Source organism: Mobiluncus holmesii ATCC 35242, assembly GCF_000185445.1.
In the GTDB taxonomy this organism is placed as follows: Bacteria; Actinomycetota; Actinomycetes; order Actinomycetales; family Actinomycetaceae; genus Mobiluncus; species Mobiluncus curtisii.
The window spans coordinates 311,717-369,387 of record NZ_GL622346.1; the positions used below are offsets into that span (position 1 = coordinate 311,717).

Consider the following 57,671-nt stretch of genomic DNA (forward strand, 5'->3'; position numbering starts at 1 on the left):
GTAAGTATATCAAGGATTATATGAACTCATTTCTATTAGAATTTACAATTAATAAGTTGCAAAAAAGACAGTTATATTTGAGATTATAAACGAGAATCATTAGCGACACATATAGGCAGTGTTTATACATATCCACTTCGTATATATTTCAGTCTTTGTGTAAGTCGATGCCTCGTCTTATGCAAGAGGGAGGAGATAGGGCGTGGACTTCTGTCATCTTGCACAGCGAACACGTTGCCTCGGTGATGGTGCCAGTGCAGCAGGGCGAACGGGTCACTGTCATGATGCGTCGTGAGTTATCGGGGATTTCGGGTACAGCAGAACTATGCCCGCTGTGCATGAACGACCGATTTCAAAGTGGGATTTGTGTTCATGCCGATGCGCTCTTTGGTAAAGATGCAGGTAGGGATGATTCGGGCTATAGAGAATTCCGTACGGGAGAAGTGAAACTGGTCGTTCGCGTCTCAAGCTCGAAAGCTTCGCTTTTGTAGTGGAAAATTTCTCGGTCTTTGGGTGCGCAACCTGCTGCGCGGCTTGCGCACCATTTCCTCGTTTTGTCACTAGGTCTGGGTGCGCAACCCGCCGTTTTCACGTCGGCTTGCGCATCCCTTAGCCGAAGCGGCAAATGCCTTGCGGCTTTTTCGTGGCGGGCGTTGCCCGCCGCGCGCCTCTCCCAACAAGCCGCTTACGTAAGCAAGCTTACGACGCGCTTGTCGAGAGAGGCTCTGCCTGCTGTGCAGGCACGAAAAAACCGGTCAAGGCGCATGCCTTGACCGGCGTCTGGGTATTAGCAAGGACTCGCTCCGCTCGCCTTGCATACCCTCCCTCGTTCGCGTCTCGAGCTCGAAAGCTTCGCTTTTTCGGCTTGAGACGCTCTCTCAGTCGGGTGGCTGACGAGATTCGAACTCGCGACATCCTGAACCACAATCAGGTGCTCTACCACTGAACTACAGCCACCATCGCTTGCGAAAAGCAACCCCCCTATCTTACCGGATTTTGCCGCTCAGGCGAAACTCGTGCCCCGCCTACTGCGAAACCGTTGTTTGCCTACCGCCTTGCCGGGGGAACTTGTGCAAAAAACCTCTGTTTACTTGAAAGGCGAAGTCTGCAAAATGTGGGCGGCTGCACTCTGAAGTTCTTCCGTGCTGGGACCCTCGCCTGCCGGCAGCAGTACCGAACGGTAATAGCGCAGTTCGTTGAGGGAATCAATGATGTCGCCCAAAGCTCGATGATTGCCGGTTTTTTCCGGAGCTAAACCGTACACCTTTGGATACCAGCGCATCGCCAGTTCTTTCAGAGTAGACACGTCAATAATCCGATAGTGCAACCAGTTGATGAGCTCCGGCATCTGTTTCGCCAAGAACGCTTTATCAGAATGTACCGAATTGCCTGCCAGCTGGGCTTTTCCGGGTTCAGGGACCAGGCGTTTCACGTAGTCCAGAACTTGACGACCGGCTTCCTCCACGCTCAAACCGGTATCAAGTTTCGCCAGCAGCCCTGACTTAGTGTGCATTTCGCGGACAAATTCTCCCATGTGATTCATCGCGGTCGCGCTGGGCTTAATCAGCAAATCGATACCGGAATCCAGCGGGTTCAGTTCGGCATCGGTGACAATCACAGCGACCTCAATCAGCTCGTCAACATGCAAATCGAGTCCGGTCATCTCGCAATCAATCCACACCATCGGGTCGTTTTTTTGTTTCCCATACGGTACTCATCTCCCATTCAATAGTTGTTTCTGGTGGCGAAATCTTCGCCTACCAGCAAAAGGCTTAGTTGCTTTCGTCAGCCAGGAATCGTTGCAAAATCACGTCAAGATCCACCATCGAAACTGCTTTCGCCATCGCGCCACGCAGGGGAGCGGACGAACCTAAAGCGCTCAGACGCAACGTTGTGTCGGCGGCGCAATCCGGCAGGGCGAATTGGTTAATCGTCTCCCGAATCTGGTTTAAGAAACTCTCGCCTGCAAAGGACAGCTCGCCCCCGATAACAATCATCTTTGGGTTCAAAATGTTGCACACTTGCGCCAAGACGTAACCGATAGCACGACCGGCTTCTTGAATACGCCGAGTGACCCGCACGTCGCCCTCTTCAATCAGTCGATAGAGGTCCCTCAACGTGTGGACTGGAATCTCCAAGCTGCGCAGCGAAGCCATAATCGCGCTGACCGAGGCAATCATCTCCAGACAGCCACTGCCTCCACATTTACATAACTCATGATGGCTCGGAATCGGGAAGTGTCCGATTTCTCCCGAAATCCCGCCGGTTCCGTACAGGATTTTGCCACCTGCCATAATGCCGGCGCCAATCCCGGACGAGGCTTCAACATAGACGAAATCATCGACGTCCTTTGCGACTCCCCACATGTGCTCAGCTAAAGCCCCGGCATTAGCGTCGTTTTCGGTCAGAATTGGGAAAGGGGAAACTTCTTGAGCGATGTCTTCCAGGTTGATTCCGTTAAGTCCTGGAATCATGGAAGTGTAGTTGGACATGCGACCATCTGAACGCACCGCATCGGCAACTACGATGCAACCAGCCACAATCTGAGCGTTTTCCAGCCCCTTGGCTGCCATCATCGAGTCGAACAGGGCAACTGACATTTCCTTATTAATGGTTGCGTTAGCCTCTGGAGGAAGGGGGATGACTTGCGTATCCACAATATCGTGATCCAGAGTGACAATCCCGACTCGTACCTGTTCACGTTCCAGAGACACACCCATGGCGTAACCAATTTCGGGGGCGAACGCAATCGTGTTGCCGCGTCGACCTGATGCGGCCTCCGCCAGACGCAAAATTTCGGCTTCGGTCAGCTCGCGAACGATGTTAGAAACGGTCGCGGGGGCCAGACCGGTGCGACGGCTAATCTCGGCCTGTGAAATCCCTCCGGCATCAATAATGGCAGACAAAACTCGCTTTTGGTTCGCTACGCGCAGAGACGAGGGGGAGCCGGGGCCTAAAAGGTTTTCCATAGTCACGAACCCCATTTTAGTGATTTTTCCCTATCAATGGTCAGCCTCCCCCCACAAACTGAATACCGGTATCGGTATATTTCGGGAGGGTTGGTGCCCTCGGTGGGACTCGAACCCACAACCTACGGATTAGAAGGCCGTTGCTCTATCCATTGAGCTACGAAGGCTTACCGGTTAAACAAAATCTGTTAACTCGACCAGTTTAGCCTATTTCCGCGGTTTTTTCCCCTGTGCATAAAAGGGTTATCCACAGGCAAAAAAATATTTAGTTGGACATGACAAACCTTTGCGAAACCCTCGAACTGAGAGCTGTTTGCTTGACAGCTATCGACAGTAACGAGCGCAGAGACGTTCGGGAAAGGAAAACAAAATGAGCTCCATGACAGTAACAGTAAGCGGATATTTGGGAAACACTCCATTTTTGCGCAAGACCTCCGCCGGTACGCACTGGGTCCGATTCTCTCTGGCCTGCAACGCCAGTTATCGTGATGTTAACGGCAACTGGACCAGCGGGGAAACCACGTGGTTCAACTGCAAAGCTTGGGGGACTTTCGCCGTCAACATTGCGGAATCGCTGCACAAGGGCGATCCGGTGGTTGCGCAGGGACGTTTAGTGCCCGGGACTTACGAACATGCCGATAAAACGACTGGCGTCGTCGAAAAACGTCCAGAATTGGCTCTGCACCTGACCCATATTGGGGTAGACCTGGTACGTACTCCTTCCATAAACATCAAATATGCCAAGGAAACCAGCGCCGAGGAAAACTCCGCGAAATCGAGCAAGTTCGATATTTCTGCGGACTCTTTGAACACCGTGAGGGATACGGGATTTGCGCAGACGGAGTCAGACCTCGTGGAGAGTGTGGATATTCTTGACGAATTAGACGTTGAAATGGAAGCTGCCGATGAGGAATCTTTAATCAGCGTCGGGACTGACGCGGTACCATTCTGAAAAAGATTTGCGATTTCCGTTAGCATATTGGGGGTGCGGGTTTTTACCCCACCCCCAATAGACCTCCGGGCCAGATGTTGCTCGGCTCACCGAAACTGTAAGGAAGTTGTATGTCAGAGTACATTTATTCGATGTTAAAGGCCCGCAAGAAAGTCGGCGATAAGCTCATTTTGGATGACGTAACGATGGCATTCCTGCCTGGAGCCAAGATTGGCATGGTAGGTCCCAACGGAGCCGGTAAGTCGACCATCCTGAAAATCATGGCAGGTTTGGATGAACCCAGCAATGGTGAAGCCATCCTCAGTCCCGGATATACGGTAGGTATCCTCTTGCAGGAACCTCCGCTTAATGAGGAAAAGGACGTGCTGGGCAACGTCGAGGAAGGCGTGGGGGAAATCAAAGCCAAGCTGGATCGATACAACGAGATTTCAGCCCAAATGGCAGACCCGGACGCAGATTTCGATGCCCTGATGGAAGAAATGGGTCAGCTCCAAGAAGCTATTGATGCTGCTGATGCCTGGGACCTCGACAGCCAGTTGGAACAGGCGATGGACGCGCTGCGCTGCCCGCCGGCAGACGCGGACGTGAAAACCCTCTCCGGAGGGGAACGCCGCCGGGTCGCCTTGTGCAAGCTGCTGCTGGAAGCCCCTGATTTGCTGCTGCTTGACGAGCCAACCAACCACTTGGACGCCGAGTCGGTGCTGTGGCTAGAGCAGCATTTGAGCCAATACAAGGGAGCGGTTATTGCCGTCACCCACGACCGGTATTTCCTGGATCACGTGGCGGGGTGGATTGCGGAGGTCGACCGCGGTCATCTGTACCCCTATGAGGGCAACTACTCCACCTACTTGGAAAAGAAACAGGAGCGTTTGGAAGTCCAAGGTCGTAAAGACGCCAAGCTCCAAAAACGGTTGAAAGAAGAGTTGGAGTGGGTGCGCCAATCCGCTAAGGGGCGTCAAGCCAAGTCAAAGGCTCGTTTGCAGGCATATGAAGCGATGGCAGCGGAGGCTGAGAAGTCACGGAAACTTGATTTCGAAGAAATCCAGATTCCGCCGGGGCCGCGGTTGGGCACTTTGGTGCTGGAGGCAACTAACCTTAAGAAAGGCTTTGGTGACCGCACCCTGATTGATGGTTTGAGTTTCAGCTTGCCCCGAAACGGCATCGTGGGAGTTATCGGACCTAACGGGGTCGGGAAAACGACCCTGTTTAAGACCATCGTCGGGCTGGAGCCCCTCGACGGCGGTGACTTGAAAATCGGGGAAACCGTGAAAATCTCTTATGTCGATCAGACTCGCGCGGGCATTGACCCGGAAAAGACACTGTGGGAGGTCGTCTCCGACGGGGCAGATTATATTGAGGTGGGTAAGGTCCAGATGCCGTCGCGTGCTTACGTGTCCGCTTTCGGGTTCAAGGGAGCTGACCAGCAGAAGCCTGCGGGTGTTTTGTCCGGCGGGGAACGTAACCGCCTGAACCTGGCTCTGACCTTGAAAGAAGGCGGAAACCTGCTGCTGCTCGACGAACCAACGAACGACTTGGACGTTGAAACCTTGGGATCGTTGGAAAACGCCCTGTTGCAGTTCCCCGGTTGTGCTGTGGTCGTCACCCACGACCGCTGGTTCCTGGACCGAGTGGCGACGCACATTTTGGCTTATGAGGGTACCGAGGAAGATCCGGCTAAATGGTTCTGGTTTGAAGGCAACTTTGAGGGCTACGAAGCCAATAAGATTCAGCGTCTGGGACCGGAAGCTGCCCGACCGCATCGGGTGGTTTATCGGAAACTGACCCGCGGGTGAGGGTAACCGTACCCAAAAGTCACTGGAAAACGTTATAGCACCCCGTGTGCTTGCCCACTAACGGGTTTGAACGGTTAGAATTAGTTAATGTAAACCGTCCAGTGTCGTACCGGTAGTGGTTGCGACGTGTGGCAATCAGCGAGCGGATTTTTGAGGAATCGATACAGTGGCCGAAACAACGCACTATCTTGAAGGATATTTGCCCCAAGTCCAGGACTTAGCCCGTCGACTGGGGGTGGACACGGACTATTGGGATTTTGCGGGCAACTACCATGAGGTGTCGCAATCGACTTTGGTTCGAGTCATTGATGCTCTCGGCTTTACGCTGCAAAGCTGTGATGACATTGGGCGTGCCTATGAGTCGCTGGATCGAGAATACTGGTTTTCCACGCTTCCGAAAGGGCTGGTGGTACGGCAGTCTCACGGGGCGAACATTCCGGTTCACGTGCCTGATGGCACCAGTTTGGAAGTTTGGCTGGAGACTGAAAACGGCGATACCAGACCGCTGGAACAGCTAGATATTTGGGTTCCGCCCCGTGACTTTGGTCCCGAAGGCAGGCGTGGCGAGGCCACGTTCCGCCTGCCTGAAGGCACCGAATGGGGCTACCATACCCTGCACGCCAAGACCGTGGAAGGCGAATTTTCCCAACAGGTTGCGGTCGTTCCGGATCGGCTGCCTTTGGGGAATCTGGAGCATTCCCGCTCTTGGGGCGTGATGACGCAACTGTATTCAGTGTCTTCTCGCGGTTCCTGGGGGATGGGAGACTTCCACGATTTAGGTCATATCGCTGAAATTTTCGGGCGCCAAGGCGCAGACTTCGTGCTGACCAATCCGTTGCATGCGGGCGAGCCCAACGTGCCTCTCACGCCCTCTCCTTACCTGCCGGTGTCGCGGCGTTTCCTGAACCCGCTATACATCCGCCCTGATGACATTGCGGAATATAGCCAGTTAGATTCCACTTCTGAATCTCTGGTGAAAGTCGCTTTCGCTCAAGCCTCCAATGAAATTTTCCCCGTTGATGCGGTGAAATACATTGATCGGGATCGCTCGTGGAAAGCTAAACGTGAAGCCCTGGAAGTCATTTTTAAGGTAAAACGCAGCCCCTCCCGCGAAGCAGAGTTCAGCGATTTTGTGGCAGTGCGAGGTCAGGACTTGCAAAACTTTGCTTTGTGGTGCGCCCTGTATGACCGTTTCGGCCCGGGACCTTGGGAAGATGACGTTGCCGATGTTTCCAGCCCTCGTGTGGCGGCGCTGCGGGAGGAACTCGCCAAACGAGTCGAGTTCTATTGCTGGCTGCAATGGATTGCCTCCACGCAGCTTCACGCGGCTCAAGAATCTGCCAAGAACTCCGGTATGACGATTGGCATCATGAACGACCTTGCGGTCGGGGTGCACAAGTGCGGTGCTGACGTGTGGTCCATCCCGGACGCTTTCGTGCGTACTATGAGCGTGGGTGCGCCACCGGATATGTACAATCAGCTGGGTCAAGACTGGTCCCAGCCACCGATGAACCCGCGTTATATGGCGACTCACGATTGGGAACCTTTGCGAGGGATTATTCACCGTGCCTTAGCCGATTGCGGGGCTTTGCGCATCGATCATGTGATGGGGCTGCTTCGCCTGTGGTGGATTCCGCAAGGAACTGACCCCAACGAGGGTACTTACGTTCGTTACAACCACGAAGCTACCGTGGGCATCATGCTGTTGGAAGCCGCCAGAGCTAACGCCGTAGTGGTCGGGGAGGACTTGGGAACAGTAGAGGACTGGGTCCGTGATTACCTGAAAGATCGCGGTATTCTGGGCACCTCGGTGCTGTGGTTTGAACGCAACGGTAGTGATTTCAGATATCCGGATCAATACCGCGAAATGTGCATGGCAGCTGTCAATACTCACGATTTGCCCCCGACCTTGGGATTCCTCCGTGCCGTCCACCTGGAAGTACAGGACAGTTTGGGGATTCTGCCACAGCCCCTCGAACAAGCCAAGGACGCTCTGTATGACGACATCTCGAAGTTGGTGGAAATGCTGCGGAACATGGGGCTGCTGGAAAATGAATATCCGACCGAGTCCGAGCTCATTTTGGCGCTACACCGTTTCATTGGCATGACCCCGGCAAAGCTGTCTGTAGTCAGCTTGGTCGACGCAGTGGGAGACCTGCGGATGCAAAACCAGCCCGGTACGAATAACGAATACCCGAACTGGCGGATTCCGCTAACGGATTCTCTGGGACGTTCGGTCAAAGTGGAGGAGCTGGAATACTACGTGGGAGTAGGCGAAATCTGCGAAGCGATGCGCGAATTGGTGAATCCGCAGCATACGGAAAACACTGAAAACTAATGTTCTGAAAGGAATTATATTTTCAAAGCCTAGCCTCTGTCGCGAAGTCGTCGCGTTGGGGTTGCCACTTTGCAATCCTTTAATAGCACGTCGAAAGACATTTTCCGGGCAGAATTTGTGGCAAAATTGAGAGAGCTGTTGGCTGCGGTATCCGTGACTACAGTCTGACCTGGAGATGCTGAGGAAAGGAAGTGCCAGCGTGGCGGGCAAAGGCAAAGCAGCCGACGCGGTATCCGATGTGGAATCGGATCGCATTTCTGGTGCTCAGAGCCGAACAGGCAAAGCCAAGCAAAAAGCCCAAAATTCCGCTGCGGCAAAGAAATCAGCGAAACGTCCGAAAGACGCCAAAGCCCCGGAGACTGCGGGTAAGCGGCAACATTTCGCTAGGTTCCTGTCACCAGGGTGGTACGAACGGTTCCTGCAGTATCTGTTTGTCGCGATATTGGTGCTGTGCGCATCTGAAATGTCCTTACGCCTAGGGCAGGGGCATATCCTTGGAGATCAGGGATTCGGCAAACTGTTTCCGGCGATATTGCCTGTGGCGGACATCTTTTACTATGTTGGTACCACGGTAGAGTCCTATTTTCCTCTGGTCGTGGCATTTCTGTTGGCTTTCGCGGCCGCTAAACGTGCTAACGCCGCCATCGGACTTGCGGTGCTGGGCGGTTGGGCTGGTTACCTGGGTGCCACAATGGCTTTGTCTCGATACAGTGCGGCATCCTCACAAGGGGAGGTTTCCGCTGTTGACTTGGGGCTGATGGGTGGAATCTTGGTGGGATTCCTGGTGGCTGGTTGCTGGAGCGAGTTCCGATTCCGCAAAATTGCTCCCTGGGCTCGAATGGTCAGCGGGATTCCTCTGGTGGTGATGATTTCCGCGACTGGGGGAGTGGTCCTCGGCATTCTGGTCGGCGTGTGTTACCAACTGCTTTATCTGCTCATTGCCGTGGCAGTTGGCACGGCAATGGTGTCCACTCCAGGTCCTTTAGGAGCTGCAATCTACGGTCTGCTCCATCCTTTTGCGGAGGTCGCCGGGTTTAGCTCCCTGCTGAACGTTGCGCCCTTTAATCTCTACGGCAGATGCCAAACAACCCAGGGCGACACCCTCAACGGTTCCTACCGCTGCTTTGTGTACGGAGGTACGCAGATGGAGGGGCAGCAGGCCCTGTTCCTCGCCGGGGGCTACCCGGTCGTAGCGTTTGGGCTGGCAGCGCTGTTCCTGGTGTTGTGGCTGCAGCTGAAGGGCAGCAATCGTCAATACTGGCGCATCATGTATTGGTTCCTGATTGCCAGCACGTTCGTGGTAGGTGCCGACAAACCAGCGCTATATCTGTTGTTTTTCGCGGCTCCTGGTCTGTTATTGGTACATGCGGGAGCCTCGGCGTTTGCTTACGCTCTCACCGCGGTTTTCGGCGTAACTATTGGCTGGGCAGGCGGTCCCGGCATGCTGGACTTGCTGCGCTGGATGGGAACCGGTGCAGGCATTTTAGTGCTGCTCATCCTGGGAGTGATTTACGCTGCGATTTACGTCATGATTGCTATTTTCACAGTAAAGGCAAAAGGGAAACGATTGCGCCTGGGTGGATTTGGTGTGTCCTACATTAAGAAGCCGTTTATGGGTATCCCCAACAATTCCGGTGACGCGAAGTTCGCTCCGGTCCTCGTGAGTCAGAAATCGGAAGCTGTGAAGAACTCCACACAGACCGGCGCGTCGACCCCAGTTAGTGAAGATACTTCCGCGGTTTCTCCGGCTCCGGAAAAGCGAGCTCCTGCAAAGGCAACTGCGGCAAAGCCAGTGGTGACAAAAGCGACCACCGCAAAGGTCACTCCGGCAAAACCGGCAGCGGTTCAACCGACGCCCGCAAAGCCGGTCGTGGCAATGCCAACACCGACAAAATCGACACCGGCAAAGGTAGCTCCGACAAAACCGGTTCCGAACCAACCAGGTATCGTTGAGCCTGTCGCCACGCAGCCTGTTGCCGCTCAACCCGTTATCACTCAACCTGAAGCAACCCGGGAACCGCGGATGGTGCGAACTGAACCAGCAATCAGACCCGCGCCCCAGTCTCCGCAGCCTGCGGTACCCTCGGCTGAGCCTTATTCTGAAGTCGCTGCCACGCCAAATCCCGCTTATACCCAGCAGGGATATGCCCAGAATCCCTATGGATACCAGGCGCCGAGCTACCCCGAAGGGTATCCGGCTTATCCCGAGTACGGACCGGAGTACAACGGTGGATACAATCCCCAACTATATGGATACCAAGGAAACGGCTACGCGTATCCCACCGCTTACAACTCCGTGGCAATGCCGCAGAACACTCCGACTGCGCAAAACTTTTCCGCGCCCCAGCCCCCACCGCGGGTTCCGGTCGCCCCGGCAGAGACTCACCCGAAGGCTAATCACCAATCGCGTTCGCATTAACCTGAGGCATGTATATCAGGATTGTTAAGATTGCCCGGCGGAGCGGGAAGCATTTCAATAAAACCCGCGGTCCCAGGAGCCAATAGCTCCTGGGACCTAAGTATTCTGGTGTCCACGGGGGACTTGCTCTCCGCTCTTTTGCGGGCACAGAGAGCTACCCGCCAGACTTTACCCTTCGCGGTCGCGCTGCTGAGCTTTCGCGATGCGTTCGGCGCCGGACTGGTTCTCGCGCATCATCCGCAGCAGAGCCGCAGGCGCGTCGGCATTGTTCGAGAGCCATTCCTGGGTGAGTGCCAGGACATCCACGCCACTGGATTCAAATCCCACCAGCGCGGCTGGATACATGCCCTCGATGAGCTGTTCGCCAATCTCGTGAGTACGACCATCATAAGTCTCCCGCAGCATCTCAAAGTAACGCTGAGCAAAAGGAGCCAACAGCACCGGGTCGGGTGTCCGATTGAAACCGGCGATGATGGACGCCAACTGGTCGTTCGTGAGAGTGGTATCGCTGTAAGCGCGGTCAAAGAACTCAGCCTTTACCGCCGAATCGGGCAAAGAAGCCGTGGCTTGCAGGACACGTTCGCGCCCGTTCACGGTGTCATCATTGCTCAGTTCAGCTTCGATAGCGCCACGGTCTACGTGTCCCACTGCTGCCAAAGAAGTCAGCAGATTCCAACGCAACTCTGTGTCTACCAACAGCCCGGTGAGGGTCTCGCTGCCATCCAGAAGGGCGGCACTGGCAGCGACGTCTTCGGGGGACTGTGCTCGACGAGCGGCAGCCCGAACCAGCTGCAGTTGGGTATCCGAATCAGCCTTGGCCAGGCGGGACAGCATCCGCAGACGCGAGGAGACGTTTCGAGCCACAGCTTCGCGGTTCTCCGCAGCAAGGTAACTTTCAACGCAGGTATCCAGATTACGCAAGGTGACCGAAACCACCATGGGGTGAGTTTCTACCATGAGGGCTTGCAAGGCAGTATCAACATAGTGAGAAGCGCCGACCTCACCGTCACGCACCATGTCCCACAGAATCGACAAAATCTGGGATCGAGTCAGTGAGTCAGTGAAGGCGTCAATATGTTCACAAGCCGTACGCAAAGACTGTTCATCTAACCGAACTTTGCCGTAAGCCATGTCCCCATCGTTGACCAGAATGACGTCGGGGCGCGGACCATAGAAGCCGGGAAGAATGTATTCCTCGGCCTCCATGTCGAATTCCTCGCGATGACCGGGAACAAACACGGTCTTGCCATCGTGCTGTTCCAAGTTGTAGGCACATACTGCCATATGCTGCGGACGCGGGGTGGCATCGGCATTGAAATGCTCTTGGACAATGCGCAGGAAAGTAATCTCTCCGCTGTCGTCCGTCTGGATTTCGGGACGCAGCCACGTCATACCGGCTTCTTCCAGCCACTTGCGCGACCAGGCTTTCAAGTCTTTACCGGAGGTGGCCTCCAGCTCGGTCAGCAGGTCTGTCAGAGTGGCATTGGACCACTCGTGCTTGGCAAAGTATTCCTTAATCCCCAGGCGGAAGTTATCCCAACCTACGTACGTCACCAACTGGGACAGCACACAGGCACCTTTTGCATAAGTGATGCCGTCAAAGTTGACCTGGACATCTTCCAGGTCGTTGATGGTCGCCACAACCGGGTGGGTGGAGGGTAGCTGGTCTTGACGGTATGCCCAAATCTTTTCTGAACACGAGAAGGTCGTCCAGATGTCCTTCCACTGAGTTGCTTCCGCGGTGGCCTTGGTGGAGACAAATTCAGCGAAAGACTCGTTGAGCCACAAGTCGTTCCACCACTTCATCGTGACCAGGTCACCGAACCACATGTGAGCCAGTTCGTGCAAAATGGTCACGACCCGGCGTTCCACTCTGGTCTGTAGCGGGCGGGACCGGAATACGTACTCGTCGCGGAATGTCACGCAGCCCACGTTCTCCATTGCCCCGGCGTTATATTCGGGAACAAAAATTTGGTCATATTTACGGAACGGATAGGGGCGCTCAAAAGCGGTTTCGTAGAATTCAAAACCAGCGCGGGTGATGTCCATAACATCAGTGGCATCCAAGTGCTTCGCCATAGAGGCACGACAGTAGACTCCCAAGGGGATGCGTCTGCCATCGCACGAGGTTACTTCGCCAGTTTCTCCCACGTAGGGACCTGCAATAACGGCGGTCAGATAGGACGAGATTTTTTCGGTGGGGGTGAAACGGTACGTGCGTACGCCGTCAGCGGCGATTTCAGGTTCCGGGGTGGGCGAGTTGGAGAATGCGTTCCACTCGGGGGGAACCACGAAAGTAAAGGTAAAGTCTGCTTTGATGTCGGGTTGCTCAAAAACTGCATATACGCGACGGGAATCCGGCACCTCGAACTGAGAGTACACGTAAGATTTGCCGTCTTCGGGGTCCGTGAAACGGTGCAGCCCCTCACCGGTGTGCATGTAAACGCAATTCGCCGTCACCCGCAGATTGTTGCGTTCCTGCAAATCTGGCAGGAAAATTCGGGAATCGGCGTAATTCGAGAGGTCTAATGCTGTCCCGTTCAAAATCACTTCGGTGACGGAATCGGCAATGAGGTCGATGAAAGTCGAAGCCCCTGGCTGGGCAGCGAAGTCAACTTCGGTCACGGAATGAAAAATTTGCTCTCCTTGAGTTAAATCAAGGTGTACGCGGTAGTGAACGTCGCTGACGATTTCCGAACGCTGCTCGGCTTCGACGCGGGTTAGGTTAGTTCCAGGCATTTACGCTCCTTTGAGTTTGCAATCGGTATATATTCTTCCACGTCTGAGCCCTTTTTGATGAAGTTTCAGCGTACAGATTACAGTTAAACTAGACTTAGGTTGTGGTCCGGGCGCGAACAGCAAGGGGAGGTATTTGCGTTGAGACGGAAAACCGCGGGCGATTTTGACTTCCAGATTTCAGCCTCGAAACTCCGCGGGGGGCGGCGTGTCCTCGTGGGAATTCTCTTAAGCGCAGTGGCTTTGACCGGATTGAGTGCCTGCGCAAAGAAAGACTCTGAGACCTCTACCCAATGGAACTCCACCATTGTGACCACGCCGGCCCCAAAGGGCTGGATTAACGGTAAGGACGGGGCTTTTCGGGTGCAGATTCCGTCATCCTACCTGGATGCTTACGATGCAATTAGCGGTTCCAAGCTGCCCGACGCACAGGTGGTGCTGTCGCTCGCTTCTGACAAAGCCCTCAACGGCTACGTTCCCGTCATGGTCATTGATCACGCCAAAGCGAATTCCGACCCTGATGAAGTGCAAAAGAACTTGAAACAGGATCCCATCTACAAGGATTACAAGAAGTTTACGGTACTGAACCCGACCCAAGTAGAGGGACTGAACGTCCTGGAAATGAAGTGGAGCTACGTCTATCAAGAGGTCGAAATGACCGCGTTTATGACCTTGGTCTCCGGGAATAATCATGCTTACGCCTTGAAACAAGACGTCCCTGATTACGCGCTGGAGACCTATCAGCCGATTATTGATTCCGTGCTGAAAACCTGGACTTGGAACGACCCGGTGAAAGGCACCAAGCCGAAACCAAGCCCCGCACCTACCAAATCCTGACTCTTTGATTCGGCTCCAGCCACAGGGCGTCTCCGGGCTTGGTCTGGAAAGTATCCGCGAATAGGTCGAGGTTCGCGACCACACCGTTGCAACGGAACTCTGCCGGGGAGTGGGGATCAACAGAAATGAGTTGTTTGGCCATTTCCGGGCGGACCTTTGTCTGCCAGGACAGTGCCCAGGATAGGAAGAAACGTTCGGCAGCGCTGAGCCCCTCGATAACCGGAGCATCTGCCGGGTCGGCAATGCCCTGCTGCTTGAGCTCTAACAGGTAGGCTTTCCAAGCGATGTCGAGTCCACCCAGGTCGCCAATGTTTTCCCCGATAGTCAGCGCGCCGTTGACATGGAATTCTGCAGGCAGCCCCTGGGGGACGAAAGCGTTGTATTGGTCGATTAGCGCATGGGTGCGTTTCTCAAACTCGGCTAGGTCCTGGTCAGTCCACCAATTTTCGACTTTGCCGGTGCCGTCGAACTTCGCACCCTGGTCATCAAAACCATGCCCGATTTCATGTCCGATAACTGCCCCGATAGAACCGTAGTTCACCGCTGCATCCGCATCCTTGTCAAAGAACGGGGGCTGCAGGATAGCGGCGGGGAACACGATTTCGTTTTCGGTCGGATTGTAGTAAGCGTTGACGGTTTGCGGAGTCATGTGCCAAATCGTGTGATCGACTGGACCACCCAGCTTGTCAATCCAAAAATTCGTCCCAAATACGCTGGCATTGTGAACCTTATCCATTAGCGTTCCGTCGCCGAGCTGGAGTTTCTCATAATTCCGCCACTTGTCGGGGTAGCCGATTTTGGGGGTAAACTGACGCATTTTCTGTAGCGCCTTGTCTCGCGTCTCCGGTCCCATCCAATCCAAAACCGCAATGGAATCCTGATAAGCCTGAATGAGGTTATCTACCAGGTGGCTCATAGCAGACTTAGCTTCGGCAGGGAAGTGGCGCTGCACATAAAGTTTGCCCAAAGCTTCGCCCATGACGGAGGACGCCAGGGAAACTCCGCGCTTCCAGCGTTCCCGCAGCTGCTCCTTGCCTGCCAGCTTTTGCCCGTAAAATTCAAAGTCCGCATTCACTATTTCGCTGGAGAGCAGGGAGGTATGCCCGTTCAAAGCGTGCCACAGCATCCACCATTTCAGCGTCTCAAAGTCGGTAGAATCCCAGAGTTGATCCATGTTTTCGAGGAAATCCGGTTCGCTCACGTTGACTTCCGTAAACATTTTATCAGGTAATCCCGAAGCCTTTCGCCAGGCTCCCAGGTCAAAACGCGGCAGTTTGGCAGCCAGTTCGTCCCAGGTCATTGGGTTGTTCGTAGCGTCCGTGTCGCGAGTTTTCACGTTATCCCAATGTAGTTTCGCAATCTCCGTCTCAAAGTCGACGATTCTAGCAGCCGCGTCCGCAGCTGCGGACTGTGAAGCATATCCGGCCAGGGTGAACATGCGAGCAATGTGCTGGCGATACTGATTCAACAGGCTGGCGTGTTTTTCTTCCAAGTAGTAGGCGCGTTCGGGCAAACCCAAACCGTCTTGCCCGAAATAGTTGACGTAACGTTCGGGATCGTTCACATCAATGTCGATGCCGGTATCAAAGAATCCCTCGTAGGTGCCTTCCGCAAAAGTCTGTGCCCACAAGTCACGCAGTTCCGCTTTCGTGGTGGCGTGGTCTAGGGGAGCCTGTAATTGTTGCAAGCTCGCGGTGCTGTCTGCTTCCACCGTGGCTTCATCCATGAAAGAGCCATAAAGGGAGGCAACTTTGGCAGCAAGACCGCTCAGTTCCCCGGTGATACGACCCGCGACACAATCTTCAATGATGGTACGGACCTGCTTTTCCGCTTCTTCAGCCAAGAGGTGAAATGAACCGTAACTCGCCTTGTCAGCAGGAATCTCGGTGCGCGCCAGCCATTTACCGTTTACGTAACGGTAAAGGTCGTCTTGGGGGCGGATGGTTTCATCAAAATCAGCGGGGTCAAGCATCCCCAACAGTGGGTTCTTTGTCATGGGTTCAACCCTACCGTGCCACACCAAAATTTTCCGAGCGACCCCGGCAACGTCACCGACAAAACTTGTGACTTTGCGACCGTATCGGTGACGACATCCCCGCAGAACTCAACGTGTTGAGAACCCTAGAGCGTCATACAGCTGCATCGCTTCGGGAGCGGCGGATATGTCCAATTGTAGCGTCAGAGCTTCAAGCCCCAACGCATCCACAGCTCGGGAAGCATTAATCACCAGCCCCGAACCAATGCCCTGACGACGATACTCAGGGTCTACAAACAAATCAGCAATATAGGGTTGGTCGCTGTTTCCGTCGGCGGTACACCACTCATCAGGAGCCTGGTGCAAGACGATAACCACGCCGACCAGTTTGTCCTCGTGCCAGGCCCCGAGGGTGGCTTCAGTCAACAGCGGACCGTAGGCGCCATCCCAAAACAAATTCAGCTGGCTGGCAGCACTCGACCCGGCATCCCGATAGGCAACCGCGTGCAGTTGCGACATCTGCACCACGTCATCGCGGGTTATCGGACGATAGGCAATCTTAATTTCTGACTTTGGCTCTGTTGCCGTCAACTCATCGGTCGACGGGGCTTCTAAGGACAGCTTGGACATATCCCAATTGTTTCATGTTTCGTACCTGCTGGGTAGTCTTTGCCGGCTGCTGAATAAAATCATTCTGTCGGTCTGGGGGAACAACAGGTCGCGTCACTACCGAATTCAGATAAAACAGGCGATTGGGGCAGATACTCTCATCGGCGCGAGTTTGCCAAGGTCGGTAACATGGTGGAGTGGAAAACAAGCATGAAGAAGCGCACCAGCACCACCATCACCACGCCCATGAGCATCACTCCCCGGCGGTTACCCCCGAGGATTTGTCAGTTGACCCAGATTTGATTCCCTACCTGTTCGCGGCTCGAACCCCCGCCGAGCCGGAGGACCATAACAACCCGACCGGGGAACCTTGTGACCCAGAAAACGGTGACACACCCCGGAAAGGTCCCCTCGACCGCTTTGGCACTCCGTTGAGCCCCGAACAGCGCGAGCTTGTGGATGAAATGAACGACAGGCAACGTCCGGCGGCCACACTGGGACCCTCCACTATGGACGACCCGAAAGCTCGTGCTATCTACGAAACGTTGTTGACACGCCGTGCCGAACACCAGATTGAGCCCAGCTTGGAGCCGGTGCGGGGAGTGCTAGATTACCTGGGCAATCCCCAAGAATTGTTCCATTCCGTCCACATCACCGGCACGAATGGTAAAACTTCCATCGCCCGGATGATTGAGGCGCTGCTGGTGGAACTGGGGTATCGGACCGGCCGGTTTACCTCCCCGCACCTGGTAGACGTGCGCGAACGCATCACAGTGGACCAAGACCCCGTCACCACCGAACAGTTCGTCCAGGCTTATGAAGACATCGAGGCGCAGCTGGCGCTGTGGGAAAACGCGCACCCCGGACACCGACTTTCCTTCTTTGAAGTCATGACGGTCATGGCATACGCCCTGTTCGCAGACGTGCCCGTAGACGTGGCGGTGGTCGAGGTCGGCATGGGCGGGCGCTGGGACGCCACGAACGTCATTGATGCAGATACAGCTGTCATCGGACCAATCAGCTTGGAACACGAACAGTGGCTCGGTAAGGGACTGACCAATATTGCGCGGGAAAAAGCGGGCATCATGCGACCACAGCGGGTGGCAGTGGTGGCAAAACAACCCGACGAGGCTCTCGCGGTGATTCGTGACACTGCCGCTGCCGAGGATGTAGTGCTGCGCTATGAAGGGGAAGATTTTGAAGTGCTGCGCCGGGTCCCGGCAGTCGGGGGACAAGTCCTCGACATTCGCACCCCGGCGGCAGTCTACCAAGATATTTACCTGCCCCTGTATGGGGAATTCCAGGCGGAAAATGCGGCGCTGGCACTCACGGCAGTAGAGGCGCAACTGGGCGGTATGCCGTTGCACGGGGAATCTGTGGAGCGGGCTTTGGGGACGGTCAAGTCTCCCGGACGCCTGGAAGTGCTGCATTCCACCCCCATGATTGTGGCTGACGCGGGGCATAATCCGGGTGCGGCTCAAGCCTTGCGTCGGGCAATCGAAGATGATTTCCGTTTTGAACACACGGTGGGGATTTATTCCGCCATGGCGGACAAAGACATTGAAACTGTATTGGGAATTATGGAACCGACCATCGCGGAGTTAATCGTGACCCAGATGCCTGGTGAGCGCGCCGCTAAAGTGGAGGATTTGCAGACCCTGGCGGCGGACGTGTTTGGAGACGAGCGGGTCTACGCTATCGACTCCCTGCCCGAAGCGATTGCGAAAGCCGGAGAAATCGACGATTTACAAGGTGGCGTTCCCGGCTCCACCGGAGTGGTGATTTTCGGTTCTGTCGTGCTTGCCGGAATGGCACAAGACGTGTTGCGGAAAGACAAACTAAACTAATCACGATTGGTTCCCATCGACGGAATCTCGGTCGGAGCCAGTTGCGGAAATTTCAGGCAGTCGGGAAGGAGCAGCTGTGAGTTTGGACAAGCAGTGGGTGCTGCGCTGGATGGATGGCTGCGCTCGAGTGCTGGAACAAAACCGCGAAATGCTGGGGGATTTAGATGACGTCATTGGAGATGGAGATCACGGAGAGAACATTTCACGCGGGTTTTCTGCCGTTGACCAGCGCTTATCTGGAATCGTGGTAGAGAGCCCGAAGCAAGCATTACGGGTGACGGCAAATACTTTGTTGGCAGCAGTGGGGGGAGCCTCGGGATCTTTGTACGGCACGGCATTCTTGCGGGCGGCGCGTTCGGTAAGCACGGAGAGCCTAGATTCTCAGGCTGTGGCGATGCTGCTGGTAAAGGCGGCGGAGGGGATTGCGGAACGCGGTGGAGCCCAGCCGGGGGACAAAACCATGCTGGACGCGTGGTACCCGGCTGCTACGAACGCTGCTGCCGCGGTGGCGAAAGGCGCGACCCTGGAGGAAGTCTTGCGCGTCGCTGCGGACGCAGCCGCGAAGGGTGCCGAAGATACGGTGTCGATGAGCGCTGCAAAAGGGCGGGCGTCACTGTTGGGGGAACGTTCCATCGGTCACAAGGATCCCGGTGCCACCTCTAGTGCGCTCATTTTGGCAGAGGCGGCAAAAGCCGCCGCGCATTGAGCACTTTTCGGAAAAACCCTGATGAAATCCGGTAGGATGCACAGGTACTTACACAACTTGATGTTTCGCTCGACGTAGAACGAAACTTTTGACGAAAGGAAAGTCAATGGCTGACTGCCACATCCCTTATGATCCGAAGGAAGAACACACTCTGGTCATTATTAAGCCTGATGGCTACCGGCGCGGACTCATCGGCGAGGTGATTAGCCGGATTGAACGTCGCGGATTTAAGATTGTGGGCTTGCAAACCAAGACTGCAACCAGGGAAGAGCTTGAAGAACACTATTTTGAGCACAAAGATAAGCACTTCTTTGAAAGCTTGGTCAGCTACATGACGAGCGGTCCCATTGTGCTCATGGTTATCGAAGGCTCTCGAGTGATTCAGGCTTTCCGTAACATGATGGGAGATACCAACCCAGCAGTGGCGCTGCCCGGGACTATTCGTGGGGATTTGGCTCGGGATTGGGGTCCGGACGCGCAGATTCAAAACATTGTTCACGGTTCGGACTCGGTACAGAGCGCCGATCGTGAAATCGCGTTGTGGTTCCCCTACATGATTGACTAAAGGTCGTTATCGTGGCGCTCCCCCCGAAGGGTCTCTCCGTTGGACAATGTCGGAAGGGCTGTTTTTTAGGGTTCGGGGGGTTGCGCTAGGGTAAGTGTGTGTATTTAAAATCCCTGACCCTGAAAGGCTTTAAGTCTTTCGCGAACACGGTTCACATGAGCCTTGAACCGGGGGTGACCTGTGTCGTTGGTCCCAACGGTTCGGGGAAATCGAACGTGGTCGATGCGTTGGCTTGGGTGATGGGCGAGCAAGGTGCCAAGAATCTGCGTGGCTCGCAGATGTCGGATGTCATTTTCGCGGGCACCAAAACAAAGGCTCCGCTGGGGCGTGCGGAAGTCCAGTTGACCATTGATAACTCCGATGGTGCGTTGCCTATCGAGTACTCGGAAGTGACGATTTCGCGCACCATGTTTCGCGCGGGTGGCTCCGAGTACGCCATCAACGGAACCTCCGTACGCCTCTTAGATATTCAAGAGCTGCTTTCCGATACCGGAATGGGCCGGGAGATGCACGTCATCGTCGGACAAGGTCAGCTCGATCGGATTCTGAGTGCCTCCGAATTGGAACGGCGCGCTTTCATCGAAGAAGCTGCCGGGGTGCTGAAGCACCGGCAGCGTAAAGACCGGGCGTTGAAAAAGCTGGAAAACTTGGCGGTTAACCTCTCACGTGTTCAGGACCTCACTAATGAAGTCGCGAAACGGCTGGGTCCCTTGGGAAAACAGGCCGAGGCTGCCCGTAAAGCCGCTCGGGTCCAAGCCGAACTCGCCGACGCGACCGCCCGCTTGATTGCGGATGCGGTGGCACAAAACAAAGAAAAAGCCGGCTCCCAAACCGCCTCCAAAGAACAGATTTCAGCACAGCTCGCCGATTTAGAAACCCGTCTGCAAGAACTGAACACGAAACTGACCGGGACGAAATCCAGTTTTGACGAGGTTAGCCCTCAGCTGGAGAAGCTCACCCAGACTTGGGCTGAACTGAGCACTTTAGCGGAGCGTTTGGAATCTTTGGCAAACCAGGCTCGGGAACGCGCCAACGCCCTCAAAGAAACCGCGGAACTGACCCGGACTGCCGACACTACCGAACTGGAAAAACGACTCGAAAAGACGCATGCGGAAATCAGCGAAAAGCAGGCTGCGGTAGCGAAAGCTGAGGAAGCGCTGACCCAGACCCAAACCGCGGAAGTACAAGCCAAAGAGCGCGAATTTGCGGTGCGTTCCCAGATTGAAAAGCTCCAGCGCGCCCAAGCGGACCGGCGGGAAACTCTGGAACGGCTGCGGGGGGCAGTAGCCACCGCTGCTTCGTTGGCAGAAGACGCGGTGACTAACCTCAACCGGATGGAAGAAGCCCTCCAAGCCGCTACGCAACGAGAATCAGCCTGTGCGGAGGAATTGAGTAAGGTCGAGGCGGAGCTTCCTCCCGGAGTAGCAGACGGAACCTTGGCGGCGCGAGAGGAAGAGCTTGCTACAGCCGTGGCGACAATTCAAGAGAAAGTCGCCCAGTTGGCACAAGAACTCGGCGACGCCAGGGAAGAAGCCGCGATTTGGGAAGCGAAACGCGAGGTCTTGGCAAAAACCCTGCAGCCCCAAGATGCTGCCGGGGCAGTGGCGAAAGCGGAGCTAAGCGGCATTAATGCGGCACTTTTGGAAACTATCCTGGTCGAATCCGGATGGGAAGACGCCATTGGGGCAGTGTTTGGGCAGTGGTCCAAGGCGTTGCTGACCGCGGGGGTGGAATCAGCTGCCGACGCGCTGCGATTTGTACGTCAGCAGTCCGCAGGTCAGGTTCACCTGCTGGTCGCGGACGCTGCGGGGACTCTCGCGGGGGCCCAGAAACCGGAGAGCCTGGAAAAAGCGGAACTTCCCGCCGGGGCGCGTTGGGCGAGGGAACTGGTTCATGCTCGTAAAGGACAGTCTTTGCCCCCGGTGGTGGCGACATTATTGGCTGGAGTGGTAGCGTGCCAAGATTTGTCAGAAGCTCGCGATTTGGTTTTGACCGGGGGAGTTACTGCGGCAGTGACTCAGGTAGGGGATTTTCTCTCGGCAACCCGGATTGTCGGAGGTGGGGATCCCGAGGCGGGAATTTTACGGCGTGCTACAGAATACGATGAGGCGGTGTCTCAGTCTGAGGCAGCGGCCGCGGCGGCAGATCAAGCCGACAGTGAGTTGGCTCAGGCAAAGACTGAGCTAGTTGCAGCTCAGGAAAAATACGACGCGGCAGCCGCACAGTTGAAAGCCCAAGATGCGGCGGCGGCCGCGGCGGCTGCGGCGGTAGCCGCCGCGAAGGCGAAACGCGGGGCGGCCCAGGCGGAAGTTGAACGAGCCGGGAAACATTTGGAACAGGCTCGTGCGGAAACGGAGAAGCGCCAAGAGTCTCTCAAACAGGCACAGGAAACTTTGGATGCCAGTCTGAAAGTCCAGGACGAAACCGGGGACGAGGAACCGGACTTTTCCGCCGAGCTACAAGCCGCTATCGAAGCTGTGTCCGCAGCTCAAACCGCTAAATCAGATGCTCATATCGCCGCGCATGTGGCTCGTCAAGAACTGGAATCCTTGGAATCGCGTGCGGCCTCGCTGCAACGTAACATTGCGGCAGAAAAAGCCGCCGCCCAAGCGGCAGCCAGCCGGGCGCTGGTGCGGGAACGACGCCGGAAACGGTCTGTCTACGTGATGGAACAGGCTGAATCTGCTCAGCAGCTAGCTCACGCCGCGGCTGCTCGCGCTCAAGCCCAGCGTCAAGCCAGTACCGCCAGCCGGGAACAGTTGCAAACTGAGATGGAGACGCTGCGCGCTGCCGTGGATGACCTGAGTCGGCAACGTACTGATCTCAAAGATGCTTCGATGCGCGATGAAGTTGCTTTGGCTGAGGTCAATTCCAAGTTGGCACGGCTGCTGGAACAAGCCCAGCAGGAATGCGGTTTGGACGAAACCACGCTGTTGGCGCAGTACGGTCCGCACAACCTGGTGCCCGTATTCGATGAGGCTGGTGAAACTATCGAACACGTGCCTTTTGTCCGGGAGGAACAGGTAGAGCGCAAAGCTCATGCGCAAACGGAACTGAAACGGATTGGGAAAGTGAACCCCCTGGCTTTGCAGGAACATGAAGCCTTGGTGGCGCGCCACAAATTCTTGGCTGACCAGCTGGCTGACCTGAAAAAGTCTCGTGACGACCTGATGAACGTGGTGGCAGAAGTGGATCGCCAAGTTGAAGAAGTATTCGGTAAAGCGTTCGCAGACGTCTGCGCCGCTTTCAAAGATATTTTCCAGGTTCTGTTCCCCGGTGGGGAAGGCAAGCTGACTCTGAGTAATCCGAAAGACCTGTTGAATACCGGTATCGAAATTGAAGCGCGTCCGGCAGGAAAGAACGTGAAACGGATGTCTCTGCTCTCCGGTGGGGAACGTTCCCTGGCGGCACTGGCTTTTCTGTTCGCGATTTTCCAAGCCCGACCCTCACCGTTCTATGTCCTCGACGAGGTCGAGGCGGCTTTGGATGACGTTAACCTGTCTCGGCTGCTGGGGGTTTTCGAAATTTTGCGTGAAAACTCGCAATTAATCATCATTACTCACCACAAACGTACCATGGAGATTGCAGATGCACTGTATGGGGTAACGATGAAAGAAGGCACCACGGCGGTGATTTCACAACGTCTGGTGAAAAGCCCTAGCGAAGGGGAGGGACCAATACTGCAAAGCACCGGCGTAAATTAGGCAAACCTGGGGAACTTAGAGATAAGATGGGTGACACCATATGTTCAAGCGGCTAAGAGACGTTTTTGCGCGGTGCTACGAGAGACGTTTTGGATGGAATCAATGAATATCCTGAGTACGACACTAAATAATTCGCAGGGTCTGGAAGGCTACACCGATCCGCTCATTTTTATGATTCCGTTGGCTATCGCCTTCATAGTTATTGTTATCGTTGCCAGCGCCTCCCAGATTGACTCGAAGCAGCGCAAGATTCGCAGCGAGGATCGTCTGTTGGACACCTTAGAGCGGATTCGTGAGGACAGCAGTGAGGACGGAGAAAGCACTGCCGAGGCTCCGCCACTCCGGCTGCGGCAAGGTGAAAAAGAACTCAGAAACATTATTGAAAAAACCATCCATGCTACCGGTTCCGACGAAGATGAACACTCTGACGAGGACACTGAGGTCCCCGAAGTGTCTCCGGATGCTCTCCAGCTCGCGTCTGACGATTTGGATGACGAAGACGACCTGGCAGAGACAGAAGATTGGGGTGAAGAGGACGAGAGTTTCGATGAAGAAGAAGCCGTAGTCAAGCCTGACGGGGTCTATTGTGACCCGGATGGGCTGTGCTTTCGACCTCTTCCTGGTCAGAGCGTAGAGGAAGCCCGAGCCGCGGCACGAGCAGCTATGGAAGCGGCAGCTGCGGCGCTAACGGCGGATACAGCTGAAGATGCCGGCGTCGCCGAAACGGAGACAGCTGCAGAACCGGCAGAAGCGGTTTCCGTGGAACCTGAAAGCTCTGAGGTCCCAGAGGAATCCGCCACTCCAGAGGCGACTGATAGCTTCGAAACTGTAGAGACTCCAGAGGAAAGCACGGAACCCGAGTCAGCCGTGCAGGTTGAGCCGTCAGCTGCGGACAATTCCGAGCCACGAGAACCGGAAGCCGAACCTGAAGTTGAGGAAATTGAAAAGCCGGAATCTAAGACTTCCCGGCTGCGCCGTCTCAAGGAACGTCTCGCCGGCAAGGGCAAATTCGGGCGTGCCATTCTCAACGTACTGTCCAACGCGGATTTGGAAGAATCTGATTGGGAAGCAATCGAGGACGAATTGCTGGCTGCCGATTTGGGTGTAGAACCGACCGTGGAACTCATCGGCAAGCTGAAAGTGAAACAAAAAGTAGCGGGCGAAAAGGATGCCACGCAGGTGCGGCGTATGGCGAAGCGGATGCTCACCGATATGCTCGACCGGAAAGCCGAACGTCGTCTCAACCTGGAAGTTCCCGAGGACTCTCCCACCCAGACTGCCGGAATCCTGTTGGTTGGCGTCAACGGGGGCGGGAAGACCACCACGGTGGGTAAGCTGGCACGACTGCTGGTTGCTGAACGCAAGACCGTAGTGTTGGGCGCAGCCGATACCTTCCGCGCCGCAGCCGGGGAACAATTGCAGACTTGGGGCGACCGCGTCGGCGTGCCCGTGGTACGTGCTGAAAAGGATCAGGCCGACCCTGCTTCAGTAGCTTTCGATGCGGCGAAAGCCGCGCGCGAAGCCGGTAGCGATGTCGTAGTGATTGATACCGCCGGACGCCTCCAAAACAAAGTCGGTTTGATGGACGAGCTGGGTAAAATCAAGCGCGTGGCTGAAAAACAGGTTCCCATTACCGAGGTCTTGCTGGTTATCGACGCTACCACCGGACAGAATGCTTTGAGTCAGGCAAAGATTTTTACCGAAGCGGTGGGCGTGACCGGTATCGTCTTGACCAAGCTGGATGGTTCTGCCAAAGGCGGGGTCATTGTGCCCCTGCAACGGGAACTCGGCATCCCGGTGAAGCTCGTTGGTTTGGGCGAAGGACCTGACGATTTAGCCCCCTTTGTGCCCGGCGATTTTGCCGACGCCCTGCTGGACGCCTAATTTTTCCTGGTGGCAGTCGGAACCTGTAGCGGGTTTCCGGCGTTTGCTGCCAACTTCTCGCTTTGCCCTGCCGCGCGGCGCGCCCTGTCCTCCCCACTTTTGCCCGAAAACTTTGCGTCATTATAAAATCGACGTGTGTTTAGTAACCTGCAAGACCGTCTGACAGAATCGTTTAAGAACCTTCGCAAGAAGGGCAAGCTGAAGGACTCCGACGTCGATGCCACCGTCAGTGACATCCGTCGCGCCTTGATTGAGGCTGATGTGGCCTTGGAGGTCGTCAAGGATTTCACCGCCACTGTAAAGGAAAAGGCCTATGGAGCGGCGCGTTCTGAGGCTTTGAACCCAGCCCAACAGATTGTGAAAATCGTCAATGATGAGTTGATTAACATTCTGGGCGGTGAGGACCGGGAACTGCATTTCTCCAAGCCCGGCAAAGGTCCGACCGTGTTTATGCTGGCGGGTCTGCAGGGCGCCGGTAAAACCACCCTGGCAGGTAAACTCGGCAAGTGGCTGGCGAAAGAAAACCGGAAAGTCCTGCTGGTAGCAGCTGACTTGCAGCGTCCCAACGCGGTCAACCAGCTGCAAATTGTGGGTGAACAGGCCGGCGTCACCGTTTTCGCTCCCGAACCCGGTAACGGGGTGGGCGACCCGGTCGATGTGGCGCGACGCGCTCTGGCGTTGGCCTCCGGTTCAGGATATGACGTGATGATTGTCGATACCGCCGGTCGATTGGGCGTAGACGAAGAACTCATGGCACAAGCCCGGTCCATACGGGACGAGGTGCAGCCCGACGAGGTACTGTTCGTCCTGGACGCGATGATTGGTCAGGATGCAGTGCGAACTGCACGAGCTTTCCAAGAGGGCGTGGATTTCACCGGGGCGGTCCTGACCAAGCTGGATGGCGATGCGCGCGGCGGTGCGGCGCTATCGGTTCGCGGGGTGACCGGGGTTCCGGTGCTGTTTGCCTCCACGGGGGAGGGCTTGGATGACTTTGAGCGGTTCCATGCTGACCGGATGGCTTCGCGAATTTTGGATATGGGTGACCTGCTGAGCCTCATTGAAAAGGCTCAAGAAACATTCGATATGGAGCAGGCCGAAAAACTGGCTGGCAAGATTCAGCAGGGTCAGTTGACTTTGGAAGATTTCCTCAACCAATTGCAACAGATTCGCAAACTCGGTTCGATGAAGAAGCTACTGGGAATGATGCCGGGGGCAGGCAAAATCCGGGAACAGCTGGACCAATTTGACGAGCGGGAAGTCGACCGGATTGAAGCTATCGTCCGCTCAATGACACCCGCGGAACGCCAGGACGTAAAGATTCTCAACGGATCGCGTCGCGCTCGGATTGCCGCCGGTTCCGGCACTACGGTCGCGGATGTAAACGGTTTAGTCGACCGATTCCAGATGGCGCAAAAGATGATGAGTGGCGGCATTCCCGGTATGGGCGGCGGTGCTGACGGAATGGGAATGATGCCCGGATTCGGTCGGATGCCCGGGATGGGGAAGCATTCAAAAGCGAAACAGGCAGCAAAGTCTGGTAAGAAAACTAAGGCCCAGCGCAAGGCAAAATCCGGCAATCCCGCGAAGGCAGCCCGTCAGGCTCGGGAAGCCCTGGAAGGTATTTCCGCCAGTTCCAGGGGCGGGACCCCCGCAATGCCCAACCTGCCGGGCGCGCTGCCGGCCGGTCTGGGCGGTCTTAACGGCACAGGTGGTTTTGGCGGAGGGACGCAGAAGTCCGCGCCGTCCACGCCCGCTCTGACTCCTGACGATTTGCCTGACGACATCAAGCGGATGCTGGGCGGTCTGTGATGACTCCGCCGGGGGCAACAAACTCGGAAAACCTGCACTTTAATGGGGATTTTCTGTGGTCGGAAACCCCCAGCATGGAAGGGGAATACACCGGTCAGGCGACAACAGTATCTTGTGAATCTCGGTGGATACACGGCGAACTGTATATTCACGACGGTATCGTGAGCCGAACGGCAAAACCGGGGTTGACCTACCGAAAGGTCAGCGGCTACGCGATTCCCGGACTAGTCGACGTGCATTGCCATGTTGGGGTGACTCACGCGGGTAGCGTGTCCGTAGAAATCCAGCGAGAACAGGCTGAACTGGCGTTGCGTAAAGGCACGCTGTTGATTCGGGATTGCGGGGTGCCCTCCGATACCCGCTGGATTGACCAGGTGGCTGAGCTGCCGAAGATTATCCGCTGCGGTCAACACCTGGCACGACCGAAACGCTATATGCGCTACTACGGGCTGGAGCTGGAAAGAGAAGCTGATTTGCCCGCGGCGGTAGCCCAACAAGCCAAGCGTGGTGACGGCTGGGTGAAAATCGTGGGAGATTGGATTGACCGTTCTGATGGGGCAGACTCGGATTTGCAGCCACTGTGGTCGACCGCGGTGCTGCAAGATGCGGTGGCAGCCGCGCACCAGAACGGGGCACGAGTGACCGTACACACTTTCGCGCATCGTACGATAGAGGGTCTGTTAGATGCCGGTGTGGACTGTATCGAACATGGTACCGGCATGGATTCGGACGAAATCCTCGAAGCGCAACGCCGTGGCATCCGCGTGACTCCGACCATGCTGCAAATCGCGCGGTTTGCTGATTTCGCCGCCCAAGCAGGGACGAAATATCCGGTGTATGCCGCTACCATGACCGCTCTGGATCAGTCTCGAGTGGCGCATCAAGCCGCGTTGTATGCGGCAGGGATTCAACTGCTGCCGGGTACCGATGCCGGTGGCTATCAGCGTCATGATGCCCTGCCTCAAGAGCTACGGCAGTGGTTGGAACTGGGGATTTCAGCCCCAGAAATTATTGACCTTGCTACCTGGAAGGCGCGGGATTTCCTGGGTGCTCCCTCTCTGTGGGAGGGCGCGCCCGCTGACCTGGTGTGGTATGACTCTGACCCGCGCGCTGACCTCAGCATTTTGGAGCGCCCCGCTGGAGTGGTCTTGCGCGGTGCCCTCGTTGCTGGCGAGATTACGGAAGCTGCGTGCCGTGCCTGAAGGTCATGCTATTCACCGTCTGGTCGCCCAGTTTGCCCAAGTCATGAGCGGTGAGGTCGTGGCGGCGTCCTCTCCACAGGGACGTTTCACCGCGGGGGCTGCAGTGTTGAACGGGCAGCGTTTGACTAACGTACAGGCCTATGGGAAACACCTGTTCCTCGGTTTTGCTCCGCGCCAGGTCGATACTGCCCAGACCACTCCTGACTCTAAATCGCCTCTGACGTGGCTGCATATTCACTTAGGAATCTACGGATCCTGGCGCTTTTACGGGGACTCCGAGTTTACCTCCCGGCATGTCGGCATCGCCCTGAACCTCCCTGAGAGTACACAGCAAACCGCGGAAATCGCAGAGATTCCGGTGCATACTGAACATGATGACTCCGCTTTTGCGCCCCACGAACATTTCGCGGATCGCTGGTTTTGGACCCCAGCCCCTTTCACCGCGCCCCCACCCTACGGGACGGTGCGTCTGCGCTTGGTTACCGCGCACGGGGCAGCGGATCTCTCGGGACCAAATACCTGCGAACTGCTGGACGTGGAGGGCGTCGCTGCGGTGTTTGCCCGGCTTGGTCCTGACCCGCTCCGTCCCGACTGTGACTGTGGAGAGTTCGTGAAACGTTGCGCCACCCGTCAGAAGGGTATTGGTGAGGCTCTCCTGGACCAATCCGTTATCGCCGGGGTGGGCAATATTTATCGCGCCGAAGTGCTGTACGCGGCACGTCTGAATCCGTTTACTCCCGCCCGCGAGGTGAGCTCGCGCAAATTGCGCCGAATCTGGGATTGGTTGGAAGAATACCTGCCTCTCGGAGTCGAATCGGGACGAATTACCACCGCGAGCCCCGACGATTACGCTGTTTTCGTGGAACGCGAGCTGGCAGCGGGACGTGAACCCCAGGCTATTGACTCCCGATACTACGTCTACCAGCGCCAAGACCGACCCTGCTTGCGCTGTTCCGCCACTGTTAAGCTGCGGATTGCGGGGGGACGAAAACTCTATTGGTGCCCGCGCTGCCAGCGCTGAGGAACGACGCGAAACTACAATCCGGGCGGGTTGATACCCGAAAACTGACCCCCGGTGACGCTGCCACGGTTGCACCGCTTGGTGCGAGTGTCACGCAAAGGTGGAATAATCGAGGACGTGAGTGAAGTAAACCTGGGGATGCCCACCAAGTCTTTGTCCGCCGCGGAACCTTTGGCACCTCGCCACAAGACTCGTAAAATTCAGGTTGGCAGTGTCGCCGTGGGGGGAGACGCTCCGGTGAGCGTCCAGTCCATGACCACCACCCTGACTTCTGACGTAGCAGCGACCCTGCAACAGATTGCTGAGCTGACCGCCGCGGGCTGCGACATCATCCGGGTAGCGTGTCCTTCCGCGGACGATGCCGCGGCGTTGCCGGAAATTTGTAAGCGTTCCACCATTCCGGTGGTCGCAGACATTCACTTTCAGCCCAAGTACGTGTTCCAAGCTATCGAAGCTGGCTGCGGGGCGGTGCGCGTGAACCCCGGTAACATCCGGTCTTTTGACGACCAGGTGCGCGAAATCGCCCGTGCTGCCACTGACCACGGCACCGCGCTGCGGATTGGAGTCAATGCGGGGTCTCTGGACAAGCGGCTGTACGAAAAATTCGGGGGAGCCACCGCGGAAGCGTTGGCCGAGTCAGCCATGTGGGAGGCGTCGCTGTTCGAGGACGTAGATTTCCATGACTTTGCCATCTCGGTGAAACACCACAACCCGGTGACGATGATTCGGGCATATCGCCTGTTGGCTCAACACGGTGACTGGCCGCTGCATTTGGGGGTGACGGAGGCTGGTCCGACTTTCCAAGGCACTATCAAATCCGCTACCGCTTTCGGGGCGCTGCTGTCCGAAGGGATTGGTGACACGATTCGAGTTTCGCTGTCGGCGCCGCCAGTGGAGGAAGTGAAGGTTGGCTTAGAGATTTTGCGCTCGATGGGCTTGCGGAAACGTAACTTTGAGATTGTGTCCTGCCCCTCCTGTGGGCGTTCCCAAGTCGATGTTTGCACGTTGGCTAATGAGGTCACCGCCGGTCTGAAGGACATCACTTACCCCCTGCGTGTCGCGGTGATGGGCTGTATCGTTAACGGTCCGGGTGAAGCGCGGGAAGCTGACTTGGGGGTGGCGTCCGGCAACGGCAAAGGTCAGATTTTTATCAAAGGCAAGGTCATTAAAACTGTGCCAGAAGCTGAGATAGTGCCGACTCTGATAGCCGAAGCAAATCGTTTAGGTCAGGAACTGGGCTTGGAAACGGGCGAACCTCAGGTGAGCGTGGCAGGTTGAAGCCTCACTTCACGGTATCTGGATCCTGGCGGAATGCCCGGTGTCTTGCCTTGCCTAAAGCGGTCGACGGGTCGCGCACAGAGATGGTCTAGCTTCGTGAGGGGGCACAAGGGCGGGTTGCGGGTTTCCCGGTTTGGCTCAATCGTGAGGTGGCAACAGGCTAGGATGAGAGTTATTGCTTAGTTTTACCGAGGAGTTATGGAAAATGTCTGAAACCGCGTTGCAAAAAGCTACTATTCCTTTCGACGGTCGGGTGCAGTCCGGGGTGGAACAGCCCCCGCAGGCTCATCTTGAAATGCTGGGGATGAACCTCGAGCCCAGCCTGGACCAGGCGGCGTTCATTGAGATGCTCAAGGACCTGACCGCTACGGCTCGCGAGCTGACCCAGGGCAACCCGATTCCGAACTTCTTGGCTCCAGAAATGGTCGCGGTTACCGCCAACCTGACCATCACCTGCGGTTTTGGAGAGAGGATTTTTGACTTCCTGGGCAAACCAGAACTGAAACCCGAAGGCTTGCATGACATTCCCGCTTTCAAACTAGACCAGCTGCAGGAACGCTGGGGGCAGACCGATTTGGTGTTCCAGATTTGCTGCGACGATCCCGGTACCCTGTTCGCAGCAGGTCGCCTGCTCCTGGTCAAGTGCCAAGGGAAAGCCACGTTGCAGTGGATGCAAAAGGGATTTACCTATGCTTACGGTTCTGCCCCGCGCGGCACCACTCCGCGGAATCCATTCGGTCAGGTTGATGGCACGGTGAACCCGTCCACCGCGGAGGATTTCTCCGAACAGGTGTGGTTGGACGGCACTGGAGAACAAGCCTATCTGGATGGTTCCACCATCATGGTGCTGCGTCGGATTCAAAACTTTCTCAATCCGTGGGAATTGCTGGATCGCCCCGCCAGAGAGCGGGTCATCGGACGTAAACTTTCCGATGGTGGTCCGTTGAGCGGCGGCGGTGAGTTTGATGAAGAGGACATGGATGCGGTGGATGAGTCAGGAAACTTCGTGATTAATCGGCGCTCCCACCTGGCGCTGTCCCGTGAACATGAAGATGACGGCTCCGATAAGCTCCGTCGCCGGGCTTTTGCCTACGATGATGCGCCCGAGCCCGGACAATCTGACCTGACCAACACTGGTCTGGTGTGGATTTCTTTCCAGCGTAACCCGGATCGTCAGTTCACAGCCATTCAAAAGCGCCTGGACATGCACGATTTGTTGAACAAGTTTATTTCGCATATCGGTTCGGCAGTTTATTGGATTGTGCCGGGAACCAGCACGGAAACCTATTGGGGGCAGGCTTTGTTGGAAAAATAGGTCGCCGCGGTCTTAGGAACTGGCGTCCGTACCCAGGGGCAGATTTTCGGTCCCGGTGGCGATGGATTGGCGAATGGCGCGGAGCAGGCCACGCTGAGAGGCTTCGAGCTCTTGCGCGAGACCGTGCAGGCGGCGCAACGTTTCCGCGTTGCTGGCATCAGTAAACGTTTCCGGAGTGGGGTTTTTCCCTAAGGATTCCAGGAAAGCCATCTCTCCAGCCCATTCTCGCCGTGCGTCGCGCCACCGTTGCAGAGGGGTGACCAAGTTCGGATCCTTTGGGATGTAGCGCACCGCTTCGATGACTTGGTTATCCCGCACGATGACACGGTCTGCGGCCGAAAGCGTTTCTTCGTAAATTAGTTTGATTTCATCTTGATGAGGGGCTGCGACTGAAATGACGGGGTCACCGTGAAAATGGCGAATTACCCACACGACGCCCAAAGTTAGGACGATAGTGCCCACCACAATCAGGCAATAGACCAGGTTTTGCATGGCGGACCATTTGTCTGGGGGAATGACCTGAGCGGGCAGCAGCATTTCCCAAGCGGGCACTGGCAACGTACGCATGACTGGATTTTAACAAACTTTTGTCTCGTGACAGAGCCGGCGAGACCGGTTTGCCACGGAAACCCTGGTTTCCGCTTAAACCCTCGGAGTAGCGTGGCGTGGGAGGAGATAAATTTTTTGATAACCTGTACAGGCAGCGACTGGCGATGCCTATCCAACCCCGGACTATTCTGCGGGGTCGGTAGACAGGAGGAATAACCCTCCGGGAAGCGCATTTACACAATCGTACGCCTGGGTTGTGCTCGCAAAACTATGGAGGAACTATGACCGAAGTCATGAACCAGCCTCTTTCTGAGGTTGACCCCGAAATCCAGGCCGTGCTGGATGCCGAACTTATTCGTCAGCGCGACACTCTGGAGATGATTGCATCGGAAAACTTTGTGCCCCGCGCGGTATTGCAATGCCAGGGCAGCGTCTTGACCAACAAATACGCTGAGGGGTATCCGGGCAAGCGCTATTACGGTGGCTGCGAAAACGTTGACGTAGCTGAAAACTTAGCTATCGAGCGAGCAAAAAAGCTGTTCGGCGCCGATTTTGCGAATGTGCAGCCGCACTCTGGTGCCCAAGCGAACGCGGCGGTGCTTTCCGCGCTGATTAAGCCCGGAGCCAAGATTATGGGTCTGAGCTTGGCACACGGCGGTCACCTCACTCACGGGATGAAGATTAACTTTAGTGGTCGGCTTTACCAGGTCGCAGCCTACGGAGTGGAACCGGACAGCAAGCGTATCGACATGGATCGGGTGCGTGAACTCGCGTTGGCAGAGCGTCCCGACGTGATTATTTCCGGCTGGTCCGCCTATCCGCGGCACCTGGATTTTGCGGCTTTCCGTGCCATCGCGGACGAGGTCGGGGCCTACTTGTGGACCGATATGGCACATTTTGCGGGTCTGGTCGCCGCTGGTCTGCACCCCTCCCCGGTTCCTTACGCGGACGTGGTCTCCACGACCATTCACAAGACCATTGGCGGGCCGCGTTCGGGTCTGATTCTGTCCCGTGATGGGGAAAAGTTCGGCAAGAAGATTAACAGTTCCGTTTTCCCCGGTCAGCAGGGTGGTCCCCTGATGCACGTGGTCGCGGCGAAGGCGGTGGCGCTGAAGATTGCCGGCACTCCTGAGTTTAAAGAACGGATGCAGCGCGTCATCCAAGGTGCGCAGATTTTGGCGGAACGCCTGATGGCGCCTGATTGTCAGGCGGCGGGCATCGACCTGTTGACCGGCGGCACCGACGTTCATTTGGTACTGGTGGACCTGGTTAACTCGAACCTGGACGGGCAGCAGGCTGAAAATCTGCTGCACGCAGCGGGCATTACCGTAAACCGCAACGCGGTGCCGTTCGATCCGCGTCCCCCGGCAGTCACTTCCGGTCTGCGTATCGGCACCCCGGCTTTGGCTACTCGCGGTTTTGGCGAGGTCGAGTTCCGCGAGGTCGCCGACATTATCGCCTCTGTGCTGGTGGATGGCGCTGAGAATGGTGTTCAGTCAGTGGATGCGTCCAAGTACCGGGCGCGGGTGTCGAAACTGACCGAAGCTTTCCCGCTCTATCCGGGATTGGTGCAATGAGGGCGCCCTGGGAGGGACCAGCGCAGGTTCTGGATGGCAAAGCCACCGCTGCCGCTATCAAAGCCGAGTTGCAGACTCGTGTCGCCGCGGTGCGTGAGCGCGGTGTCATTCCCGGACTTGGCACCATCCTGGTTGGTGAGGATCCCGGTTCTGTAACCTATGTTGCAGGCAAACATCGGGACTGCGCGGAGGTCGGCATCGAGTCCATTCGGATTGATTTACCTGCCACTGCCAGCCCAGACGAAGTCATGGCGGCGGTGGAGCGGTTGAATCAAGATCCAGCGTGTACGGGATACATTGTGCAGTTGCCGCTGCCTCAAGGCATGGACACGAACCAGATTTTGGAAGCAATCGACCCGGAAAAAGATGCTGATGGGCTGCACCCCATGAACCTGGGACGCCTGGTGTTGCGGGTGTCAGAGCCGATTACTTCGCCTTTGCCCTGCACGCCTCGGGCAGTCATCGAGCTGGGACGTCGTTTCGGTTTGGATTTCAACGGTAAGGACGTGTGCGTAGTGGGTCGTGGCACTACGGTGGGTCGTTCCATCGGGCTGCTACTGGGGCGAAAAGACGTTAACGCGACTGTCATTTCGTGCCATACCGGGACTCAGGATTTGGCGACAAAGTGCCGCCAGGCGGACGTCATCGTGGCAGCATCCGGAGTCGCGGGCATTATCACCGCGGACATGGTTAAACCCGGCGCAGCCGTGTTTGATGTGGGGGTATCGCGGGTTCTCGACCCGGATACCGGCAAATCCCGGCTGCATGGTGACGTGGCTGACGGGGTGGATCGGGTGGCGGTCTGGTTGACGCCAAATCCCGGCGGGGTTGGACCCATGACCCGGGCGCTATTGCTGGTCAACGTGGTCGAAGCGGCGGAACGCGCAGCCGGACTGGCGTAGTTATTCCCATAATTTAAACAGTGTTCCCGGTCGGTTTCCGACCGGGAACACTGTTTATGAGGTCAGCTGTTAGCGGCGTGCCCGGCGCCGAGACGCGACCATCAGGGCTCCGCCAGTGAGGAACACAATCATGGCTCCGCCGGCCAGCGTTTCGGCAGACGAACCGGTAGTCGCCAAAGCCTTATGGGGACTCTGCACTGCCGGGGGTTGGGGCGCAGCCGGAGTAAATACTCCCGCGACTGGAGGCTGCGGTTCAGTCGGGGTAGCGACAACTCCCGCGACTGGAGGCTGCGGTTCAGTCGGGGTGGTGACAACCCCTGCGACCGGAGGCTCAGGCTCGTTGGGAGGGACTGCAGCCCCTCCCGGAATGGGATCTGGGTCAACACTCGGCGTATCCGGAGTGACCGGTGAATTTGGATTCACGGGGTTTGGCGGAGCGGGCTTCGGCTTGATGTCCATAGTTAAGGAAATACCCTGACTCTGGGGGCGAGTGGAATCGGTGCCGTTCCCGATGAGATTGCCCTCTTCCTGGCCTTGCAGGGTATACCAAGACCTAGACAGTCCTCCCATGAAACCACCAAAATACCTCGCTCTTTCACGTCGATTTGTGCTGCTAAATCCGCCGATGGACAGGTATCCTGTAGTGCGGAACTCCAACGTAGCCTGGTTTTCGGAGGCAACGTGGTCCTTAACCTTGACTCCAGAGATAACCAAGCCCAGCGGTTTATTTGCGTAGACCTTGAAGCCGTCCTTCAGACGCGAGTAGGCGCCTTTTTTACTATCTCCTGTTTTATAAAACTCATTCAAAGCCAAAGTAATAGCCAGCCGTTTTTCGGAACGTAACACGCTGACAATCCGGTACAACGGTTTGTCTCCGCCTTGAGGCTCCAGTTTGTAAGACTGCGGGTCGCTGGGCATTTCCAGGTATTCCGGAACCAAAATAATCGTCTGAAAGTTGGAATCGGCTTCACCGTATGTCAGATTCTCGACTTTAACTCGCTTAACTTTATTCCTGCCAGTTTTCCAGTGCTTGCAGTCCCACGGTGACATCCAGATTGCTTTTAATATCCACGGTGTCCCCGGAGTCTACCTTTAGAGTGTCATCGTGCTGGGTCGTGTAGTCTTTGTCCACAGAGAGTTTCCCCAGGGCATCGCCATACATGCTCTTAGATCCGAAGTCGCCATAATCCAGCTGTGGAATTTCACTGTCCGCAACGTCTTTGACCGTGAAGTCAGGGTCGCTTGGCTCTGCCGGAGCGGGCGTTGCCGGAGCGGGCGTTGCCGGAGCGGGCGTTGCCGGAGTTTCTGTAGTTGGAGCGACGGGAGTAGCAGTGACGCTGGGTGTCGGGTCTGGAACCGAAGTGGGCGCCGCATCGGATTGTTGGGAAGAAATTTCATCCGTGGGGGGAATAGTTGTTTCGGTTGCAAAAGCAGCTGGGGCAATACCGACCATGCCCAGTCCTAGGGTCAAAGTGGCTGAGGAGCCAATCACTAAAGCGCGGTTACTGAAACGAGTTAATAACCGGGAATCACATTGAAAAATTTTCATCTTAATCATCTCTTTCTAATTCATTCGCCGGGCAGCTCTTTAGGCATTTCCCAGGCGATTAACACCACCTACATACATTCTATCGTCGGTTATCCCGCGAGATTAGAAATTTTTCAGAAATTCAGAGAATATTTCTGAATGCAGGCTGGATGCGTGGGAATTACGCCGGAAAGTCGTAAGTTACCGTGACGGGGGCATGATCCGTGAAGCGGGCATCATAAGCCGGGGCGCGATACACCGCAGCCGATTGGGCTTGCCCTGCCAGACCGGGGGTAGCCATGTGATAATCCAGACGCCAGCCCGCGTTATTGTCATAAGCCTTACCGCGCCACGACCACCAGGTATAGGGTCCGTCCGTGTCCCCGGCGAGGGCTCGTCCTACGTCTACGCAAGGCAGTCTCTTACTCCCGGACAGTGTGTCTGCCATCCATGCGTCTAAGAACGCAATCTCTTCATCCATGACCCCGGAGGTCTTATTGTGATTAGGTTTCCAGTTTTTAATGTCCCGGGCAGTACGCACAATGTTGAAATCCCCGCAAATCAGGGCTTCCTGCGGAGTATCGGAGCCCGCTCCCGCCATAGCGCGCGCGCTCAGCTGCTGCACCCGTTCGCCAACTCGATGCAGGTATGCAATCTTTTGTTCCTGCTTTTCCGTGCGCAACTCCCCGGAATGCAAATAGGCGCTTACCAGGGTAAATGTTGTTCCCTGAGGTCCGTGAATGGCAGCCTCCAACCAGCGCCCGGAATCCACATCCGGTTCCCCACCGACCTCCGCATACAAATCCGGGGGGAGACCCTCGGTAAGCTGACCAATCTCCCAGTCGGAATCACGTCGTGCCCCCAGCGCCACCCCGGCACGACCTTTCACCCGGCAGGGCCACACGTGCACGTCCCAAGCCGGACCAAACAAGTCTTGTGTGTCTTGGGGAGTGGCGCGTACTTCTTGCAGGCACAACAAATCTGAATCGTCATTTTCCAGCCAGTCCCCAAATCCTTTACGGAAAGCCGCCCGGACACCATTGACATTAACTGTGGTTACTTTCATGGGTTACCTCCGAATCAGTTTCTGAGACATCACGCTCGGGGCAACAGGGCGTCCCGACAGGTGGTGTTTCTCGGCAGCGGTAGCAAAACGATGAGGCTGGTCCTGGTGGCTCCAGATGACCTGCTGAGACAGACGCCAAGCGGCTTCTTCCTGGGCAAGCGACCAGATTCGACCGGAGAGCGGATCGTGAGGCCAAAACAGGCTGGTGGGAGCTGAAACGGTCACGAAATTTGGGCGCTCGGAAAATTGCGGAAAGTCCCTCTCCGGAGCGGGAGCCGCCGGTGGGTTCGCAATCCAGCACGACATATACAGGAACAAGCGGCACAAGACATTGACCCACAGGACAATCGTCAAAATTAGGGTAAACGGAGCATAGGCGGGGGGCACACTTGCCGCTAAGTAAACCCCTGACATCTGCAGAGCCGTGGACAAAAATCCTAACGTTCCCGTCCCTATCCACAAATCACGGCGCGGGGCGCGCACCAAAGCTAGGTAGCGCAGCGTGAAAGCCAGAATCAAGGTTGTCAGGACGCCGGTCAGGAGGAAAGCTCCGGCATTAATCAGCTCGGAAGGAGCCGGCAGCGCCAACGGCAGCCGACGCTGCAGGGTCTGTACCACCACTACGGAACCTGTACCTAAAACTGATGCCAAAATTCCACCGAGGAACAAAACCAGGAACATACACACATCTCGCAGGGTATTTTTCCACCCCGCGCCGGGACGTTGCGGCAGTCCGAAAACGGTTTGGATACTGACGCGCAGTGCTGCAACCACCCGAATTCCTGCCATGATAGACACAACCAAAACCACCAGGGTTCCCCAGGTGAAACTGGGAGATGCAATCGCGGCGGGGTCAATCAGACCCGGCTGTCCATCAACTTGAATCGCGCCGGGAATCCATTGATTTACATCCCGAAAAATCGTGTCGCTGGTCAGGGGAAAAGCAAAAATCATGACTTGCGCGGTCATGATAATCAGAGTCACTATCCCTGCCATCGAAAACAGTGCGGTATAGGAAATACCTCCTGCCAAAAGGTTCGCGGAGGCATTCTGATAGCGCAGATAAGCCCGCATGAATCGTGTGGTGTTGAGCCACTTCATGACAGCTTTCGTCCGTTTCACCACGCCCACCGGGGTAGTGGGCTCGGCTGCGGGGGTATCAAGCGGTTTCGTCACGGAATTTCAGCACTTTCAGGGATGTAACTGAGGATGGGCGAAAATTTCGGGCAGTTCTCCGGTGACGCTTTCAGGTACTCCTGAACCTAGTTGGAGGATAGCCAACTGTTCGACATGGTTGGGTTCGAGCAGGGAACAATCAATACCATCAACCATGAAAAAGCCGTGTGAACGTTTCGACAGGGTCGCTACACGATCCAAATCTTCATCGGTGACGTTAGTCCCCAAAGTAATGTGCGGATAGTAGGGAAAGCGTGATTCGGTATCTAAAGGTCCGAAACGAAGTCGTTTCGCCAGTTCCTTACAGGCCTCGTGCCCGCGTTGCACCTCGATATAAACCACTGGGGACACGGGTCGGAAATCTCCAATGTTGCCGAAACTAATGACAAAGGGTGAAAAGGCTCGGCAAATTTCAGCAGCCTGAGCCTGAATTTCTGGGACCTGTTCGCGATCCACCGCACGCGGTTCCAGGATGGTGATATGCGGGGGAACACCATCAGTCTTTGTGACTTTCTGCAGCTCACCAGCATAGGGCTCGGGCACGGGAATAATCATGCCCAGATAAACCTGACCTTCTTTACGCGGAGGTAAATACACAGGGTAAAGCCTACTCTGTTCAACGGAAAAACTCATCTCCCTGCCTCCGGTAGAATTTGCGACGTGGAAATTCATGCGATAGTGCCTGCTGGGGGGTATGGGCGGCGGCTGTGGCCGTGGTCGACAGCGGCGAAGCCAAAGTTCCTGCTCAACATCAACGGAACGCAAAGTCTGGTGCAGCAAACCGCGACGCGTTTGGCGCCGATTTGTCAGTCTCTGACTTTCGTCACCGGCGCCCCGCACCGAGAGACGTTGGTCGCGCAAGTCACTGCTTTGGGCTTGCCAGTTCCAGTGCGTTGCGTGGCGGAACCCAGCCCGCGAGATTCAATGGCAGCTATCGCCTTGGGGGCAGCCCTGCTGGAGCACCGCTACGGAACCTGCGTGGTCGGGTCTTTTGCGGCAGATCATCTCATAACAAACACCGTTGCATTTTCGGAAGCACTTGCCCAGGCTGTTCCCGCTGCCGCTGCCGGATGGCTCACGACTATCGGGATTGCGCCGACCGAACCAGCGACCGGTTTTGGCTATATCGAAGTGGGACCCGCGCTGGATGGAGCTCTGAGCGGGGTGCATCGGGCGCAATCATTTACGGAAAAGCCGGATGAATCTACTGCTAGCGCTTGGTTAGCGACCGGGAACTACCTGTGGAATGCGGGGATGTTTGTGGTGCGCAGTGACATGCTGCTCGATGTCTTAGAAGCGCGGGTACCGGGATCTGGCACGGCAGTGCGAAAACTGGCAGCAGCATGGGAAACGTTGAGCCCGGACGCGAAAACCGCACTGTGGGAGCGGGTAGTGGCGGCACCGATTGATACCGTCTTGGCTGAACCGTTGGCACAAGAGGGGCGGGTTGCGGTGGTCCCGGCCCGCCCGGACTTGGGATGGTCCGATGTGGGGGACTGGGAGGCGGTGCGTCACGTCGTCAGCAACGCTTCTGAACTGGCAAACCTGAGCCCACAGATACCGGTCTATACCGATGCTGCCCCCGCCGCTCTCGTGCGGGCAGAAAATCTCAAAGGTGTCGCAATTATCGGTATCCCCGGTGCGGTGGTAGTGGAATCTGCAGGTCAGTTGCTGGTAACGACCCAAGAATTTGCCCAAAACGTTAAAGTTGCTTCCAATGCTGCTGATAAATGGTGATACGGTTGCCAAGTCAAGGCAAAATCAGCAGGACAGCCAAGGCTCAAAGCCGTGGGCGAAAAAACCAAAATAAGGAACAAACTATGAAGACTTCGTATAGCCGGCGTGCTCGGAGCAGATTGCACCGGGAACTAGCGGATCAAGCCCTGTTGCGCTCGAAAGTTGATCCGAAGTGGACTGAAGAAGATCCGTGGCGAGTGTTGCGAATCATGGGAGAGTTCGTTGACGGTTTCGAATCTCTCGCAGAAGTCGGGAAAGCCATCACGGTGTTCGGCTCAGCTCGTGTCGAACCGGGTACCGAGTACTATCAACTGGGTGAAGAAATCGGGAAAGTTTTTGCCGAAGCCGGATTCTCCATAATCACCGGCGGCGGTCCGGGTCTGATGGAAGCGGTCAGCAAGGGGGCTCACACTCACGACGGGTCTACTATCGGTTTGGGTATAGAGCTGCCTCACGAGCAAGGTATCAACCAGTACGTTGATTTGGGGGTTGAGTTCCGGTACTTCTTTGTGCGCAAGACCATGTTCGTCAAATATGCCCAAGCCTTCGTAGCTCTGCCGGGCGGTTTCGGCACCCTGGACGAGCTTTTTGAATGCGTTACGCTGCGTCAAACCAGCAAGATTCAGCAATACCCAATCGTGCTGGTCGGGCACGATTTTTGGGATGGACTCCTGGGATGGGTGCGTCAGCACTTGGTAGCGGAAGGTATGGTCAGTCCCGACGAGGTCGAAATTATTCAGGTGGTAGAAACGGCCGCGGAAGCTCTCGCCGCGATTGAGAATACTCTGCCGAAAACGCGGTAACTTCAGACGCGACTCGGAGGGGTATTTCCCATCCCGGCATCAGAAAATTCCTTATGCCCACCGCAACTTCCCGTATAATAGACAGGTAAAGCCGTTTTTGAAAAGAGGGACAAATGGCAGCCATGAAACCCCGCACCGGGGACGGACCCCTGGAAGTCACTAAAGAACCGCGCTGTAACGTGATGCGTATTCCTGCAGATGGGGGCGGTCGTCTGGTGATTGAACTAAACGACGAGGAAGTTGCTACCTTAGCTAAGGAACTAGAGAAGTTTTTGAAATAGTGCCGCGTTTTAACGAGTCCAAAATTTCTATTGATAAGACCTCGAGCTGGTCCTATGCGGAAGAATTCTTGCCGGAGTCTGAAATTATAGCGATTGCCAGAGACCAGGGCAGAGAACTCGGTTCCGTCCCAGTATCCCCCGGAGTGGGAGCAGCGCTGCGAATGCTGGCGGGGGCTTCCGGAGCTCGGTCCGTGCTGGAAATCGGCACCGGAACTGGGGTGTCCTCCCTGTGGACGCTGGCTGGAATGCCTGCGGATGGGGTCTTGACCACCATTGATTTCGATTCAAAGCTCCACGCGGTCGCCAAGGAAATCCTCGCGGCGGCGGGCATCTCACTCACGCGAGTACGCATGATTACGGGACGTGCCCTGCAAGTCCTGACGCGCCTCAGTCGGGGAGCCTACGACATGGCAGTGGTGGACGGAGATCCCGGCGAAACCCAAGCCTATATTGACCTTTTAAGCCCGGCACTGCGCCCGGGAGGGCTGTTAATCCTGGTCCACGCCATGTGGAACGATTCGGTAGCAGACCCTGCCCGCCGCGAACCGGATACCGTGGCGATGCGCGAAGTGTTGCGCCACATTCAGGAATCCCCAGAGTGGACGGAGAACCTGCTGCCAGTTGGCGACGGGCTGCTGGTCGCAATCAAGAATCGTTAGGGTCATTTCGGCTGTCTGCAAGCCTCGGATTGCAGACAGCCGCCCCTGCACTGCCTTAATTTCGGGATCTATTTCACAGTGACGTTCAAACGGTGACCTTTTAAGCTGCGTGCTCGTTGGCTCAAAGTCGTGGCAGCGGAACGCAAAGCTGTGCCAGCGACGGATTCTCCGTTCTTGGCTGCCTCGCTGATTGCCAGGGGGACGCCGCTATCGGAGGCTTCCCGATAGGCGACTTCCAGCGGAATTTGAGCCAGCAGGGGAACTTCGTAACCCAAAATCTGGGACAGTCGAGACGCTACCTGTTCACCGCCGCCTGACCCAAAGACCTCGATACGAGAACCGTCCGGACCGGTCAGGTAGCTCATATTCTCGATGACGCCGACGACTTTTTGATTTGTGCCCGATGCAATCGAGCCGGCGCGTTCGGCGACTTCAGCAGCGGCGAGCTGCGGGGTGGTCACCACCACGATTTCTGAGTTCGGCAGCAGCTGTGCCACGGAAATCGCTACGTCACCGGTACCGGGGGGCAGGTCGAGCAGTAACACGTCCAAGTCCCCCCAGAACGTTTCAGACAAGAACTGTTCCAAAGCCCGGTGCAGCATCGGTCCGCGCCATACCACCGGTTGCCCGTCGGGGACGAACATCCCCATAGAAATAACTTTTACCCCGTGCGCGGTGGGTGGCATCATCATGTCTCCCACCGGGGTTGGAGCCACGTCTTCCAAGCCAAGCATCCGCGGAATCGAAAACCCATAAATGTCGCAGTCCAACACGGCTACCTTTAGCCCAGAATCTGCCATTGCGGCAGCCAGGTTAGCCGTGACGGAAGACTTGCCGACCCCGCCTTTGCCAGAAGTAATCGCATAAACGCGGGTCAGGGAGTCTGGCTGAGTGAAAGGAATGACCGGTCTGGCACCCTGTAGCTTTTCTTTCACCCGGTCGAGTTCCTCGCGGCTCATGACGCCCATTTCCACTTCTACGGAAGTCACGCCGGGAACTTCCGCCAAGCGCGCTTTGGCGTCTTGCTCAATCTGAGCCTGCAGGGGGCATCCCGCTATAGTCAGGGCGATGCGGGCAAAAACGTGGCCCGATTCGTCGATTTTCAGTTCCTGGACCATATCCAAATCGGTGATTGACCGGCGAATCTCGGGATCAATGACCTTTTCCAGGGCTTTCATCAGTTCATCTGTAGTGGGTAATGTCATACCTTCATGCTAATGCTAGCGCTGGGTTTTTTCACACTAGGGGGCTAGGCTTAACACTTGTTATATTTGCGGCTGTCATAAAGGAGTACGGTGGCTTTCAGATTTGGTAAGGCTCGGTTGAACGGACATCCTCGGTCTGCTGTGCCCCCGTTGCCAACACAATCACCGTGCCCGGCTGCGTCGGCAGCATCACCACTTGAGACTCGTGTTACGGACTCCGGGGAAAATGGAGAAACACCCCTCTTATCCCCGCCCAGCGCCGCATCTCGCCAGACTGAGACAACCGTGCAGTCCTCGTCAAATTCCTCTTTACCAGACACGAAAATGCCTCGCTATCAGCTGCGCGGTCTAGACGGCATTCGAGCCTTGGCAGCTTTGGCAGTGTTGGTTTACCACGTGGCTCCAAACTGGCTGCCAGGAGGATTTCTGGGTGTCGACGTGTTCTTCGTGCTGTCAGGATTCCTGATTACGGCGCTGTTAACGCGCGAAAAGCGTCTCACCGGGCGTATCAATCTGACTGCCTTTTGGCTGCGGCGTTTCCGGCGGCTGGTTCCTGCCGTAACTTTGACCGTATTGGTGACCGTGCCGCTGGCAGCCGTGGTCAACCGGGATTTCCTGGTGGGAATCTGGTATCAAGTCCTGGGAGCCCTGACCTACACCTATAACTGGGTCAACGTGGCTTTCGGGGGATCCTATTTTGACCGAACTAACCCGCAGTTCCTCTCGAACATGTGGACCCTGGCGGTGGAGCAGCAGTTTTACCTGGCTTGGCCACTGATTTTACTGCTGATTTTCCTGATTCCGACCCGACATCGGTGGTTGGTGCCCGCACTGTTGGCGCTGGCTTCTGCCAGTGAAATGGCGGTGTTAAAAGCCGGGGGTGGAAACCTGACCCGCATCTATGAAGGCACTGACACGCACGCGTTCGGGTTGATGCTGGGGGCGACTTTGGCTTTGCTGTTCCCCCTAGCGTTGGAAAATACCCCGCATTACTTAGATCGGTCAACAGTCCAGTTGCGCGGCTTGGCGGCTTGGATTGGCATGGTAGGTGTGTTCGTAAGTTTCTTGATGCTGCGTGACAACGACCCTTTCACCTATCCGTGGGGTGTGCTGGCGGTAAGTGTGCTGACCATCGGCATTATGCAGGTGTGTTTGGAGGAAGTCGCCGGTGTGAGCGGACCGGGTCAGATTCTGGTCGAATTATTGTCGTGGCGTCCGCTGCAATGGTTGGGGGTGCGATCCTATTCCCTCTACCTGTGGCATTGGCCGGTGTTTATGCTGGTCAACAGCCTGTGGCGAGGATTGCCACAGTGGGCGGCACTGGTGGTTATTGCCACAGTATCGATTTTGGCAGCATCTCTGAGCTATAAGTATGTGGAAAATCCCATGCGGCGCAATGGTTTGTTAGCCACCTGGAAACGTTGGTTTGCGCCACGTCTGTCCCAGGGCGAGAATCCGGCAGATTCCTCTCAATCGCAGGTGGCATGGTGGCGGCGCTCCCTGGTGTGGACGGCTGCCGTGGTAGCGGTGCTACCATTGGTCATTTCTATCGCCATAGCCCCGGAAAAAACCGCTGCCGAACAACTCGTTGCCACCGGGGAACACTTTATCCATAAGGGAAAGCAAGTAGACAGCTCTCCCCACAAGGCTGGTGCGACCCCGCAATCACCCGGACACGCCTCCCCGAAAAAGTCAACCGCGTCAACCAAAACTTCTGAAAATATCGTGCCAATCACCGGGGACCAGGTAGACATTATTGGGGACTCAGTGACCCTCGCAGCAGCTCCGAAACTCGCTGAAGCCCTGCCCGGTGCCAATATAGACGCGGCAGTGTCGCGCAGCTCCGTGACTGGCGTGGGAATCATGCGCACCCTCCAGGCACAAGGCGCGCTGCGCCCCTACGTAGTCTTTTCTTTGGCTACGAATTCGACGTTCAGAGTTAGAGACGGTGAAGCTCTGCTTGCCGAGTTCCCGCAGACAAAATTTGTGTTTGTGACCGGTCACGGCAGGGCCTCCCAGGAGTGGATTACAATCTCGAACCAAACCATGTATGCCCTGGCTGGAGCCCACCCTGATCGGGTGAAAGTCGCCAGCTGGGACAGTGCCATCGCCGGACATGTGGATCTCTTGGCTAGCGACGAAGTCCACCCCGGACCAGCTGGGCAGGACATCTATGCCACGACCGTCCGCGATGCACTGCAGCAGTTTGCCACCAAACCGGGTAGCAATTCCTAGCCCAATGGCAGCTCACCTAAAAGCGGGCTGGCGCCCATGGCGAGTATCTGGCGCAAGCTCGCTGCGGGCATAGTGTTTTCCCCCAGCTGATTAGGTTTGCCCGCTCCGTGATAATCCGATGCGCCAGAGACAAATAAATCGAGTTCTTGTGCCAATTCGGCAGCCAGCTGGCGAGCGGAGGTATCGTGCTCACGATGATTGACTTCAATACCCCGCAGTCCGATTTGCGCAAGCTTGCGTACTGCTCCGGGATCTAGCTTCCGTTTGCTGCGGGTCACTGAAAACGGATGAGCCAGCACGGGAACGCCGCCATCAGCGCAAATTGCCTCCACGACTGCAAAGCTGTCCACAACTGGGCGCGTCACGTAATAGGGAGAGCCGGGATTGAGCACTTTTTCGAACGCCTCAGAGCGGGTCTGAAAATAGCCTTTCCGCACCAAGGCATCGCCGATATGCGGTCGCCCCGGTGTTAATCCAGTAATTTCTGCCTCGACGTCTGACCACGTCAGGGGATAGTCCTGGCTAATCTTTGCGACCATGCGCTGCATCCGTTCCCGGCGGTCACGGTGGGCGGTTTTTAAGATTTCCCGGACGTTGCTGCGGCGAGGATCCGGCAGATAATTCAACAGGTGAACAGGGCATAGCTCCACACTTGTAGAAATTTCCGTACCCAAAATAGCCGCGGGGGGTCTAACCCCTGCGGACATCAACGCGGCGTGGGCGACACGGAACGGCTCCCAGTGATCGAATGTGTCGTGATCCACCGCACCGATTACATCCAGACCGGCAGCCCGAGCCTTTTCCAGCAAATCACGTGGCGAGTCCGTGCCGTCGGAGAGCGCGGAATGCACGTGGGGGTCTATTTTCAAGGCCATATCCACATCCTAACGATTCGCCGGCGGACCCGGCAGTGACGCTGAGTCGCCAGAGATTACTGCGGGGAGTCGGAGCTGCCCGAAACCGGGACAGCCACGGCGCTATTCCGCCTGCACGCGGGCAATCCAGGCTTCCACGTCAGCTACAGTGCGGGGGATATGCTGCGAGATACGCTCGCATTTGCCGCCCGGTCCCACCAGAATGTCGTCCTCGATACGCACGGAAATGCCGCGGTATTCCGGGGGAACCGCCAAGTCGTCCTTCCGGAAGTACAGTCCGGGCTCAATCGTGAAAATCATGCCCGGTTCCAGCCTGGCCCCGTTGTACATCTCGCGGCGCGCCTGGGCGCAATCATGCACGTCAATGCCCAGGTGGTGGGAAGTGCCATGCACCATCCACCGGCGGTGATACTGACCGTCCTCCTGTAGCGATTTCTCCCAGGAAACCGGCAGTAAGCCCCACTCGTCGAGCCTCTGTGCGATGACGCGCATCGCGGCGCTATGGACATCGGAGAAAATACATCCCGGCTGATTAGCCTGGTCAAAAGCCGCGTCGGCGGCATCCAAGACCGCTTGATAAACCCGACGCTGTACCTCGTTGAAACGACCATTAATTGGCAGGGTCCGGGTGATGTCCGCGGTGTAGAGCGAATCGAGCTCCACTCCGGCATCAATTAAAATGAGGTCACCGTCCCGCACCACGCCATCGTTGTTAATCCAGTGCAGGGTAGCGGCGTGTTCCCCGGATGCCGCAATGGTGTCATATCCCAGACCGTTACCAACTTCCCGAGCGCGCGCCCCGAAAGCCCCTTCCACCACACGTTCACCGCGGAAATGTTTCACTGCCCTGGGGAAAGACCGGATTGCTTCTTCAAAGCCTTCCTTGGTGGCGGCGACAGCTTTGCGCATCTCCTCGATTTCCCAATCGTCCTTAATCAAACGCAATTCCGAAGTTGCTTCTTCTAGCGTATCGTCTAATTGTTTGGCATCGTCGGGGTCGATCCCGGCTTGCTCCCGAACCTGATTCACCAGTGCCGTGGCTTGTGAATCAGAGGTAGAAATCATGGCAATCTGGACTTGACCAGCATCTTTCGCTAGGACATCAGGCAGTGTCTCCAGGTGGGCACAAGGGATTCCACACATGCGCTCGAATTCTTCCAACGAGGGTCGCACCCCGACCCACAGCTCGCCGTAACGTGAATCGGCGTAAAACTCTTCAGATGCCCGTGACGCGCGAGGACGGAAAAATACGGTGGCGATGTGTGTTCCTTCGCCTTCACCAACTTCGCCGTCCCGCACCGGGTTCAAAACCAGCATGCCATCGGGAATTAGATCAGTGCCTAAGCCGGTCAAGTGAGAAAAAGCAGAGTGAGGTCGGAAGCGGTAGTCGCAGTCATTGTTGCGCACTACCAGGGCGCCGGCAGGAATGACGAGGCGCACACCCTTAAACTTTTCCCCCAAGGTCACGCGACGGCGCAGCGCGTAGGGTGCAGCAGCGGAGCGTTCGTAGCCATCAGTAGGACGGGGACCCCAGTTTTCGCCAATAAACTTTTTAAACTCTTTGGACTGCGGTTGACGTGAGCGGTTCTTGCCGCGGGTATCTTTTTGTTCACTCATGCCTTCAAGTCTACGCGCTCGACCTCAACTCGCGACTATTTTCCTATCCTCCAGCACGAAACTGTCTCTGCCGAAATCGCGGAGAAAGGAATGGTTTACCAACCTAATATGAGGTTTAGGGCAAGTCCGGCGCGGAATCTTCAGGGGTAGCTTCGTCTGTCTCGGTGGCGGGCTTTCCCGCGTCATCGTCCATTTCAGGGAAAGGAGCAACCCCTGCGGAATCTTCAAGATCCGGGGCAGCCTGCTTGGCAGCTGCCTCCGGATCCTCCGGGGGTTGTCGAATCAAAGCGTTCAAAGCTGTTCCAACCAGCCCGGCTATCCCAATGCCGATAACGAAAGTCCAAATCACCCGATTTCCGCCGTCTTCGCCCAGGTCAGAAAACACAAAGAACTTCATCAAGCCAGCAATCAGCGCGGCAACGAAAGAGATTACGTACAAACCGCCGGGTTCGCGATGCAGCAGGGCGCGCACCAAGGCGATGACCCCGCCCCAAAATCCGGCAGCCAGCAGGCAAGCCCCGACCATCTGGGTATTTTCTTCAGCCGAGAGCATCGAGAGGAGACCTAATGCGATTAAAGCGCCAAAAACGACGCCTTCGTAAGGGGTGAGGTGATCAATCATTAGTGGGCTCCCTTACCTTTTCCAGTCTTATCAGACTTGTGACGGCGGGTACGTTTGCGTTGACGTTCCTTTTTAGCAGGTTCTTCAGCTGCCCCGCGCTTAGTGGTTTTTTCGCGTTCTTTACAGTCGTGTTTCTTCTTGGTGTTTTTGCGTGGTCCGCGACCCTTCTCAGATTTGCGGCGCCCCGCACCGGAGCCTTTCCCGGCGCGGCGTTTCCCCGGACGTGCCGGGTCGCGCCCACCCAAATCCTCCAGCTCCTCGGCTTCCAATCCGGCGCGAACCCTGCGGAATCGTGGCAAGTTTGCGGTAGCATCCGTGGGAATATCAAGGTCGGAATAGAGATGCGGGGAGGTGTGATAGGTCTCTTGCGGGTCAGCAAAATCCAAGTCGAGAGTCCGGTTAATGACTCGCCACCGCGTCAGGTCCTCCCAATCGATGAACGTAATGGCGCTGCCCTTGTTGCCGGCACGGGCAGTGCGCCCAATTCGGTGAATGTAGGTCTTATCATCCTCGGGGCATTCGTAGTTGATTACGTGGGTCACGTCATCCACGTCGATGCCTCGCGCTGCCACATCGGTGGCGACCAGCACGTCCACCTTGCCGTGACGGAAAGCCCGTAAAGCCCGTTCTCGTGCGTTTTGACCCAAATCACCGTGGATAGCGCCGGTGGCAAAGCCCCGCTCGGCGAGTTCGTCGGACAGCCGTTGGCAGGTTCGTTTCGTGCGGGTAAAGATAATCGTCAAGCCCCGATTTCTGGCTTGCAAAATGCGAGCGATAACTTCCGTCTTGTTGAGGGAATGTACCCGGTACACGACCTGTTTGACCTGTCGCACGGTCTGCGAGGAGTCAGTCGGATCGGTGGCACGGATATGAGTGGGTTGGTACATGTACCGACGCGCGAGAGCTACTACCGGACCGGGCATGGTCGCCGAGAACAGCATGGTGTGACGGCGCGGGGGAATCTGGGAGATGAGTTTTTCCACGTCAGGTAGGAAGCCCATGTCCAGCATCTCGTCGGCCTCATCCATAACCAGGGTTCGGATTCGTCCCAGTTTCAAGGTGCCTTGATTCATCAGGTCAATCAGTCGTCCCGGAGTGCCAACAACAACTTCCACACCTTTGCGCAGTGCCTCAACTTGGGAATCAAACCCAACGCCACCATAAATCTCGATGATGCGAGCCACTCGATGAGTCGCTGCGGCTCGGATTTCCGCCGCGACTTGTTTTGCCAGCTCGCGTGTCGGCAAAATCACTAGGGCTTGCGGGAATCCGGAATCCGGTATCTCATCCCAGCCTTCGTCACCGGGACCGATGATGTCATGCAAGATAGGAATGGCAAATCCGAGGGTTTTGCCAGTGCCGGTCTTTGCCTGACCGATAATGTCCTGACGATTCAGCGCGACTGGCAAGGTCAAAGCTTGAATTGGAAAGGGGTGAATGATGCCCTGGTCACGCAGCGCCGCAACGATTTCGGGTTCCACATCGAAATCGGCGAAAGTCTTGTCTTGGTTCGCCTCCAAGTCGTTAATACCGGTGATGTCCGCCGCGGTTCCCTCATCAGTTTCCGCGGTTTCCATGGTATTTTCGCTTCTCAATATGTATCTTCCTTATCGTTGTCAGTATTCAAAAGTCGTGTACCTACATCTTTCATTGTAAACCGCGCTGGCTGGGGGATGTAGTGTTCCTGTCAGGTTCAACGGTTCACGAACCTATGCCTAGAACTCGGTGACGTTGTGATTGACATAATCTGGCCAGTCCAGAGCGCTCTGGAGGGATTCTTCACAGATTGCGGCGTATCCGCCCAGGGCGGTCACTTGGAAGGCATTGAGTTTTGCCAAAGTGCGCAGAGTAGATTGGTCCAGGCGCCCGCACCCGCGCGGCACCAGCAAAATTGGTCCGTTGCGCAGATGCCCTCCCGAAACCGCGTCAGCAAACACATCGCCGCGAGCCAGATAGGCGTGGGTTGAGGGTTGCAGACGTGCGGATTCCAAAGCAATTTCCCGCGATGTTTCGTAGCGATCCCGACCGCCCAAGCGGGTTGCTGCTTTGCCATTAGCTACGCTGCGGAGAACTGCATCCGACACGGCGGATCGCCCGCCCAGGGCAACTACCCGTTTCACCTGCAGGTCTGATGCTAGTTGGCGAATGGTGGCGATAGCGGGGGAGGATGAGTCAACCAGAACGATAGGTCCGTCCCCCAAGGCAGCGCCGGTTAGCGCATCCGGAGAGACCCTGCCGCCCGGTCCGTAGGCATTGGCAATGTAGAGAGAATTTGCTTTTGTAAAGGCTCTCCGGGCGACCATCACAGACGTATCGACCCGGTTTGCCCCGCCAATCCGCAATGCGGCGCGCCCCCCGGCGAGTTCATAGAGACGGGCGTCCGAAATTGCTCCTGTTCCCCCCAAAGCCGCGACCTGTTTGGGTTTCAGGGCGCGCAGAGTTTCAGAAATCACCGCGGGCACCGGAGACGAATCGGGAGGAACCAGCAGGACCGGACCGTCCTTGAGAACCCCACCTACTAAAGCGTCGGCAAAGACATCGGATCGGGCCAGATATGCCACTGCCGGGCGTGAGCTTGCAGACTTGGCGATAGCTGCAGACGTTTCGAATCGATCCGCCCCGGCAATCCGGTCAGTATGCAGGTCGGGGATATGCGGTCGAGAATCTAGGGAGTTCACGACTCCGTCTTGATCCGCATCTCCGTCAGGGTCAGCCGGCCAGTCGGAGTTGAATAAGTTTATCTGATAGCTGGTCGAGGCAGGTACCGGCTGACAGTTTGGAGCGGTGTTGATATTAGAAATACTGACGGTATAGCGGGCTACGTTGTAAAAGCTAGGAATGGTCAACTGATCCAGGGGGACTTTAAACAAAATCGTGTCATACCCGCCGTATTGCCACGGTGTCTGGTTAGGGTCGATTCCGGGTTCGGCACGGTGAATGACCTGTAGCGGAATCTCTCCCGTCGGACCGGTCACCCGAACTTCCGCATTACGCAGGTCTGCGCAGCGACCAGAATAAGACCAACGGGACACGTTTTCGCCCGCTCCGGTAGGCAGGATACGGGAAGGAAAATACCCCGCTGCCGGCCACGCGAGGCTCGGGGGCTGCTGAATTGCAGGATTCCAAAAATTGGGGTGGGCAGGTCTGCCGGCAGCCTGGTAAGTCGTGTCAAAAAGTTGGATGGAAGTTGCCGTAGGACCGGAGGTGCCGATTGAGACCGCCCCGATAGCGGCGTTCGCTTGAATGGGTGAGAACATCTGGAGCCGATGTCCCAGGTTGTCATTTGTGTTTGTGGTTGAGGCTTCGGTGATGTAGCGCAAGATTTCCGTGGCTGGAGTAACGATGCCATCCAAACGGGCAATCACCCCCGAACGGGAGGCAAGTTTCACGTCCTCGTTGAGACACGCCACGCCCGGAACGGAGTCGGGCACGGGGGAAGCCACCGGTCCTGCCGCGGCGGTGAGAGCTGCCGCTTGTGCCGGACCTTGCGGAGCATAGCCCGCAGGCAAGCTGACCGGCGCGAGATGATTCAAAGACCGCAAATAGTTCCAGGTAGAGAGCATCGCTTGGACAGCTTCGGGCTGTGCCGTGCCGGGGGTACACGAGGAGATAACCGTCCCGGAAGAAAATGGGGTGACCTGATCTGTTGAGTTCCACAAGGTTTCAAACTCGGCTCGTGCCGTTGCCTCATTATTTCCCAGAGTCACCGGGGTGCCGGCGGGCTGAACCGATACCGAGTTCGCTCCGGGTACTCCAACAACCAGCCCGGTTGCGGACAACCCCAGCGCTGCCAGAGTCACGCCCACGTGTCGCCACAGACGGCTTTTGCCTGCAAAACGAAACACAGGCGGGTGACGGACGGGAGACTCGGCTGGTTTAAAATTCAGAACAGAAGAAATCCGCATCTCTCCATTTTGGCAACTTTTCCAGGCACTGTCTCGAGTTTCACATTCCCTACCGCAACGTGGCGCTTAGAATGAACCTATGGAAATTTCAGAAGAACGTACGGCGCATATGCTGGGTTTGGTTGCATTCACGAGGATTACGGCTTACGCTAGGCTGGCTCGGGACGTGTCCCAGACTACTGATTTCGCGGATCAGCTGGCATTGGCGCGCATGGGGGTTTCGTTCGTGACTGCCATTGATGATTTGGAAGCGTTTGCGAATCGGCGGGGTTTAGATCTGGCTAATCTGACCCAGCCTTATGTGGGATTCTTTGACGATATGGAACTGCGCACTCGTCCTCGTGACTGGTGGGAGCGCATGGTGAAAAGCTATATTTTTGTGGGAATTTTGGCAGATATGGAGGACTTGGCAGCCCAGTTTGTCGGAGCTGACATGATTGAGATTCTAGGAGTTTCCGGCTCTGCAGGACTGACCCAGTGGGTGCGAGCCAGGTTGCGTGACGGTATTGCTGCTGACCCGACGGTGGAGTCGCGCCTGTCCATGTGGGGACGTCGCGTTGCGGGAGAAGCCGTGGCGGGGGTCAGAGCCATCCTGGATGCTTATCCGCTGCTGCTGCCCGCTGGGGTAGAGGTCAACGACACGGTGGAAGAAATTCAAAAGCAGCATTCCCGCAGGATGGAAGACCTGGGTTTGGCTTTCTAAGGGAAATCAGATAGCGAAACCAATCCGGTTTTGACGCTCAGGGGCGAATTCAACGTAGGCGATGTTGCCGGCATTGATGAGGGTGTGTGACTCGCGTTTGTCCACCAAATCAATGATTTCCCCACCAGCGACGGCGTCCGTGAGCAGTTTTTGCAGTTCCTCGAAGGACTTGTCGATGTCCAGGGAGAGTTCGCGAGCTACGGACTTCATTCCGATTTTGATTTCCATTACCATTCCTTTCCGACTGTCCTCTCATTCTAGGGGTTTTGCCCGATGAGGGGGAATTTTATGTCCGAGGAGACGACGAGTTTTAAAGTTTCAAATTTTCGTCTTTGGGGCTACTGGTACTCTCAAACTATGGAGATTTTCGATGAGTTAGCGGACCGGGTTCGCCAATCGCTTGATGTCGGTGAATCCGTACTTTTGGCAGGGGTTCCGGCGAGTGGGAAAACCACGCTTTTAGCACAGCTGTTGGTGGGTAATCCCCGGATGCTGGTATTGAGTCCCAATGCGGGTGCTGCCCGCCGATTGAGTGAGCGAGCCTTGGAAATTCGGGCACAATCGGAAGATCCGGGTTGTCTCCTGGGGGTCAGTAAGGGTTTCGTGGCGGAAGTCTTTGCCCGCTTCAATCAATGGCGGAAAGCGGAAGGTCTGCCAGAAGTCAGATTGGCCACCGATGCCGAGGTCATGGTCCAAATCCAGGATTTCCTGGCTGGAATGCCTCTGGAAGAAGAACTGCGCGCGGCTCTGGAAACCCAAGGCTTCCGGCGTGACTTGGTGGATGGAATCTTTCGGGTCCGGGCTTTTGCTGGTGATGTCTCGTCAGACTCCGCAGCGTCCCCGGTACATCCGCTGGTGACCCGGCTGATTCAAGCGATGCAAGCCGACCGGGAAGCAAAACGCTCGCAGGCTCGTCAATCTGCCTGGCCTTTGGACACGGCTTCTCTGTTCGAAGAGTATCTTTTGGCGGTGAAAGCCGGAGCCCCGGTTCCGGAACTGGTAGGCATCGATGATTTGCAAAACTTCAACGGACTGATGATTGACATCCTCTCTCTGTGGGCGACGCATGGAACCACCTTGGTAGCCTGTACTTTGCCCGAAACCTGCGTGAATACCTTCCGTGGTGCAAGCCCCCACTTGAGCGAGAGGCTTTGGCAACAGTTAGAGACAATTCCGGGCAAAGGCGCCATCGAAATTTTGCTTACCCAAGAACACGTTCCCGCACCGTTGCGTCAAGCGTGGCGGATAGCGGTGAATCGTCTGGGCGTGCACGGCATCAGTGCTAGATTGTGGAACTCGATACAGGAATCATCTCCGGCCTCGACAGAGACAGACTCGCTCTGTGATGCAGACGGTCGAGACCGCATTATTTTGGTGGAAAAGTCCACTGACACTGCCCAATATCAAGAAATCGGGACTCTGCTGCAAGACGCTCATATCTTCTCTGATCGACCCCTGAAGTATTCACAGATGGCAGTTCTGACCCGTTCTTCCCGAGAAGCCCGGCAGGTCGCCGAAGTGCTGGAAAACATGGATATTCCGGTGGTAGTTCCGGGAGCCACCGGTCAACTCAACGAAGGGCGACTCACACGCTATCTGCTGAAGATGATGCAGGCGGTTTGCGTGGAAGATTGCGATCAAGTGAAACTATCGGATTTGGATTTAGCCGGATTGCTTTCTTCCGCTCTGGTGGGCTGGGACGTCTGGCGAATGCGGCGAATGGACTCCTCACTGTACGACCTGCGGTTGCAGCCACCGGCAGATTCAGAGAACGCTGCGGGGTCCACTGGGGTGATGGATTCCGCTGACACTGCCGATGATGAGGAGGGCGGAATCCAAATTGTTGGAAACTTACCCTACATTCAGCAGTTCTTGCGCCAGGTTATCTCTGGACAGAATGATTTCTCCGGGCGTTCAGTAGCTGAGATTATCTCTGCAATACCCGACGCAGCACAGCTGGTCGACTTGGCACAGGCTCTCCGATCGGGATGGCAACAATGGAAAGCCGATTCAGGATCAGTACAGCTGCTGCTCTGGAAACTATGGGACGGTCTGGGGCGTGGCGAAATCCTCCAGGCGCGGGCTTTGCAGCCCGGTTTGGTCCCCGCGGTGCGGTCTACGCTACAGATTGACCTGGATTTGGTGATGGACTTGTTCAAAGCTGCAGATTGGTTTGAGGCTCGTAACCCGGGCAAAACCGCGGCGGATTTCGCGCAGGGGATGTTGGCTCGCGACCTCCCCACCGGCACCGTGGCTCCTCATCATCTGGTGAAGGATGCAGTCACTGTAGTGTCAGCCGCAGCCACTGTCTCCCAGCACTGGCCCCTGGTGGCAGTGGTGGGTCTCACTGACGGAAACTGGCCGGCGATGCGTTGGCCGGGATCAATCTTGGGTTCCTCCATGTTTGAGCTGGAAAATTACGGCGACCCTACAAACTCCAGCAGTGCTGGTTACCTGTGGAATTGGCAAAACGAATACCGGCACTTCTTTACTGCCCTGACCCGCTGCACGCAACGCCTCATTTTGGGGACCACCGCGCAGGACGGTGTTGGGCGTTCCACCTTTCTCACCTCCCTGGTGCAGACTTTGCAGCTCGAACCGAAACAGCATCGTCGTTTACCCACCAATCTGCGTGATTTCGTCGCCTATCTACGCGCGGCTTGTCTGGGCGGGGAAACCAGTTGGGGAACTCCGACTATAGATGCTCCCACCGCCGCGGGTCTGCTCGCAAAATTGGCAGCAGGGGACTGCCCTTCGGCGCATCCGGAAAATTGGATGGGGGCTTTACCAGTCAGCGGAGACGAGACAGAATCTGCCGAAATTCACATTTACGCTTCCGGTTTGGAACGCGCCTTAGAAAATCCTCTGGATTACGTGCTGAGCTGGTCCGGTTACTCCAACGATGAAGATGACCCGTATGCGGCGAATAAAGTTGGCAACATTGTTCATGAAGCTGCCGAAATCCTGGGACGCAGGTACTGGTGGGAGGGGCACGGACCGCGAGATGACCTGGAGTTTGAGCAAGTCCTGACTGAGCTGCGCCAAGAAGTGCGGCGTCTGCTTGGTCCCTTGTCCGGTGATACGTGGGTGGAATCTAACTTCCGTCGCCACATTGAGACCTGTCTGGTGCCCCTGGCGACCTTTCTGGTAAATCATCAATACCCCTCACGTTTTGAAGTGCGTTATCCCTGCCGGTTGGAGGCCAGCTCCGGGAAGGGTGCCTTGGTCTACAACGCCAGAATTGACCGGGTGATGTTTGCGCATGGGCGCGTCATCATCATGGACTATAAGACCGGTAATCCTTCTAATTTCAGTGCGGCTAAGGTAGCGGCTAATCTGCAGTTGGCGTTATATCAGGCTGCCTATAACGCCTCTCCGGACGGGCAGAAGCAGCCTTGTGACATGGCAGAAATTGTGGCACTGCAGGTTCCACCAGACTCGAAAAAACTGTACTCCACACAGGGCATTGAGGAGCCTCGGGAACCGAAAGTCTGGGCGCAACAATCTCTCGAATCGGGAACGGAGGCGATTACTCTCCCCAATCGGTTCTCCGGGGAGCAACGTCAGATTCTCCGAGATCCCCTGGCTTGGCTGCGCAGCGAGACTCCGGGCGCGCCCGATCCGGAAGCCATGCTGTTGAGAGACTATCTGCAAGACCGTGTGAATTTAGCGGTGGCGGCGTTCAGCGGACCGAATTTGGCGCAAATTGAATCCCTCGGAGCTTGGGGCGCCGGTAATACTCTCGGAGTGGAAGTGAGACAACGATGACTACGACGAAACCAGTGACAGAAATATTTACCGCGTCCGAACTGGCTATTTTGACGGGAGCTAATCCGCCAACTCGGGAACAATCCGCAGTAATTACGGCGCCACGAGGACAGCTCCTGGTGGTAGCCGGAGCAGGCAGTGGCAAGACAGAAACCATTGCGAACCGGCTGGTTTATTGGGTCGTCAATGCCGGTATTGTCCCCGAAGCAATTTTGGGACTGACCTTCACTCGCAAGGCCGCGGCAGAGATGGCAGCTCGTTTTTCGTTGCGTTTGGATCGCTTCGCGAGTCTTTTAGAGTCGGTGCAGGAACGACGGCAAACCGCGGAGGTTAACGCGGTGTTAAAAGCTGCGGACTTTGATCTAAATCAGCTGCGCCAGCGTTTCGATACTCTTGTCCAACGGGGAATGACTTCGGAAATGCTGCGTCACCCGGTCAGTGTCTCCACCTATGATTCCTACGCGGGAACCCTCTTGACAGAATTTGGCACGTTAGTCGGGCGGG

Annotated in this window: 43 protein-coding genes and 2 tRNA genes (1 of these 45 cut by a window edge); 25 read left to right on the plus strand and 20 right to left on the minus strand. The window is 56.3% G+C overall.

The annotated features are described in order from the left end of the window. Positions 1 to 885 precede the first annotated feature (885 nt). From HMPREF0576_RS01370 to HMPREF0576_RS01385, 4 genes are all read right to left on the minus strand, one after another. Positions 886 to 957 (minus strand) — tRNA-His (locus HMPREF0576_RS01370). Between the two features lie 130 nt (positions 958 to 1,087). Further along, on the minus strand, positions 1,088 to 1,684 hold the full coding sequence (gene orn / locus HMPREF0576_RS01375; protein ID WP_004010405.1) for an oligoribonuclease: 597 nt from the start codon (positions 1,682 to 1,684) through the stop codon (positions 1,088 to 1,090). Positions 1,685 to 1,772: 88 nt separating this feature from the next. After that, entirely contained in the window at positions 1,773 to 2,984 is a 1,212-nt protein-coding gene (locus HMPREF0576_RS01380; RefSeq protein ID WP_004010406.1) for an ROK family transcriptional regulator, read from the minus strand. Positions 2,985 to 3,060: 76 nt separating this feature from the next. After that, positions 3,061 to 3,136: transfer RNA gene (locus HMPREF0576_RS01385), tRNA-Arg, on the minus strand. A 212-nt stretch (positions 3,137 to 3,348) separates the two neighbouring features. Here HMPREF0576_RS01385 and HMPREF0576_RS01390 point away from each other — a divergent pair. From HMPREF0576_RS01390 to HMPREF0576_RS01405, 4 genes are all read left to right on the plus strand, one after another. Beyond that, positions 3,349 to 3,921, plus strand: coding sequence for a single-stranded DNA-binding protein (locus tag HMPREF0576_RS01390; protein WP_245527296.1), 573 nt, complete (start codon positions 3,349 to 3,351; stop codon positions 3,919 to 3,921). A gap of 110 nt (positions 3,922 to 4,031) precedes the next feature. Beyond that, positions 4,032 to 5,714, plus strand: a complete 1,683-nt coding sequence (ettA, locus tag HMPREF0576_RS01395) for an energy-dependent translational throttle protein EttA (protein WP_004010408.1) — start codon at positions 4,032 to 4,034, stop codon at positions 5,712 to 5,714. Positions 5,715 to 5,880: 166 nt separating this feature from the next. After that, the gene (gene malQ, locus HMPREF0576_RS01400; RefSeq protein ID WP_004010409.1) at positions 5,881 to 8,052 is read left to right on the plus strand and encodes a 4-alpha-glucanotransferase; all 2,172 of its coding nucleotides are present in this window, start codon (positions 5,881 to 5,883) and stop codon (positions 8,050 to 8,052) included. A gap of 175 nt (positions 8,053 to 8,227) precedes the next feature. Then, positions 8,228 to 10,471, plus strand: coding sequence for a hypothetical protein (locus HMPREF0576_RS01405; RefSeq protein ID WP_004010410.1), 2,244 nt, complete (start codon positions 8,228 to 8,230; stop codon positions 10,469 to 10,471). Between the two features lie 168 nt (positions 10,472 to 10,639). Here the strand turns inward: HMPREF0576_RS01405 and pepN are convergent, their stop codons facing one another. Beyond that, complete coding sequence (gene pepN / locus HMPREF0576_RS01410) at positions 10,640 to 13,210, minus strand: aminopeptidase N (RefSeq protein ID WP_004010411.1); 2,571 nt, start codon at positions 13,208 to 13,210, stop codon at positions 10,640 to 10,642. A 138-nt stretch (positions 13,211 to 13,348) separates the two neighbouring features. Here pepN and HMPREF0576_RS01415 point away from each other — a divergent pair, with 138 nt between their 5' ends. Further along, positions 13,349 to 14,044, plus strand: a complete 696-nt coding sequence (locus HMPREF0576_RS01415) for a hypothetical protein (protein ID WP_236585918.1) — start codon at positions 13,349 to 13,351, stop codon at positions 14,042 to 14,044. On the opposite strand, the gene HMPREF0576_RS01420 is transcribed toward HMPREF0576_RS01415, so the two are convergent. Then, on the minus strand, positions 14,031 to 16,040 hold the full coding sequence (locus tag HMPREF0576_RS01420; protein WP_004010412.1) for a M13 family metallopeptidase: 2,010 nt from the start codon (positions 16,038 to 16,040) through the stop codon (positions 14,031 to 14,033). The two genes, HMPREF0576_RS01415 and HMPREF0576_RS01420, sit on opposite strands and share 14 nt — an antisense overlap. A gap of 108 nt (positions 16,041 to 16,148) precedes the next feature. Beyond that, a complete protein-coding gene (locus HMPREF0576_RS01425) occupies positions 16,149 to 16,649 on the minus strand; it encodes a GNAT family N-acetyltransferase (protein WP_004008190.1) in 501 nt (166 codons plus the stop codon). A 176-nt stretch (positions 16,650 to 16,825) separates the two neighbouring features. Here HMPREF0576_RS01425 and HMPREF0576_RS01430 point away from each other — a divergent pair, with 176 nt between their 5' ends. The 10 genes from HMPREF0576_RS01430 (at position 16,826) to HMPREF0576_RS01475 (ending at position 31,959) form a co-directional block, all read left to right on the plus strand. Further along, complete coding sequence (locus tag HMPREF0576_RS01430; protein WP_004010413.1) at positions 16,826 to 18,475, plus strand: bifunctional folylpolyglutamate synthase/dihydrofolate synthase; 1,650 nt, start codon at positions 16,826 to 16,828, stop codon at positions 18,473 to 18,475. Positions 18,476 to 18,551: 76 nt separating this feature from the next. After that, on the plus strand, positions 18,552 to 19,181 hold the full coding sequence (gene dhaL / locus HMPREF0576_RS01435; protein WP_004008188.1) for a dihydroxyacetone kinase subunit DhaL: 630 nt from the start codon (positions 18,552 to 18,554) through the stop codon (positions 19,179 to 19,181). A 106-nt stretch (positions 19,182 to 19,287) separates the two neighbouring features. Next, positions 19,288 to 19,746 carry a nucleoside-diphosphate kinase gene (ndk, locus tag HMPREF0576_RS01440; RefSeq protein WP_004008187.1) on the plus strand — a complete coding sequence of 153 codons (459 nt, stop codon included), beginning with the start codon at positions 19,288 to 19,290 and terminating at the stop codon, positions 19,744 to 19,746. 98 nt (positions 19,747 to 19,844) lie between these two features. Further along, complete coding sequence (gene smc / locus HMPREF0576_RS01445) at positions 19,845 to 23,450, plus strand: chromosome segregation protein SMC (protein WP_004010414.1); 3,606 nt, start codon at positions 19,845 to 19,847, stop codon at positions 23,448 to 23,450. 93 nt (positions 23,451 to 23,543) lie between these two features. Then, positions 23,544 to 25,334: a signal recognition particle-docking protein FtsY gene (ftsY, locus tag HMPREF0576_RS01450; protein ID WP_004010415.1), complete on the plus strand. Its 1,791-nt coding sequence runs from the start codon at positions 23,544 to 23,546 to the stop codon at positions 25,332 to 25,334. A 135-nt stretch (positions 25,335 to 25,469) separates the two neighbouring features. Beyond that, positions 25,470 to 27,143 (plus strand): signal recognition particle protein, encoded by a 1,674-nt coding sequence (ffh, locus tag HMPREF0576_RS01455; protein ID WP_004010416.1) that lies wholly within the window; start codon positions 25,470 to 25,472, stop codon positions 27,141 to 27,143. Beyond that, positions 27,143 to 28,345, plus strand: a complete 1,203-nt coding sequence (locus HMPREF0576_RS01460) for an amidohydrolase family protein (RefSeq protein WP_004010417.1) — start codon at positions 27,143 to 27,145, stop codon at positions 28,343 to 28,345. Before ffh ends, HMPREF0576_RS01460 begins: the two co-directional genes overlap by 1 nt. After that, positions 28,338 to 29,366, plus strand: coding sequence for an Fpg/Nei family DNA glycosylase (locus tag HMPREF0576_RS01465; RefSeq protein WP_004010418.1), 1,029 nt, complete (start codon positions 28,338 to 28,340; stop codon positions 29,364 to 29,366). The genes HMPREF0576_RS01460 and HMPREF0576_RS01465 overlap by 8 nt, the downstream gene beginning before the upstream one ends. A 117-nt stretch (positions 29,367 to 29,483) precedes the next feature. Then, positions 29,484 to 30,644: a flavodoxin-dependent (E)-4-hydroxy-3-methylbut-2-enyl-diphosphate synthase gene (ispG, locus tag HMPREF0576_RS01470; protein WP_370446342.1), complete on the plus strand. Its 1,161-nt coding sequence runs from the start codon at positions 29,484 to 29,486 to the stop codon at positions 30,642 to 30,644. Between the two features lie 205 nt (positions 30,645 to 30,849). Continuing rightward, entirely contained in the window at positions 30,850 to 31,959 is a 1,110-nt protein-coding gene (locus tag HMPREF0576_RS01475; protein WP_004008180.1) for a Dyp-type peroxidase, read from the plus strand. 12 nt (positions 31,960 to 31,971) lie between these two features. Here HMPREF0576_RS01475 and HMPREF0576_RS01480 read toward each other — a convergent pair whose 3' ends face one another. Further along, positions 31,972 to 32,526: a hypothetical protein gene (locus HMPREF0576_RS01480; RefSeq protein WP_004010420.1), complete on the minus strand. Its 555-nt coding sequence runs from the start codon at positions 32,524 to 32,526 to the stop codon at positions 31,972 to 31,974. 263 nt (positions 32,527 to 32,789) lie between these two features. Between HMPREF0576_RS01480 and glyA the strand changes: the two genes are divergently transcribed. Together glyA and HMPREF0576_RS01490 are read left to right on the plus strand one after the other, a co-directional pair. Further along, positions 32,790 to 34,085, plus strand: a complete 1,296-nt coding sequence (gene glyA, locus HMPREF0576_RS01485; protein WP_004008178.1) for a serine hydroxymethyltransferase — start codon at positions 32,790 to 32,792, stop codon at positions 34,083 to 34,085. After that, positions 34,082 to 34,987, plus strand: coding sequence for a bifunctional methylenetetrahydrofolate dehydrogenase/methenyltetrahydrofolate cyclohydrolase (locus HMPREF0576_RS01490; RefSeq protein WP_004010421.1), 906 nt, complete (start codon positions 34,082 to 34,084; stop codon positions 34,985 to 34,987). The genes glyA and HMPREF0576_RS01490 overlap by 4 nt, the downstream gene beginning before the upstream one ends. Before the next feature lie 69 nt (positions 34,988 to 35,056). Here HMPREF0576_RS01490 and HMPREF0576_RS08970 read toward each other — a convergent pair whose 3' ends face one another. The 5 genes from HMPREF0576_RS08970 to HMPREF0576_RS01515 form a co-directional block, all read right to left on the minus strand. Further along, entirely contained in the window at positions 35,057 to 36,037 is a 981-nt protein-coding gene (locus HMPREF0576_RS08970) for a hypothetical protein (protein ID WP_004010422.1), read from the minus strand. After that, positions 35,994 to 36,536, minus strand: coding sequence for a hypothetical protein (locus HMPREF0576_RS09495; RefSeq protein WP_245527297.1), 543 nt, complete (start codon positions 36,534 to 36,536; stop codon positions 35,994 to 35,996). The genes HMPREF0576_RS08970 and HMPREF0576_RS09495 overlap by 44 nt, the downstream gene beginning before the upstream one ends. Before the next feature lie 160 nt (positions 36,537 to 36,696). Beyond that, a complete protein-coding gene (locus HMPREF0576_RS01505) occupies positions 36,697 to 37,581 on the minus strand; it encodes an exodeoxyribonuclease III (protein WP_004010424.1) in 885 nt (294 codons plus the stop codon). Positions 37,582 to 37,584: 3 nt separating this feature from the next. Next, positions 37,585 to 38,757 carry a YihY/virulence factor BrkB family protein gene (locus HMPREF0576_RS01510; RefSeq protein ID WP_004010425.1) on the minus strand — a complete coding sequence of 391 codons (1,173 nt, stop codon included), beginning with the start codon at positions 38,755 to 38,757 and terminating at the stop codon, positions 37,585 to 37,587. Positions 38,758 to 38,772: 15 nt separating this feature from the next. After that, the gene (locus tag HMPREF0576_RS01515) at positions 38,773 to 39,390 is read right to left on the minus strand and encodes a 2'-5' RNA ligase family protein (RefSeq protein WP_245527298.1); all 618 of its coding nucleotides are present in this window, start codon (positions 39,388 to 39,390) and stop codon (positions 38,773 to 38,775) included. A 27-nt stretch (positions 39,391 to 39,417) separates the two neighbouring features. On the opposite strand from HMPREF0576_RS01515, the gene HMPREF0576_RS01520 reads away from it, so the two are divergent. The 4 genes from HMPREF0576_RS01520 (at position 39,418) to HMPREF0576_RS01530 (ending at position 42,237) form a co-directional block, all read left to right on the plus strand. Beyond that, positions 39,418 to 40,494: a mannose-1-phosphate guanylyltransferase gene (locus HMPREF0576_RS01520; RefSeq protein ID WP_004010427.1), complete on the plus strand. Its 1,077-nt coding sequence runs from the start codon at positions 39,418 to 39,420 to the stop codon at positions 40,492 to 40,494. Between the two features lie 83 nt (positions 40,495 to 40,577). Next, complete coding sequence (locus tag HMPREF0576_RS01525; protein WP_036324148.1) at positions 40,578 to 41,297, plus strand: LOG family protein; 720 nt, start codon at positions 40,578 to 40,580, stop codon at positions 41,295 to 41,297. Between the two features lie 113 nt (positions 41,298 to 41,410). Next, a complete protein-coding gene (locus HMPREF0576_RS09050; protein ID WP_004008170.1) occupies positions 41,411 to 41,578 on the plus strand; it encodes a DUF3117 domain-containing protein in 168 nt (55 codons plus the stop codon). Then, positions 41,578 to 42,237, plus strand: coding sequence for an O-methyltransferase (locus HMPREF0576_RS01530; RefSeq protein ID WP_004009898.1), 660 nt, complete (start codon positions 41,578 to 41,580; stop codon positions 42,235 to 42,237). Before HMPREF0576_RS09050 ends, HMPREF0576_RS01530 begins: the two co-directional genes overlap by 1 nt. A 68-nt stretch (positions 42,238 to 42,305) precedes the next feature. Here HMPREF0576_RS01530 and HMPREF0576_RS01535 read toward each other — a convergent pair whose 3' ends face one another. Then, positions 42,306 to 43,442: an Mrp/NBP35 family ATP-binding protein gene (locus HMPREF0576_RS01535; RefSeq protein ID WP_004010429.1), complete on the minus strand. Its 1,137-nt coding sequence runs from the start codon at positions 43,440 to 43,442 to the stop codon at positions 42,306 to 42,308. Positions 43,443 to 43,766: 324 nt separating this feature from the next. Between HMPREF0576_RS01535 and HMPREF0576_RS01540 the strand changes: the two genes are divergently transcribed. Continuing rightward, positions 43,767 to 45,677, plus strand: a complete 1,911-nt coding sequence (locus HMPREF0576_RS01540; protein ID WP_211576812.1) for an acyltransferase family protein — start codon at positions 43,767 to 43,769, stop codon at positions 45,675 to 45,677. Here HMPREF0576_RS01540 and HMPREF0576_RS01545 read toward each other — a convergent pair. The 5 genes from HMPREF0576_RS01545 to HMPREF0576_RS01565 all read right to left on the minus strand — a co-directional run bounded on the left by HMPREF0576_RS01545 (position 45,674) and on the right by HMPREF0576_RS01565 (position 52,696). Further along, positions 45,674 to 46,552, minus strand: coding sequence for a PHP domain-containing protein (locus tag HMPREF0576_RS01545; RefSeq protein ID WP_004010432.1), 879 nt, complete (start codon positions 46,550 to 46,552; stop codon positions 45,674 to 45,676). The genes HMPREF0576_RS01540 and HMPREF0576_RS01545 overlap by 4 nt on opposite strands. Positions 46,553 to 46,654: 102 nt before the next feature. Further along, entirely contained in the window at positions 46,655 to 48,169 is a 1,515-nt protein-coding gene (locus HMPREF0576_RS01550) for an aminopeptidase P family protein (RefSeq protein WP_004010433.1), read from the minus strand. A 115-nt stretch (positions 48,170 to 48,284) separates the two neighbouring features. Beyond that, complete coding sequence (locus tag HMPREF0576_RS01555) at positions 48,285 to 48,791, minus strand: hypothetical protein (RefSeq protein ID WP_004010434.1); 507 nt, start codon at positions 48,789 to 48,791, stop codon at positions 48,285 to 48,287. Then, positions 48,791 to 50,368, minus strand: coding sequence for a DEAD/DEAH box helicase (locus tag HMPREF0576_RS01560; protein ID WP_004008163.1), 1,578 nt, complete (start codon positions 50,366 to 50,368; stop codon positions 48,791 to 48,793). Before HMPREF0576_RS01560 ends, HMPREF0576_RS01555 begins: the two co-directional genes overlap by 1 nt. 138 nt (positions 50,369 to 50,506) lie before the next feature. Further along, positions 50,507 to 52,696 (minus strand): cell wall-binding repeat-containing protein, encoded by a 2,190-nt coding sequence (locus HMPREF0576_RS01565; protein WP_211577393.1) that lies wholly within the window; start codon positions 52,694 to 52,696, stop codon positions 50,507 to 50,509. 79 nt (positions 52,697 to 52,775) lie between these two features. Between HMPREF0576_RS01565 and HMPREF0576_RS01570 the strand changes: the two genes are divergently transcribed. Continuing rightward, on the plus strand, positions 52,776 to 53,399 hold the full coding sequence (locus tag HMPREF0576_RS01570; RefSeq protein ID WP_004008161.1) for a ferritin-like fold-containing protein: 624 nt from the start codon (positions 52,776 to 52,778) through the stop codon (positions 53,397 to 53,399). Between the two features lie 6 nt (positions 53,400 to 53,405). Here the strand turns inward: HMPREF0576_RS01570 and HMPREF0576_RS01575 are convergent, their stop codons facing one another. Continuing rightward, on the minus strand, positions 53,406 to 53,627 hold the full coding sequence (locus HMPREF0576_RS01575; RefSeq protein ID WP_231294236.1) for a DUF3107 domain-containing protein: 222 nt from the start codon (positions 53,625 to 53,627) through the stop codon (positions 53,406 to 53,408). A gap of 129 nt (positions 53,628 to 53,756) precedes the next feature. Between HMPREF0576_RS01575 and HMPREF0576_RS01580 the strand changes: the two genes are divergently transcribed. Together HMPREF0576_RS01580 and HMPREF0576_RS01585 are read left to right on the plus strand one after the other, a co-directional pair. Continuing rightward, positions 53,757 to 57,167 carry a PD-(D/E)XK nuclease family protein gene (locus HMPREF0576_RS01580; protein ID WP_245527299.1) on the plus strand — a complete coding sequence of 1,137 codons (3,411 nt, stop codon included), beginning with the start codon at positions 53,757 to 53,759 and terminating at the stop codon, positions 57,165 to 57,167. Then, positions 57,164 to 57,671: the 5' end (the start) of an ATP-dependent helicase gene (locus HMPREF0576_RS01585; RefSeq protein WP_004010436.1), read on the plus strand. It continues 3,068 nt past the right edge of the window; only the first 508 of its 3,576 coding nucleotides appear in the window; the start codon lies at positions 57,164 to 57,166; its stop codon lies beyond the right edge, outside the window. Before HMPREF0576_RS01580 ends, HMPREF0576_RS01585 begins: the two co-directional genes overlap by 4 nt.

What these genes read in the sequence shown, in the direction of transcription:
- HMPREF0576_RS01535 (WP_004010429.1), bottom strand. Translation starts at nt 43,442, where the DNA reads ATGACATTACCCACTACAGATGAACTGATGAAAGCCCTGGAAAAGGTC.
- HMPREF0576_RS09050 (WP_004008170.1), top strand. Translation starts at nt 41,411, where the DNA reads ATGGCAGCCATGAAACCCCGCACCGGGGACGGACCCCTGGAAGTCACT.
- HMPREF0576_RS08970 (WP_004010422.1), bottom strand. Translation starts at nt 36,037, where the DNA reads ATGTCACCGTGGGACTGCAAGCACTGGAAAACTGGCAGGAATAAAGTT.
- HMPREF0576_RS01475 (WP_004008180.1), top strand. Translation starts at nt 30,850, where the DNA reads ATGTCTGAAACCGCGTTGCAAAAAGCTACTATTCCTTTCGACGGTCGG.
- HMPREF0576_RS01550 (WP_004010433.1), bottom strand. Translation starts at nt 48,169, where the DNA reads ATGAGTGAACAAAAAGATACCCGCGGCAAGAACCGCTCACGTCAACCG.
- HMPREF0576_RS01525 (WP_036324148.1), top strand. Translation starts at nt 40,578, where the DNA reads ATGAAGACTTCGTATAGCCGGCGTGCTCGGAGCAGATTGCACCGGGAA.
- HMPREF0576_RS01490 (WP_004010421.1), top strand. Translation starts at nt 34,082, where the DNA reads ATGAGGGCGCCCTGGGAGGGACCAGCGCAGGTTCTGGATGGCAAAGCC.
- HMPREF0576_RS01560 (WP_004008163.1), bottom strand. Translation starts at nt 50,368, where the DNA reads ATGGAAACCGCGGAAACTGATGAGGGAACCGCGGCGGACATCACCGGT.
- HMPREF0576_RS01580 (WP_245527299.1), top strand. Translation starts at nt 53,757, where the DNA reads ATGGAGATTTTCGATGAGTTAGCGGACCGGGTTCGCCAATCGCTTGAT.
- HMPREF0576_RS01380 (WP_004010406.1), bottom strand. Translation starts at nt 2,984, where the DNA reads ATGGGGTTCGTGACTATGGAAAACCTTTTAGGCCCCGGCTCCCCCTCG.
- ftsY (WP_004010415.1), top strand. Translation starts at nt 23,544, where the DNA reads ATGGAATCAATGAATATCCTGAGTACGACACTAAATAATTCGCAGGGT.
- HMPREF0576_RS01575 (WP_231294236.1), bottom strand. Translation starts at nt 53,627, where the DNA reads ATGGAAATCAAAATCGGAATGAAGTCCGTAGCTCGCGAACTCTCCCTG.
- HMPREF0576_RS01540 (WP_211576812.1), top strand. Translation starts at nt 43,767, where the DNA reads ATGCCTCGCTATCAGCTGCGCGGTCTAGACGGCATTCGAGCCTTGGCA.
- glyA (WP_004008178.1), top strand. Translation starts at nt 32,790, where the DNA reads ATGACCGAAGTCATGAACCAGCCTCTTTCTGAGGTTGACCCCGAAATC.
- HMPREF0576_RS01390 (WP_245527296.1), top strand. Translation starts at nt 3,349, where the DNA reads ATGACAGTAACAGTAAGCGGATATTTGGGAAACACTCCATTTTTGCGC.
- orn (WP_004010405.1), bottom strand. Translation starts at nt 1,684, where the DNA reads ATGGTGTGGATTGATTGCGAGATGACCGGACTCGATTTGCATGTTGAC.
- HMPREF0576_RS01405 (WP_004010410.1), top strand. Translation starts at nt 8,228, where the DNA reads ATGCTGAGGAAAGGAAGTGCCAGCGTGGCGGGCAAAGGCAAAGCAGCC.
- HMPREF0576_RS01425 (WP_004008190.1), bottom strand. Translation starts at nt 16,649, where the DNA reads ATGTCCAAGCTGTCCTTAGAAGCCCCGTCGACCGATGAGTTGACGGCA.
- ettA (WP_004010408.1), top strand. Translation starts at nt 4,032, where the DNA reads ATGTCAGAGTACATTTATTCGATGTTAAAGGCCCGCAAGAAAGTCGGC.
- HMPREF0576_RS01545 (WP_004010432.1), bottom strand. Translation starts at nt 46,552, where the DNA reads ATGGCCTTGAAAATAGACCCCCACGTGCATTCCGCGCTCTCCGACGGC.
- HMPREF0576_RS09495 (WP_245527297.1), bottom strand. Translation starts at nt 36,536, where the DNA reads ATGAAAATTTTTCAATGTGATTCCCGGTTATTAACTCGTTTCAGTAAC.
- HMPREF0576_RS01420 (WP_004010412.1), bottom strand. Translation starts at nt 16,040, where the DNA reads ATGACAAAGAACCCACTGTTGGGGATGCTTGACCCCGCTGATTTTGAT.
- HMPREF0576_RS01555 (WP_004010434.1), bottom strand. Translation starts at nt 48,791, where the DNA reads ATGATTGATCACCTCACCCCTTACGAAGGCGTCGTTTTTGGCGCTTTA.
- HMPREF0576_RS01570 (WP_004008161.1), top strand. Translation starts at nt 52,776, where the DNA reads ATGGAAATTTCAGAAGAACGTACGGCGCATATGCTGGGTTTGGTTGCA.
- pepN (WP_004010411.1), bottom strand. Translation starts at nt 13,210, where the DNA reads ATGCCTGGAACTAACCTAACCCGCGTCGAAGCCGAGCAGCGTTCGGAA.
- ndk (WP_004008187.1), top strand. Translation starts at nt 19,288, where the DNA reads ATGGCTGACTGCCACATCCCTTATGATCCGAAGGAAGAACACACTCTG.
- HMPREF0576_RS01565 (WP_211577393.1), bottom strand. Translation starts at nt 52,696, where the DNA reads ATGCGGATTTCTTCTGTTCTGAATTTTAAACCAGCCGAGTCTCCCGTC.
- HMPREF0576_RS01480 (WP_004010420.1), bottom strand. Translation starts at nt 32,526, where the DNA reads ATGCGTACGTTGCCAGTGCCCGCTTGGGAAATGCTGCTGCCCGCTCAG.
- HMPREF0576_RS01505 (WP_004010424.1), bottom strand. Translation starts at nt 37,581, where the DNA reads ATGAAAGTAACCACAGTTAATGTCAATGGTGTCCGGGCGGCTTTCCGT.
- HMPREF0576_RS01460 (WP_004010417.1), top strand. Translation starts at nt 27,143, where the DNA reads ATGACTCCGCCGGGGGCAACAAACTCGGAAAACCTGCACTTTAATGGG.
- HMPREF0576_RS01515 (WP_245527298.1), bottom strand. Translation starts at nt 39,390, where the DNA reads ATGAGTTTTTCCGTTGAACAGAGTAGGCTTTACCCTGTGTATTTACCT.